This window comes from Marinomonas sp. KMM3893, from assembly GCF_004352855.1.
Lineage (GTDB): Bacteria > Pseudomonadota > Gammaproteobacteria > Pseudomonadales > Marinomonadaceae > Marinomonas > Marinomonas arenicola.
In genome coordinates, this window is sequence record NZ_SJSC01000002.1 from 115,343 (window position 1) to 173,013 (window position 57,671).

A 57,671-nucleotide genomic window follows, 5' to 3' on the forward strand; every position below is an offset into this window, starting at 1 on the left:
CAATGTTCATCGTGGTGCGCATTTTCTCAGCGACCGAGCCACCAATCATTTTGAGCAAGCCAGAGAGCGTTTAGCGCACTTTATTAATGCCCCAAAAAACAGCCATGTTATCTGGAGCAAAGGGGCCACAGAAGCGATTAATATGGTCGCTTATGGTCTAGAGCACCTACTACAAAAAGACGATGAGATTCTGATTACCAGCCTTGAGCATCACGCCAATCTTGTTCCCTGGCAGCAGCTGGCTTTTCGTACCGGAGCACGGTTGCGCGTACTGCCTCTCACCTCGAATGGCGAATGGGAAAATGAGTATCAGAAATACTTTACCGACAGAACCCGCATCTTTGCTGCGACTCAGGTTTCCAATGCCATCGGCGTAAGCACGCCATTAAAAACCATGATTGCAGAAGCCCAAAAATACCATGCCTTTACCCTAGTAGATGGCGCTCAAGCCGTGGCCCATTACCCTGTGGACGTACAAGACATCGATTGTGACTTCTACGTTTTCTCCGGCCATAAGATGTATGGCCCAACGGGCATTGGGGTTTTATATGGTAAGAGTCAGGCATTAGAGGTTTTAATCCCTTACCAAACGGGTGGCGAAATGGTGCGTCATGTGGCCTATCAAGCGACTGAATTTAACCTGTTACCTTATCGCCTTGAAGCTGGCACACCTCATATAGAAGGTGCCATCGGCCTTGCTGCTGCTTGTGAGTTTCTTACCCAACAAGACAGGCCCGCATTATTAGCATGGGAACAAAAACTCGCCAATCACGTCTACACTCGGCTCATCAAAGAAGGTGGTATCGAGCTCTATTCACCAGAGAAGAACACCACATTGGTGTCGTTAAGTGTACCCAATATTCATACCATTGATTTAAACGCTTACCTAGATAGCAAGGGCGTCGCGGTTCGAGCGGGCAGCCACTGTGCCCATCCATTAATGGCACAGTTAGGTGTCAGTGGTACGTTAAGAGCCTCGTTTGCTTGTTACAATACACTCGAAGAAGCGGATCAATTCTGCGATGTTTTACTAGAAGCTATTGAGATATTAGGCGATGACTGATTTTCCGACACCACATACAGTTAAACAACAGCTGCAAGCCTGCCGCAGCAAAGAAGAAACGTTTAAAGCATTGGTTACCTTGAGTAAGGCGTTGCCGCGCTTATCAGGTGAAGAGAAAACAGAAGACAATAAAATCAAAGGCTGTGAAAGCGCGGTCTGGCTAATCGTAGAAGAAGACGCTGGACGTCGCTATTTCAGAGCCGACAGCGACGCCAAGCTAATGCGTGGCGTGCTCGTCGCGGTCATCAGCCTGGTGACCGGAAAAACGCAGCAAGCCATACAAGAAAAAGACTTAAAAGCTGAGCTAGCCGAGCTGAACCTCTCCAGCTATCTCACTAGCTCACGCAGTAATGGTGTGTTGGCGATTTTACAGGCGCTGCAAGCCTAGCATCGCCTACTCGCTTTTTCTTTATGGCTGAAAAGGCATTACCACGCTAGATACATGGCGATCCAGCTCCGTGCGAATACGCTCAATGCCTTCGGGTGTTAGCCAAAACTTCACAATCACCACTTGTTTTTCCTTGCCGTTGTCTTTGTAGTCCACGGACCAAGCACGTTTGTGCTCTTGTATACTCACCACGTCTTTGTAGTGAATCGCTTTTACAACGGTAACTTTTGACGGTTTAACCTCAAACAGCTCATTTTTAAACACCACATAAGGTGTGTTTTTCCAGTACTTTGCTGTCATGTAGCGTGAGCCTATCAACAATAATACGGGGGCGATCAAGAAATAGTTGTTCACGTAAATACACACCGCCAGCAATGGCAAGCAAGACATCAGTGCATAACGAATAATTCGAAAAGACAGATTCGCGCCTTTTTCACCATAGATTACGGTGGGTTTTGTTGTTTCTGACAAGCTCATAGTCGGTCTCTTTCACAATGGATTGATCAATATAGATAAGAAATATTAAAGGTTTATTGGTCCGATTTTGCTAATTTTTCGAGCACTTTTGACACCGCAACAAAACCAAAAGTAGCGGTCACTGCGGTGCTTGCACCAAAACCCGTATCACACCCCATTTTGGTTTCTGTATCCCCTTTCAGTCTCGTTTTAGAAACCGTGCCGTCGCCTTGCGGGTAGTTCAACTGCTCAATGGAATACACACATTCAATGTGAAAACGGCGTTTGGTATTTCGACTGAAGTTATAATAACGACGTAAAAAATTACGCAAGTTCGCCGCTAATGGATCGCCAATCGTTTTTGCCAGATCCGCGGTCTGAATTTTGGTTGGATCGGTTTGTCCGCCAGCACCACCAATCGTGATAACAGAACGCTTGTTGCTCTTACACCAAGCCACTAGAGCGGCTTTTGGCTTAATGCTATCAACGCAGTCAATAATGTAATCAAATTGCTCTGCAAGCAGCTCAGAGAGGTTTTCAGGGGTAATAAAGTCTTCTACCGCCGTTACTTCACAGTTTGGATTAATCAGGCCAATACGTTGGCTCATCACATCCACTTTTGATTGGCCGATATTGCCGTCTAATGCATGAATTTGGCGATTGGTGTTGGTGATACAAATATCATCCATGTCGATAAGCGTAATTTTACCAATACCCGAGCGCGCTAAGGCTTCTGCAGCCCACGAACCAACGCCACCAATGCCCACCACACAGACGTGTGCTTGAGAAAAAGTCAGGTAGGCCGCATCACCATATAAACGGCGAATTCCGCCAAATCGTTGATCGTCAGTCACTTTCTACTCCTCGCAAAACACAGTGCTTTGCGTTTTATCACTTATTAAATGTCTTGTTCCATGCCTTTACACCAACATAAACGGGCGAGTATTCTGCACCCTACTATTGATATTTGGTTTTTGTGACTCTTATGATCCAACATGCTTTTGAACAACTCGGTCTCACCCCGAGAGAAACACAGCTCTACCAAACTTTGTTGAAGCTTGGACCTTCGTCTATTCGAGACATAGCCGAACACAGCGGTATTAACCGTGGTACCGCCTATGAAGCGCTTAAACAATTGCAGAGCAAAGGGGTGATCAGTTATTTTCCAAAAGGGAAACGCCGCTTTTTTATGGCGGAAAATCCAGATATTTTACTCAGTCTCGCGGAAGACAAACGCCTCCAATTAGACAAAACCATTGAGTCACTCAAAAGCACTATCATTCCCAATTTAAGCCAACAGCAGCCGGATTATCACCATACTGACGTTCGCTATTATGAGGGTGACGATGGCATAGAGTGGGTATTGCGCGACATTTTAAACGTCGTATCGCAACAAGACCATAAAGAATATTGCGTGTTTTCATCTAAACCGATTCGCCCTTACCTATATCGTCCGTTTCCGAACTACACCAAACAACGTGTAAAGCTAGGCATTAACGTAAAAGTCATCGCATTAGGAGAAGGTGGTGAAGAAGCGGAATTATCAGAACGTAAGTGGATCAAAACCGAAGGCCCGGTAGACGCCAGCTACATTGCAATCTATCCGCCTAAGTGTGCGATTATTTCTCTCGCCAGCAACAACTTCCCTTCCGCTGTCGTACTAGAGTCTCAAGACATCGCCAAGGCTCAACAAATCATCTTTGATACGCTTTGGAAGATGCTGTAACCCTTCTCTGTACTTTCATTCGTCTTTTACAAGACATAAAAAAAGCAGCCCTAGGGCTGCTTTTTAGACTGTTCAGATCTAGCGTTTCGCTTATTGATGGCGGAACTGCTGGATAGTACGCAAGCGAGCCATGGCTTCTGCCAATTCCGCTGTTGCACGAGAATAGTCAACATCAGGTTTTTGGTTGGCTAAAAGCTCTTGAGCATGTTGCTTCGCTTTTAGTGCCGCCTCTTCGTCAAGATCTCTTGCACGAATGGCCGTGTTGGCCAAGACGGTGACACGGTGCGGTTGAACTTCTAGGAAGCCACCGGACACGAAGATGATCTCTTCGTCACCATTTTCTTTAACCACACGAACAGGACCTGGTTGCAGAGTCGTCAATAATGGCGCATGACCAGGCATAATACCCAGATCACCAAAATCACCTGCAGCCACAAGAGATTTAACGGTACCGTTAAAGATCTCTTGTTCAGCGCTTACGATATCGCAGTGTACTGTGATAGCCATAAGTTGCCTCTCTTAGTCAGACTAAGCAAGAACGCCTAAACGCTCTTGCTTCGCGTGATGGTTAAAGTTTCTTAGCTTTCTCGACGGCTTCGTCGATGCTACCAATCATGTAGAACGCTTGTTCTGGAAGGTCATCAAACTCACCATCCAAAATGCCTTTAAAGCCGCGGATAGTATCTTTCAAAGAAACATACTTACCTGGTGCGCCAGTGAAGACTTCTGCTACGAAGAAAGGCTGAGACAAGAAACGCTGGATTTTACGAGAACGGTTAACCGTTTGCTTATCTTCTTCAGATAACTCGTCCATACCCAAGATTGCGATGATGTCTTTAAGCTCTTTGTAACGTTGCAATACCATTTGTACGCCACGTGCTACGTCGTAGTGCTCTTGACCGATAACCAGAGGGTCAAGCTGACGTGAAGTAGAGTCAAGAGGATCGATCGCTGGGTAGATACCCAAAGATGCGATGTCACGAGACAATACAACGGTTGCGTCCAAGTGAGAGAAGGTTGTTGCTGGAGACGGGTCAGTCAAGTCATCCGCAGGTACGTATACCGCTTGGACAGACGTGATAGAACCAGTCTTAGTAGAGGTGATACGTTCTTGAAGAACACCCATCTCTTCAGCAAGTGTAGGCTGGTAACCTACCGCAGATGGCATACGACCTAGCAATGCAGATACTTCCGTACCAGCAAGCGTGTAACGGTAGATGTTATCTACGAAGAAAAGTACGTCACGACCTTCGTCACGGAATTTCTCAGCCATAGTCAAACCAGTCAAAGCAACACGAAGACGGTTACCTGGTGGCTCGTTCATTTGACCGTATACAAGAGATACTTTATCGATTACGTTCGAATCCGTCATCTCATGGTAGAAATCGTTACCTTCACGAGTACGCTCACCAACACCAGCGAATACAGAGTAACCGCTGTGCTCGATTGCGATGTTACGGATAAGTTCCATCATGTTTACGGTTTTACCTACACCGGCACCACCAAACAGACCAACTTTACCACCTTTCGCGAAAGGACAAACAAGGTCGATAACCTTGATTCCTGTTTCTAGCAATTCGTTGCTAGAAGACTGATCAGCATAAGAAGGAGCAGCACGGTGAATTGACCAACGCTCTTCTTCGCCAATTGGGCCTTTTTCATCAATTGGATTACCTAGAACGTCCATAATACGTCCTAGTGTTTGAGTACCAACTGGTACAGAAACGGGTTTGTTTGTGTTTTCAACAATCAAGCCACGTTTCATGCCGTCAGTGGAACCCATGGCGATGGTACGAACAACACCGTCGCCTAGTTGTTGTTGAACTTCCAACACCAACTCTTTACCCTCGATGGTAAGGGCATCATATACTTTTGGCACATTATCACGTGGGAATTCCACGTCGATAACCGCACCGATAATCTGTACGATTTGTCCGCTACTCATGTTCGGATCCTCTTAATACCTAAATACCTTAAACCGCTGCCGCGCCGCTGACTATCTCAGAAATTTCCTGAGTAATCGCTGCTTGACGAGCCTTGTTGTACACCAACTGCAATTCATCAATGATATCGCCTGCGTTGTCGGTTGCGTTCTTCATAGCAAGCATACGAGCTGCTTGTTCACACGCAATGTTTTCAACGACAGATTGATATACTTGAGATTCAATGTAGCGAACCAATAACTCGTTTAGAATTTCAACGGCTTCTGGCTCATAGATGTAATCCCAGTGGTGCTTTAACTCTGTATTCTCTTCTGCTTTCAATGGCAAAAGCTGCTCGACTTTAGGGGTCTGAGTCATGGTGTTCACGAACTCATTTGAAACCACATAAAGACGATCAATGCGACCTTCATCAAATGCATCAAGCATCACCTTCACACTACCGACTAAGTCGTCTGCTTTAGGTGCATCACCCAAACCGGTGAAGGCTGCTGTTACGTTTCCGCCGTAGTTACGAAAGAATGTTACGGCTTTACCACCAATCGCACAGATGTCAATTTCGACACCAGCGTCAGCTTGCTGTTTCATTCCTTTTAATGCTGCTTTGAACACATTAAAGTTCAAACCACCACATAAACCACGATCAGAAGAGATTACGATATAACCAACACGCTTCGCCTCACGCTCGGTAAGGTAACGGTGTTTATACTCAGGATTCGCGTTGGCCAAATGACCAACTACTTGGCGAATTCGTTCCGCATACGGACGAGAAGCGGCCATACGATCCTGAGCTTTACGCGTCTTACTTGCTGCTACTTTTTCCATAGCACGAGTAATTTTACGCGTATTGTTAATGCTCGAAATCTGAGTACGTATCTCTTTTCCGACTGCCATAATAGAACTGCCCTTGTGAGAATGTTATTTCACAAACTGCAAAGAAAGACTGGTGACGGACTGCGTTAACAGCCTATCACCAAGCTCATTACCAAGTTTGTGTCGCTTTAAACTTCTCGATTGCCGCTTTAAATGTCGCTTCAATCTCGCCGTTAAAATTACCAGTTTTGTTAATATCAGCCATAAGGTCAGCGTGTTCGCTGTTCATGTAGCTGATTAGAGAGCTTTCAAAACTGCCAATCTTGCTTGTTTCAACATCTTCAAGGTAGCCATCATTAGCAGCGTAAAGGACTACGCCCATGTCAGCGACAGGCATTGGAGAGAACTGCTTCTGTTTCATCAGTTCTGTAACCTGTTTACCGTGCTCTAACTGCTTACGAGTTGCTTCATCTAAGTCAGATGCGAACTGAGCGAATGCCGCCAATTCACGGTACTGAGCTAAGGCCAGACGAATACCACCGCCTAGTTTCTTAACGATCTTAGTTTGCGCTGCACCACCTACACGAGAAACCGAGATACCTGCGTTCATTGCTGGGCGAATACCCGCGTTGAATGCACTCGCTTCAAGGAAGATCTGTCCATCAGTGATGGAAATAACGTTCGTTGGTACGAAAGCAGATACGTCACCACCTTGAGTCTCGATGATTGGCAATGCAGTCAAAGAACCTGTTTTGCCTTTCACTTCACCATTGGTGAACTTCTCAACGTATTCAACGCTTACGCGTGAAGCACGTTCTAGAAGACGAGAGTGAAGGTAGAACACATCACCTGGGTACGCTTCACGACCTGGTGGACGACGTAGTAGCAATGAAATTTGACGGTAAGCCCAAGCTTGTTTCGTCAAATCATCATATACGATCAATGCGTCTTCACCGCGGTCACGGAAGTATTCACCCATTGTACAGCCAGTGTATGGAGCAAGATAAAGCATTGCTGCTGGATCAGATGCGCCGGCTGCGACAACCGTGGTGTATTCCATTGCGCCAGCTTCTTCAAGCTTACGTACAACGTTAGCAATAGTAGATTGCTTCTGACCGATGGCTACGTATACACACTTAATACCGCTGTCTTTCTGAGCGATGATAGTGTCGATAGCCAACGCCGTTTTACCAATCTGACGGTCGCCGATGATCAACTCACGTTGACCACGACCCACTGGAACCATGGCATCGATCGCCTTGTAACCAGTTTGGATAGGTTGATCAACGGACTGACGAGCGATAACGCCCGGTGCCACTTTCTCAACTTTATCTGTCAATTTAGTGTCGATCGCGCCTTTGCCGTCGATTGGGTGACCCAATGCGTCAACAACACGACCTAGTAGTTCAGGACCCACTGGAACTTCCAGAATACGACCTGTACATTTAACTTTTTGACCTTCTACAAGGTCTTGGTATTGACCCAGTACAACCGCACCTACAGAGTCACGCTCTAGGTTCAAAGCCATACCAAAAATACCACCAGGGAATTCAATCATTTCCCCGTACATTACGTCTGCCAAACCGTGGATCAGAACGATACCGTCTGCCACGCTGACAATTGTGCCTTCATTCTGGGCATCAGAAGAAACATCAAGGTTCTCGATGCGCTTCTTGATAATCTCGCTGATCTCAGATGGATTCAGTTGCTGCATGCTAAATTCCTCAACCCTGTTTTCGATTTAACGAAATACTAGGAGTTTATCGCCTCGGCCAGTTTCGCTAATTTACCGCGTACTGAACCGTCGATGATTAAGTCACCGGTACGGATAACCACGCCACCAATTAGGCTCGCGTCTGTTTCATTGGTTAAGTTGACCGTACGATCTAACTTTTTCGCCAACGAAGCGGCTAATGATTGTGCTTGTTCAGTTGATAACTCGAACGCTGAAGTAAATTTAACATCTACTGCTTTTTCGAAGTTCAATTTGAACTCTTGAAATAACGTTGAAATAGCAGGTAACAGCAATAAACGCTTGTTCTCTGCAAGGTTAAGCAAAAATGCTTTACCTTGTTCTGTCGTTACTTCAGCACAAACTTCCGCTAGAGCGTTTGCCTTCTCTTCCGCACTAAAAGCAGGGTTCTGAAGTGCGATCTTAAGCTTAGCTTCAGAGGTAACAGACGCTAATATGTTCAACATACTAGCCCACTCTGTTACATGACCTTGCTCTCGAGCTACTTCAAAAGCCGCTTTAGCGTACGGTCGCGCGACTGTTTTTAATTCAGCCATTAGACCCTCGCTTAAAGCTCTTTGGCGAGTTGTTCAACGATCTCGCTATGTGCTTTTTCGTCAATAGTGGCACCCAAAATTTTCTCGGCACCGGCATAAGCAAGAACAGAAACTTGAGCTCGCAATGCTTCTTTAGCACGCACAACATCTTGTTCTATTTCTACTTGAGCCGCTTCGCGCAGACGCTTGCCATCGGCAATTACCTGCTCTTTCGCCTCGTCGATCATTTGGTTCGCACGTTTGTTGGCTTGTTCAATAATCTCGGCCGCGTGTTCCTTGCTTTCGCGTAATGTTTGAGCAGCTTGTTCTTGAGCTAACTCTAAATCACGTGAAGCACGGTTCGCTGCTTCCAAACCGTCTGCAATTTTTTTGCTACGCTCTTCGAGCGCAGCAATAACTGGTGGCCACACATATTTCATGCAGAACCAGACAAAAATCGCAAACGAGATAGCTTGGCCTACAAGTGTGAGATTTAAATTCACGCTAATATCCTCGCTCTAAGTCGTTTATAAATAGTTTCTGCAAAGTTTCGCAGAATCTTAACCAGCGACCTGAGCAACAAAAGGATTCGCGAAAGTAAAGAACAATGCGATACCTACACCGATCATAGTTACGGCGTCAAGAAGACCCGCTACGATGAACATTTTAACTTGCAGCATTGGAACCATCTCTGGTTGACGCGCAGCGCCTTCCAAGAATTTGCCACCTAGTAGACCAAAACCAATCGCAGTACCTAGGGCACCTAGACCGATAAGAAGGGCTACAGCAATCGCAGTAAGACCAACTACAGTTTCCATTTTAACTCCTACATTTTCACAGTTTTAGATTCAAGAAATAAGTATAACTAAAGAACTCTTTTTTAATGCTCTTCGTGTGCCATGCTTAGGTACACAATGGTCAACATCATAAAGATGAAGGCCTGAAGCACGATAATCAAAATATGGAAGATTGCCCAAGGCACAGAAAGCGCCCACTGCAAGCCCCAAGGCAGAACAGCGATCAAGATAAAGATCAATTCACCGGCATACAAGTTACCAAATAGTCGCAATGCCAATGACACAGGCTTCGCAAGCAGGCCAACACCTTCAAGTAACAAGTTGAAAGGAATCATCCATTTGCCAAACGGCTGTAATGTTAACTCACCAACAAAACCACTCACGCCTTTTACTTTGATGCTGTAGTAAATGATCAAAGCAAAAACCGAAAGAGACATACCCAAGGTCGCATTCACATCTGTCGTAGGGACAAATTTGAAGTACACATGACCGTCGGTTGCGCCAAACAGGTTAACCCCAACCCAATTTGCCAAAACAGGCAAAAAGTCGACTGGAACCAAGTCCATCGCGTTCATTAAGAACACCCAAACGAAAATGGTTAACGCCAGTGGAGCAATGACTTTATTTTTTCCATGGAAGGTTTCTTTGACGCTGCCGTCAACAAACTCCACCATCAATTCAACAAAGTTTTGCAATCCAGACGGTGTATCTGCAGACACTTTCTTTGCTGCCATGCGAAACAACCACAAAAATAGAACACCAAGTGCGATAGAAACCGCCATTGTGTCTAAATGAATTGCCCAGAACCCCATTTCCGACGCTGCCTTAGCACTATGGGCAATACCCCACGAACCATCAGGATGCTGACCAAAAGTCAAATTCTGAAGGTGGTGTTGTATGTATGCGGAAGTCGTTGGACTTTCAATTGCCATATTTATATCCACGCTCTTTCAATGATTAAAATCTTAACCTTCTGTACGGTTACTTATTCAGTACAAAAGGGCTGAGCCAATGACTCAAAATCGCAACACCAAAGCCAGCAAAAAAACTGCCTGCCGCTAAGGGTTTAATAAAAAGAAAAACCAGCGACAATAACACCGCTGTCAAAACCAACTTACCGGTTTCTCCTTTATAGAATGCTCTTACGACATCCTTAGCTGGGCGAGTTCCTCGATAACCAAAGACACGCCATGCCATGTAAATATTAGGAACCAAACTGCAAAGAGCCCCCAGTACAAAAGAGTACCCGTAGAGACCACTAAGAAAGCAAAAAATTCCCAAAGAAATGAAGAAAACGAAAAGAATCTGCAAAAATATGAAGCGAATGACCGATTGTTTCTTAGCAAGAAGCAACGCTGTCGCTGTTAAAGGCTTCTTGTTAGTCATTTTCTACTACCTTTTTGCGATGCACCAAAATAAAGCAAGGAAGGTGCATTTTCTTCCCTCAATTCTAAAATTCGACGCATTATATGAGTATTAGAAGCTGTGATCAACCGAAACTGACCACTCTCACCACTTCTTAGTAATTATGTCCAGATGGGAAAATCAACTTGTCATAAAATTACTTTATTTTTTCGTAAAGAGCTCACTGATCAGTAGCTCAAGATGCTCAGGATTGCGGTATTCAATAACCACTTTTCCTTTGCCTTTTGCGGACGGCTGAATTTTTACAGAAGCGTTTATAGACTGACTAATTTTCTCAGCTTCGGCGTTAAAATCAGGTAAGGCAGGCGTATTTTTCTCTGTGTTTTCAGGGGCTTGAAGTAGTTTCACTAAACGTTCAGTTTCACGAACTGACAAAGATTTAGTCACCACTTGAGAGGCAGCCTGTATTTGTTTTTCTTGCTCTAAGGGTAACAAAGCACGTGCGTGCCCCATTTCAATATCACCGTGTTCTAATAAACGACGCACCTCAGGAGAAAGTCCCAATAAACGCAATAAATTGGCCACGGTAGAACGAGATTTACCAACGGTATCAGCAACTTGCTGCTGAGTTAGGTGAAAATCCTCAACTAAACGTTGCAGTGCTAATGCTTCTTCAACAGGGTTTAAATCTTCACGTTGAATATTTTCAATCAACGCTAATACCACGGCATCCGAATCTTCAACATGACGAACAATGACCGGCACTTGAGTCAGGTCGGCTAATTTAGCCGCCCGCCAACGACGCTCACCAGCAATAATTTCATACTGATTTGTGCCATTTGGACGAACCACGATCGGCTGCATGATGCCTTGAGTTCGAATCGAAGACGCCAACTCATCCAACAAGGCAGGGTTCATATCACGACGAGGCTGAAACTTACCTTTAGAAAGCCACTCTACAGGCAAATAGGTTAAGCCCTTAATAGGCTCACTACCAGAAGGTGTCTGTGATTCGGTCGTCGTGGCCTGCGGTGCTAACAAGGCATCTAAACCGCGACCTAAGCCTCTTTTTTTCATCGTCATCTTCTAACACCTTAATTGAAATCAGTATAATCGCTATGCTCGCACTCTAAGAGTGCGTTTTTCTAATAAACTCGCCCGCGAGTGCGAGATAAGCAATGGCGCCACGAGATTGTTTTTCATAATGCAGCACTGGAAGCCCGTAACTCGGCGCTTCAGCAAGACGTATATTTCTTGGAATTACCGTATCGTAAACCTTACTGCCAAAGTGCTTTTGCAGTTGGCCTGACACATCGTGCGTTAAGCTGGGCCGAGGATCATACATAGTTCGCAGAATGCCCTCAATTTCCAATGAAGGGTTCAGCGCACGAGTAATATGCTCTATGGTTTGCAACAGCGCAGTAAGCCCTTCAAGAGCGTAATATTCGCATTGCACAGGAATCAATACGCCCTGCGAAGCCGCCAACGCATTGACGGTCAACATGTTTAATGCAGGCGGACAATCTAACAAAATATAATCAAAGTCATTATCGACTTCGTAAAGTCCCGCCCGTAAACGGGTTTCTTTACTCGGTAAATCCAACAAGGCAACTTCAGCCCCGGTTAAATCACCATTGGCCGGTAGCACCCAATATTTACCTGGATCAGGGGTGTCTTCCATCACGACTTTCATGACTTCTTTCACCCCATGACTACCAACCAATACATCAAAGACACTGGTTTCTAACTGATCTTTGATTAATCCACTTCCCGTTGTGGCGTTACCTTGAGGGTCGAGATCGATCAAAAGCACACGGCGTTTCATCGCCGCTAAAGAAGCGGCCAAATTGACGCAGGTTGTGGTTTTACCCACCCCACCTTTTTGATTCGTGACTGCGATTATTCTCGCCATGGTTATTTATCCTTTACGTGCCATCACGACCATATGACGCTCGGCATGTATGGTTGGCACATTGAGCGGTTCGATATGGATGACCTCTACTCCAGACGGCAACCCAGCAAGCTCTTCACTAGGGTATACCCCTTTCATAGCCAAAAAGTTACCTGTGTCCTTTGGTAGCGGCAAGGTCCAGTTTATCATGTCTTGAAGCGAAGCAAAGGCTCGAGAAATAACATGATCATAGTGACCTTGATAAGCGTGTTTCTCAACGCGCTCATTAGCAACCGTGACATTATTAATGCCCAGTTCCATTTTAACTTGGGTTAGAAAACGGGTTTTTTTGCCGTTGCTGTCGAGCAAAGTAAAACGTTTTTCAGGAAAACAAATAGCAAGCACCATACCAGGTAAGCCAGGACCGGTTCCCACATCGATGATGTCGTCTCCGGTAATAAAGGGCAAAGTGGCTAAGCTATCAAGTAGATGTAATGAAATCATCTGATCAACATCTCGAATCGCAGTAAGATTGTAGGCCTTATTCCATTTTTGGAACATAGCAAGGTAATCTACCAGCGTTTGAATCGTTGTATCAGATAAATCGGCGCCCATTTGTTGGGCGCCTTTTTGAATGGCATCAAAGTGAGTCACAGTCGAATCCAATTAAAAGGCGTTATCGGCTGCTGATTCTAGGCACTTTTGCGTGCAATCGCACGTTTTTTCAAGTGAATTAATAGTAAGGATACTGCCGCAGGCGTGACACCTTGGATACGAGATGCCGCTGCAAGCGTTGCTGGACGGGATTGAGTCAGCTTTTGCTTGATCTCATTAGACAAACCTTCCATCTTGCTATAATCCAGATCCGCAGGTAATTCGGTATTCTCTTGTCGGCGTAAGCGCTCAATGTCTTCCGCTTGACGAGTAATATAGCCGGCGTATTTCACCGCGATTTGAACTTGCTCAGACACTTGTTCATCAACCGGAGTTTCTGGCGCATTCTTCAAATTGGCTATATCGCTGTAAACCACATTCGGACGTTTCAATAAATCCAATAAGCTGTATTCATGGGTTATTGGCGTTTCAAGTTTAGGGTTTATAACGTCTGCTTCAGGTGAATTAGGCACAATCCAGCTGGATTTTAAACGCTGAGTTTCCAGTTCAATGGCTTCGCGTTTTTTACAGAATTGTTCCCAACGAGCGTCTGAAACCAACCCAAGTTCGCGGCCTTTTTCAGTCAAACGCATGTCTGCATTGTCTTCACGAAGAATCAAACGGTATTCCGCTCGACTGGTGAACATTCGATAAGGTTCTTTGGTTCCCATGGTGATCAAATCATCCACCAACACACCTAAATAGGCTTCATCACGGCGAGGCGTCCAAGCGTCTTTGTCTTGAGCAAGACGCGCAGCGTTAATCCCAGCCAACAAACCTTGTGCACCCGCTTCTTCATAACCGGTTGTACCATTGATTTGACCAGCGAAGAACAAACCAGGCATGTGCTTGGTTTCTAAAGAGTATTTTAGGTCTTGAGGATTGAAGTAATCGTACTCAATAGCGTAACCAGGACGAATGATATGAGCATTTTCCATGCCTTTCATTGAGCGAACTAGCTCAATTTGCACATCAAATGGCAAAGACGTTGAAATGCCATTCGGATAAAGTTCGTGAGTGGTTAAACCTTCTGGCTCAATAAAAATCTGATGAGAGTTTTTATCCGCAAAACGCACGATTTTATCTTCAATAGAAGGACAGTAACGTGGGCCAACACCTTCAATCACACCTGTATACATAGGAGAACGATCCATACCACTACGAATAATATCGTGTGTTTTTTCATTGGTATGGGTAATAAAGCATTCAATTTGACGTGGGTGCATTCCACGGTTGCCCATATAGGACATCACAGGAGTGGTGTCATCACCTGGTTGCGCCTGCATTTGAGAAAAATCAACAGAACGCGCATCAATACGTGGTGGGGTACCTGTTTTCAAACGGTCTACACGAAATGGCAAAGCGCGTAGCTTTTCAGCCAAACCTATTGATGGTGGATCACCGGCTCGCCCACCCGCGTGGTTTTGTAAACCAACGTGGATAATGCCGCCTAAAAATGTTCCAGCTGTTAATACAACCGTTTTACTGTTAAAGCGGATACCCGTTTGAGTGATAACCCCTCTTGCTTCGCCATCTTCAACAATAAGATCTTCAGCAGATTGTTGGAATAACCAAAGATTTTCTTGGTTTTCCAATTGGTAGCGAATAGCGGCTTTATAAAGAATACGATCCGCTTGAGCACGAGTCGCTCGCACCGCAGGACCTTTACGAGAATTCAAAGTACGAAATTGAATGCCAGCTTTATCTGTAGCCAGTGCCATAGCACCGTCTAAAGCATCAATTTCTTTTACTAAGTGGGACTTCCCGATACCACCGATAGCAGGGTTACAGGACATTTGTCCTAAAGTTTCAATGTTGTGGGACAACAATAACGTTTTCACACCCATACGTGCAGCGGCTAAAGCAGCTTCCGTACCAGCGTGTCCACCACCGACCACAATCACATCAAAGCGGGTTGGGAAATCCACGGGAACCTCGGAATAAAAAATGAATAAAAAACGAACAACTCGAATCAGGGCGCTTAGTATATCGGCTAATTTTGAAAAAGAAAGCGACGCTAGAGTCCATTACCCGGTCATCAATATTAATATAAGTATATTATATATATGTCTTTTTATGTTTGTTATGTTTATATAGCAGCCTAAAATCAGTGGATAACTTAAAAATATTCATATAAATTATGATTTTACAGCGATAACAACTTGTTAAGACAGGGCGGGTTATCTTGTGGTGTGGATAACCTGAACCTGTGCATAAAAGGGGTAGTTATACACGGCGATTTTTTTACCTCTGAGTTGTTAAAAACTGTGCAAAACTTCTTATGAACCTATCACCATACTTATCAACAAGCGTGTTTTTTGAGTGTTTTTAACGTATCTTTATGTTAAATAAGGTTTTTGTTGTTTTATTAACATGGCTTTATGGCTCTTTCCTATAAAAACTATCCACAAGTAAAAAATCAAAAAAAATTAGATTTCCTTAATTTCTGTAGAAAGTGATATGTGAATAATTCTGCTTTTTCCATGTTTTCAACATGCAGAAGAGATTGTGGAGAAAGGATGAAAGTCTCGATTTTGTTAAATTGTGAGTAACTTTTATACGGTTTTACTTTGCAGCCATGGACTGTTGACGGCCCGATAGGCGTTTAGACATTCCCAAGATGTTGGCAACAACCCCTGTCTCATCGCCAACAATCGGGCGACATTATGAGTAAAGGTCCATTAGGCATAGGGCAGAAATGCGGTAAGCAGTGTGCAGCGATAGGTTCGCTTCGATGGTCAGTGGCGGGATAATAAAAAGCACCATCATGACATGATCGACCTTGTCTTAAAAAGGTCGTCTTCAATCTGGTGCTTTTGATGCAAACGGTTACGCCTTTAGCGTGAGATTAAGCCGTTTTTTTAAGCGTCTTCTTTTAAACTTTTCATGTCTATAATGAAACGATATTTCACATCGCCTTTTTTCATTCGCTGGTAGGCTTCGTTGATGTCTTGAATCTTGATCATTTCAGCATCGCACTCGATATTGTGTTCCGCACAAAAATCCAACACTTCTTGCGTTTCTGCGATACCACCAATTAATGATCCAGTGAGTACTCGACGTTTCAAAATCAAATTAGCAGTGTGAAGCGCAGGTTCAATAGGCTCTATTAGACCAACCAAAATATGCGTTCCGTCGACTTTTAAAACATTAAGGTAAGGATTCAAGTCGTGTTGTACTGGAATGGTATCTAACAAGTAATCAAAGCTAGAAGCGGCCGCTTGCATTTGAGCGTCGTCGGTCGAAACAATAACGTGGTCGGCGCCTTGTTGTTTGGCTTCGCTGACTTTGCTTTCAGAACGGGTAAAAATGGTCACTTCAGCGCCAAGTGCTTTCGCGAATTTAACGCCCATATGGCCCAAACCGCCCATACCGATAACGCCAACTTTGTCTCCAGCTTTCACACCATTATGACGCAATGGAGAATAAGTGGTGATACCTGCACATAATAGTGGCGCGGCTTTGCTGATATCCAATGCTTCAGGAATCGATAAAACAAATTCTTCGCGTACGATAATATGATCAGAATAACCACCATGGTTTAGACTGCCATCAATCATGTCACGGGCGCCGTACGTTCCTTTTATGCCCGCATCGCAGTATTGTTCTAAATTTTGCTGACAAGATGGGCAAGTTTGGCAAGAGTCGACCATACAGCCAACACCAACAAGATCGCCTACTTTGTATTTGCTGACACGACTGCCAATTTCTGTCACGCGGCCAATAATTTCATGACCAGGTACGACTGGGTATTCACTTGGTCCCCAATCACTTTCTGCGACATGGATGTCTGAGTGGCAAACACCGCAATACAGAATATCGATATTAACGTCATTATCACGCAATGCGCGACGTTCAAAAGTAAAGGGGGCTAAAGGGCTTGTTGCAGAACGGGCTGCGTACGCTTTTGCTTGGCTCATAATGCTCTCTCAAATAATTATGATGGGATATGTGCCATGCAGTGTAAAAGATGAAAGCCTACTGTGTGTTGTGCATTCTTGTTATAATTTTGCCAATTCCTCCAAATAGCCCAAACTTAACTTTTCCTACACAATCTTGAATATTATATTTTTACTATTGATTACAGTAGATCAAAGGATAATGCATGCCGAAAACAAAATTAGTCGATTTGATCAAACCTCTTATTGAAGACGATGGCTTTTCAGACAGCTTGATTGAAAATGTACGGTTAATGAAGTGTGCGAAATCTATACCTAGAATGCCGCTTATTTACAGCCCAGGCTTAACCATCATTGTTCAGGGGCGAAAAATTGGCTATCTAGGCGATCGTGAAATTCATTATGATTCCGGCCATTACCTTGTACAAACCTTACCCTTGCCCTTTGAATGCGAAACTTTCGCCAGTGAAGACGCTCCCTTGTTTGGCGTTTCGATTACCATCGATCCTGCATTATTATCTGAGCTGGTTATTGATACCCATGAAGCTGAAATTCCGTCATCTGTTCCCTATTTTCCCATGTCTTCAGTCGCCATGAGCGACAACATGGAAGTGGCTGTAACGCGACTTGTCGAAGCGCTCCATGATCCGAAAACGGCGAAAATAATGGGGCAAAGTCGATTGCGTGAAGTGATTTTTGAAGCATTGCAAAGCTCACAAGGCAGCGCATTACGAGCTTTGGTGGTAAACCAAGGACGCTTTTCTCAAATTGTTCACTCTTTAAAGCAACTGCATCAACAATTAGACCAAGAAGTGCGAGTTGAGCAACTTGCGGAAGAAGCCAATATGAGTGTGTCTAGCTTTCATTATCACTTTAAAACGATAGCGGGCTCTTCGCCATTACAATACTTAAAACGTTTGCGTCTTTTAAAATCACAAATGCTTTTAAATCAAGGCTTTAAAAATGTAAGCCAGATTTCTTTAGACGTTGGATACAAAAGTGTTCATCAGTTTAGTCGAGATTATAAGCGTTATTTTGGTGTCCCTCCGACCAAAGACAAACAAAAAGAAAGCGCATTATTGTGATGATTTAAGCGCGTATTTGATTTTAATAGACAAGTGGTCTAAATTATAAGTTCACCATGTCATTAGGTAGGAAATTTTTTTGTTACGATCCGAAGCCATACCAACAACAAGCGTGCTTGAAGGGGCTGTCAAGCCGCGTCGTGGGCGTCCGAAAAAACACCCAAATGAAACGCAAGATACCCGTGAAGTTCTATTGCGCGCAGGCATGTTGGTATTGACGGAAACAGGCTTTACCCGCAGTGGCATAGAGTCGATTTTAAAGTCTGTTGGGGTGCCAAAAGGGTCTTTTTATCACTATTTTGCTAGCAAAGAAGCGTTTGGGTTAGCGGTTCTTGAACGTTACCGACGGTATTTTGAAGCCAAGCTCAGTAGTTTTTTATTGGACGACGCCTTCCCTCCTCTCGAGCGATTACAGCGCTTTGCGAAGGATGCTCAAGACGGTATTGTGCGCCATGATTTTAAGCGCGGCTGCTTAGTTGGTAATTTAGAGCAAGAGTCTGCATTACTGTCAGATGCGTTTCGAGAGCAGCTGCAAGCGACCTACGAAAGCTGGCAACGACATGTGGCTGTGTGCCTATTGGAAGCGCAAAAACAGGGACACATTCAATTAACCGGAAGCCTTGAAGAAACTGCTCAGGCATTTTGGATTGGCTGGGAAGGGGCGGTTCATCGTACTCGACTGATAAAAAGTACTCAGCCGTTGACTGTTTTTCTGTCATTTTTTATTCAGGCTATTACAGCCAAATCGCGTTAAAAAACCAATCAAAAGGCTACTTTTGGTTTTTTTATATATTTAAATAGACGATCGGTCTAAAAGGGAGATCTTATGTTTCGTGCATTGATTATTGATCAAAATGAAGAACGCCAGCAAACCTGTACTTTGAGCAATGTAGAAGAATCTCAGCTTCCTGAAGGGGATGTTTTAGTTGAAGTTGTTTACAGCACCTTAAATTATAAAGATGCGTTGGCCATTACCGGCAAAGGTCGTATTGCTCGTTCTTTTCCTATGGTGCCAGGCATCGATTTGGTTGGTAAAGTGCTGCAAAGCGACTCTGAACGCTTTCAAGAAGGCGACTGGGTGTTGCTTAACGGTTTTGGTGTGGGTGAAATGCATTGGGGTGGATTGGCGGAAAAAGCGCGTCTGAAAAGTGAATGGCTTATTCCATTGCCAAGCGGTATCGATGCGAAACAATCGATGGCCGTTGGCACCGCAGGATACACCGCAATGCTGTCTGTTTTAGCATTAGAAAAACAAGGTGTGACACCGGATTCTGGGGAAATCTTAGTGACTGGCGCAAACGGTGGCGTGGGCAGTTATGCGATTCGCTTGTTAAACCGTCTTGGCTATCAAGTGGTCGCGTCTACCGGAAGAATGGAAGAAACAGAGTATCTAAAAAGCCTGGGTGCAAACGATGTTATTGATCGTGCTACCTTGTCTGAGCCTGGTAAACCGTTGCAAAAAGAACGTTGGGCTGGGGTTATTGACTGTGTTGGTAGTCATACTTTGGCCAATGTGTGTGCTAGCACCAAGTACGGTGGTGTGGTGACTGCATGTGGTTTAGCACAAGGTCTCGACTTCCCTGCTTCTGTGGCGCCCTTTATACTGCGTGGTGTTAAATTGATTGGCATCGACAGTGTGATGCGACCTTTAGCGGATCGAATGGAAGCATGGCAGCGCTTAGGCGAACTGTTACAAGCGGAAGATTTCGATGCGATTAGTCAAGAAATTACGCTGGATGACGTCGCCAAAACCGCTTCTGCTTTACTTGATGGTAAAGTACGTGGACGAGTCATTGTGGCTTTTTAAGAGAGCAGCGTTTTATGTATGTGTTAGACCACGCTATTGCCATGAAAATTGTCAGCCGAACCATGGCCATTTTGGATTACAACGTGAATGTGATGAACAGTCAGGGAACCATTCTAGGTTCTGGTGACAGTCAGCGTATTGGCACCGTTCACGAAGGCGCATTGCTGGCGATAACACATAATCGGATCGTTGAAATTAACCAAGACGTGTCTGATAGCTTAATGGGCGTAAAGCCCGGCATTAATGTCCCCTTGCACCATCATGGAAATATCATAGGTGTGATTGGTATTACTGGGGACGTTAGTGAGCTTAATCAGTATGGTTTATTGTTAAAAATGACCGCGGAAATGATCGTTGAGCAAGCCAACCTTCAAGAAACCATACAGTGGGAAAACCGCCAAAAAGAAGAGTTTATTCTACAGCTGATTCGTGCGGATTTTGAATTAACACCACAGGTGGTTTCTTGGGCTGGACAGCTTGGCATTGCTCTCGATATGCCAAGAGTGGCTGCTGTGATCGAAGTCAGTGATAACACGGGGAGTTTAAAAGAGCTCGTGCATTTATTGCAGCACCCAGAGCGCGACAACTTGGTGGCGATGACGTCGTTGAATCAATTGGTGATTCTAAAACCTGCTTTTCTTGATGGCTTCGCGTGGGACCCTGAACTTGAGAGTCGTCGTATTGATCAATTATTGAAGCGTTTGCCCCAGCCGCTTGCTGGGCATACTAAAATAGCCTTGGGGCACTATTTTCCAGGCTTAGAAGGCTTGTCTCATTCCTATCAAACAGCGCAAGATGCCCTTACTACAGGGAAAAAACTCAAACCAGATGAGCAGAAGTATCTCTTTGAAGAGTATTCCTTACAGGTTTTGTTGTCTGGCATGAAGCAAACATGGCGTGGTGAGGTGCTTTCTTCGCCTTACCAAACTCTTTTGGAAGCTGATAAAAAAGGCTTATTAATTAAGACGTTATCTGCTTACATCAAACACTTCGGTGACCTTCAAGCGTGCGCTAATGCACTGCATATCCATAGAAATACACTGCGTTATCGATTGGATAAAATTCAACGTTTAACCCATCTTAATATTCATTCTTTGGATGGATTATTCAGCCTGTACTTAGGGCAATTGATTACGAAATAACGCTCTATTTACCATATACGCTTAATTTTTTGTGCACATGAACAAAAAATAGAAAAATCTCCCCGCCATTTCCAGACAATCGTCTAAAGCTTCCTATGCTATTTTGGTGAATAATAACCCGTTCTAATACTGAGCGTTTTCTCGCTCTACCTAATAAAAATTAAAAAGGTAAAATCATGGCTCTCGTACTCATCTTGATTGCGGTCATCATCTTTATTGTTTTGGCGACCTCTAAATATAAGCTTCACCCCTTTCTTACCTTAATCCTAGCGGCTTTTATTGCTGCATTTGCGTATGGTTTACCGAGCAGCACCATTGCTAAAACCATAACGTCTGGTTTTGGTGGGATTCTAGGTTATATCGGTTTAGTGATTGTTTTAGGTACGATTATCGGCACCATTTTAGAAAAAAGTGGCGCTGCCATTACCATGGCCGATGTGGTGATAAAGCTATTAGGAAAGCGTTTCCCGACGCTGACCATGTCCATTATCGGCTACATCGTTTCTATTCCTGTGTTCTGTGATTCTGGCTTTGTCATCTTAAACTCCCTTAAGCAATCCATGGCAAATCGTATGAAGGTGTCGAGCGTTTCTATGAGTGTGGCTTTGGCGACGGGCTTGTATGCAACTCATACGTTTGTACCGCCAACACCTGGTCCGATTGCTGCAGCTGGTAATCTTGGATTAGAGTCGAATTTAGGTTTGGTTATTGGCGTGGGCCTTTTGGTGTCTGCGGTTGCTGCGATTGCAGGAATGTTGTGGGCAAACCGATTTTCTAACGTTGAGCCTGATGGTGAAGGTGCCGCTGAGCTGAAAATAGAAAATAAAGATTACGATGCGCTTAAGCAAAGTTATGGAGTGCTACCAAGCCCAATAAAAGCTTTTGCCCCTATTTTTGTACCCATTTTACTTATTTGTTTTGGTTCTATTGCCAATTTCCCTTCTTTACCGCTAGGTCACAGTGGCCTTTATCAAACGCTTGTTTTTTTAGGGCAGCCTGTTAATGCCTTGTTGATTGGTTTGTTTTTATCTTTGCCTTTATTAAAAGGCGATAACAAGGTCACGGCGTTTAGTGAGCGCATTAGTGAAGGTTTAGTATCTGCGGCCCCTATTCTACTGATCACCGGCGCTGGTGGAGCATTTGGTGCTGTGCTTAAAGCGACGCCCATTGGTGACTATTTGGGATCGTCTTTGTCGGCCTTAGGCGTGGGAATTTTTATGCCTTTCTTAGTGTCTGCCGCTCTTAAATCTGCGCAAGGTTCATCAACAGTTGCCTTGGTCACCACCTCTGCGTTGGTTGCGCCACTGCTTGGTCAGATTGGTTTAGACAGTGAAATGGGACGCGTACTAACAGTGATGGCGATTGGTGCGGGTGCGATGACGGTTTCTCATGCGAATGACAGTTTTTTCTGGGTGGTTGCTCAGTTTAGCCGCATGAGCGTGAATCAGGCTTATAAAGCACAAACCATGGCGACGCTTATTCAGGGTGTGACCGCGATGTGCGCTGTGTATTTGTTGAGTCTAGTATTGCTTTAAAGGCTAACAGGCTAGTTTGCTATAGATCTATCAAGCACTCAGGCGCTTATGTTTGAGTGTGTTTTACTCTTTTAGAGCGCTCGATTTTCTGGATGTGAGTGCGTTTGTTAATGATTTGCTTTTTTTCTTAATGGGTATTTTTATGAAAATTGTCATTGCTCCCGATTCATTTAAAGAAAGTCTGAGCGCGTTAGGTGTTTCTAATGCCATTGAAGCGGGTTTTCGCCATGTTTTTCCGGATGCTGAGTACGTCAAAGTACCAATGGCCGATGGTGGTGAAGGCACAGTTCAATCCATGGTGGACGCCACAGAAGGTTACTTTATTGATTTGAGCGTCACAGGGCCGCTTGGACAGCCCGTTCAGGCTCAATATGGTGTGTTAGGTAGCCAACCGGGTAAACCCAGCACTGCGATTATTGAAATGGCGTCAGCGTCGGGTTTGCATCTGGTCCCCAGAGAACAACGTGATCCGCGTATCACCACCAGCTATGGTACTGGTGAATTGATTAAGGATGCCTTAGATCGTGGTATTGAGCACATTATTCTTGGCCTAGGTGGCAGTGCGACAAACGACGGTGGCGCAGGCATGGTGCAGGCATTGGGCTATCAGTTACAAGACGTAAATGGCAGGGAGATTCCATTCGGCGGTCTTGCGTTGAAGCAACTTAACAGGATCGACGCGAGCTTGGTTCACCCGAAATTGGCGGCTTGTGTTATTGAGGTGGCGTGTGATGTGGACAACCCTTTATGTGGTGAACGCGGTGCGTCGGCGATTTTCGGCCCTCAAAAAGGCGCGACGCCAGCGATGGTTCAAGCATTAGATCTGTCACTCGCACACTTTGCGGATGTGATTGTCAGCAGTGGCCGAGAAGACCAGCGTTTGGTCGCAGGGGCTGGTGCTGCAGGTGGGATGGGACTTGGGGTTAAGGCGTTTCTAGGTGGCGAATTAAAGCCCGGAATCGAGATCGTCATGGCGACGGTCGCGTTTGCTGAGAAGCTTGAAGGCGCCGACTTGGTGATTACCGGTGAAGGCCGTATTGATGGACAAACGGCATTTGGCAAAACCCCAATGGGGGTATTAAAGCAAGCCCAAGATAAAGGTTTACCGACGATTGGTATTGCTGGTTGCCTCGGTGAAGGAGCTGAAATTATGTTGGAAAAAGGCATGTTGGCTATTTTCCCCATCATCCCCTTTTTGCATTCTTTAGAGCAGGTGTTGGCTGAAGCTGAAACTAACGTTACTTATACTGCTCGTAATATCGCACAAAGCATCAAGCTTGGTGGCCAGTTAAACCGCTAGCTAAGCGGTAAAGTTTGGGTGCAGAACAGTTAACTCAGAGGCTGTTTTGCACTTTTTTCCATGATAACGTCGCTTATTCAGTGGTTTCTTCTTGAGCTTTAGCGCTGGGTAATTGATCGCTGTTCCAGCCTCCTCCTAACGCCGCAATAAGCTGTACGCTGTTTACCAATTGCGTGCTGATTAAGCTCAATTGGCTTTGTTGCTGGCTTAAGCTGGTGGCTTCGGTTGTGGCGACATCTAAGTAATCAATCATGCCCAATTTGAACTGATTGTAAGTAACGCGGGCGGACTCTTTAGCAAATTGAGTCGCCAGTTGCTGAGCCTGTATTTCTTTCTCAAGCACTTGCATCTCTACCAGATAATCTTCGACTTCTTGAAACGCGCTGAGTACCGTCTGACGGTAATTAGCGATATTGGCGGCATACTCAGCTTTGGCTTGTTTTACCTGGGCTTTGGTTGCCCCGAAATCAAAGATATTGCCACTAAGTGAAGGCCCAACAGACCACGCTCTGGATGGCAACTCGAAGAGATTGCCAAGCACGCTGTTTTCAAAACCGGCACTGGCTGATAACGATAAATCGGGATAATACCCAGCGATGGCAACACCCACGGACGCATTGGCAGACGCCATGTTTCGCTCCGCATAGGCAATATCCGGGCGACGCTCTAAGAGTGCGGAAGGCAGCGTTTTAGGGACCGCAGGCAATTGAAAGCTCAGTGGCTGAGCGGCTAATGAAAACGCCGCCGGCGGTTTACCGATGAGCACCGCAATGGCGTGTTCGTATTGTGCCCGTTGCCATTGTAAATCGAGCATAGAGACGCGCGTACTATGGAGCTGAGTCTGTGCCTGTGACACGGATGCACTGGAAATATTGCCCACTTTGTATTGGTTGGTGACGACTTTCAAGTAGTGCTGATACACGGTGATATTAGCCTGATAAAGGCGGATTTTTTCGTCTAATACGCGCAACTGAAAATAATATTGAGCCAGCGAAGATTGGGCACTGAGTATCGCTGAGGCTAATTGCGCAGCACTGGCTTGTGCGCTGGCGCGGTCGGCTTCACGCGTGCGTCGTAATTTGCCCCATAAATCGATTTCCCAGCTTACGGTGCCTTGCGCAGAGTACGCATTGCTGGTTTGGCTCTGGCTACCAGAACGTGTTGCGCTCGCTGTGGCACCGATAGATGGGTACAGATTCGCGCCTGCTTCTTCGGCCACCGCTTTTGCTTTTTCGTAGTCTGCTGCGTATTCAGCGACGTTCTGGTTGCTGATTCTTACCTGTGCGATCAAGGCAGATAAGGTGTCGTCTTGATACAGATCCCACCAAGCACCTTTCGGCTGTAAGTCAGATGGAGTGGCTTTTTTCCAGCCTTTTGCTTCTTTGAATTGCTCGCTGCTGGGCGCATCGGGACGCTGGTAATCTGGTCCTACGGCGCTACAGCCTGCGAGTACCAAGGAAATTAAGGTCAAGGCAAACACTTGTGTTATTCGATTATTCATCATGATCCATTTTTATCATTGGTTACAGTGCTGGTGGGGTTCAATGAGTGACTTTCTTGTGCTCGGTCACGTCCTACAAGGCGTAGCCACAGACCTTTACCTGTGTCGCTGATGCGCTCCATATAAAGGTAAACCACAGGCGTGGTGTAGAGTGTTAGGAGCTGGCTAACGAGCAAGCCACCACAAATGGCTATCCCTAATGGGCTGCGTAAATCCGCATCGCCACCGCTTGCAATGGCCATGGGTAGAGCGCCAAAAAACGCCGCTAAAGAGGTCATCATGATAGGACGAAAGCGCTTTAGACAGGCTTCCCGGATCGCCTCTTCAGAAGATAAGCCCTGTCGTCGCTGCGCATCTAATGCAAAATCAATCATCATAATGGCGTTCTTTTTAACAATGCCGATCAACAGCAAAATGCCAATAAACGCGACGACCGTCAGCTGGGTGCTGGTTATTTTCATTAGCAACAAGGCCCCCAGTCCAGCAGATGGCAAGGTCGATAAAATGGTCAGCGGATGGGCAAAGCTCTCGTATAACATGCCTAAGATCAGGTAAACCGACAGCAAGGCCGCAAGGATTAACCATGGCAAGCTGCTGGCAAAGGCTTGCGACAGTTTGGCGCTACCGGCGTAATTGGCCACGATACTGCTGGGTACCGCTAAGCTTGCAAGTTCTGCTTTGATTGCTTGTTGGGCTTGTTGTAACGTGCTGCCATCGGCGGTGTTGAACGCAATAGTGACAGTGGCAGAAAGGTCCTGATGGGCGACCGACAAAGAGGCATTACCGCTTTTTAGGCGAGTAAATTCACTGATTGGTATGACATCGCCACTGTTATTAACAATATTGAGAGAGCGCAGTACTTCGCTGTCGCTGGTGTAGTCGCTGGTTAAGCCCATGACCACATGGTATTGGGTGGATTCCTTATATAAAGTCGTGATTTGTCGCTGGCTGAAGGCGTTGCTCAACAGGGTGTCAAAATCGTCTACCGAAATGTCCAAACGGGTGGCAGCGGCTCTGTCTATGATGATCTGTACCTCTTGACCGCCCTCTTGAAGATCTGAATCTACTCCGCTGAGTTGAGGCAATTTGGCCAGCGCGGTTTTAATTTTTGGTGCCCATGCCCGTAATGTGTCTAGGCTGTCGGATTGCAGACTTAATTGATAATTGGCGTTGGCGCTGCGTCCGCCTCCTCGAATATCACTGTCGGCGCGTAAAAATAAACTGCCATCGGCCAGCTGTTGGCCTTGTTTGTATAAGCGGTTGGCGACTTCGCTTGCGGTTGCTTGGCGCTCACCAATGGGTTTGAGACGAATAAAGAACTGGCCAACATTACGGGAACCGTGGCGGGAACTGCTGATTGAACTCATTACCCCCGCAACGGCAGGGTCATTTTTTATCATTTGAGAGTATTTGCGTAGCCGAGGCTCCATGGCGGCAAAGGAGGTATTTTGATCGGCTCGTACTGCACCAAACACAATGCCTGTGTCTTGTTCTGGAAAAAAGCCCTTTTGCACGCTGCTGTACAGATTGACGTTGAGAAGAATTGTTCCAAGCAGAGCCAACATCGTCAGTCGCTTGTGTGCCAGCACTCGATCTAAGCTAGTACGGTAGCCGTTTTGCAGCCTTGTAAAAGCCGATTCAATAACGCGATAAAGCCATGGCTGCTTGCTACTGACCGTATGGCGTCGCAGCATCCGCGAGCACAGCATTGGCGTTAACGTCAGTGACACCAACATAGAAATCACCAAAGAGACGGATAACGTGACCGCAAACTCTCGTAATAGCTGGCCCACCATGCTGTTCATAAAGAGCAAAGGAATAAACACGGCAATCAGGGAAATTGTCATCGCCAATACCGTAAAGCCGACCTCCTTGGCCCCTTTCAAAGACGCTCTGACAGGCCCTAAGCCATTTTCTATGTGTCTTGAGGTGTTTTCCAAGACAACGATGGCATCGTCGACCACAAAGCCGGTAGAGACGATGAGCGCCATTAAAGACAAGTTGTCTAGGCTATAACCCAGTAAATACATCACGGCAAAGGTGCCCAATAGCGACACTGGCAAGGCCATTGCCGGAATCAATAAGGCACGACCATTGCGTAAGAACACAAACACAACGGCGATGACCAAGGCGATGGCAATCAATAATGTGCGCTCCGTTTCATGCAAAGCAGAGCGTACGGTTGGCGAGCGATCCAGCACAATGTTCAATTCGGCATCTTTTGGTAACAGTTTTTTAAAGAGCGGTAACTGAGCTTTGATGTCATCAATGGTCGACAGCATATTGCTGCCTGAGGATTGCGTAACGCCAAGGTTGATGGCGGGCTGATTGTTGTAATAGCCGACATTGAAACGGTTCTCGACGCCGTCCGACACCTGAGCCACATCGGATAAATGAATCGCAGCCCCATCCACATGATAAATAACCAAATCAGCGAATTCTTGAGCGTGCAGTAGTTGATCATTGGTGTTGACCATCCAGCTGCTTTTTTCCCCTTGGATAATGCCTTTCGGCTGATGATCCGTCGCGTTCACTATGGCTTTACGAACCGTGTCTAACGAAATGCCGTAATGGGTTAAGGCTTGTGGGTGTAAATCGATACGCACGGCTGGCAAGGCGCTGCCAAATAAAGAGACGTCACTGACCCCTTCAATTTGTGAAATACGAGGTTCTAACTGGTTGGCGGCAAAATCATACAGTGTGCTTGGGCTCAATGATGGCGAAGTCAAAGAAAGCATGAAAATCGGCGCCGAGGAAGGGTTTCTCTTCTGGTAGGTTGGCGACGACGTCATGGCGCTGGGTAAGAGGCTCTTAGCGGCGTTAATCGCGGCTTGCACTTCTCGAGCTGCGCCGTTGATATCGCGGTTTATATCAAACACCAAGACGATAGACGTAGAGCCTTGTGAGCTCGACGAGGTCATTTCACTGATGCCTGAAATTTGTCCTAACGCGCGCTCTAGCGGTGTTGAAACGGTGGCGGCCATGACCTCTGGGCTGGCGCCAGATAGGCTGGCATTCACCACTATCATAGGGCTTGAGATGGCCGGTAAGCTTGCCACAGGCAGCCACTGAAAGGCGATTACTCCCAATAACATGATGGCCATGGTGATCAGCCAAGTGGCCACCGGCCGAAAGATAAACACACGCGACAGGTTCATTAGATTGACCCTTTCGCGTTTTGTTTTTTGGTGCGTCGACGATGATAAATCAACTTATCAAACAACAGATAAATAACCGGAGTAGAAAACAACGTCAGTAATTGACTGAGGATCAAACCGCCGACAATAACCAACCCCATTGGCTGGCGTAATTCCGCGCCCGAGCCTTGCGCCAGCATTAAGGGCAAAGCGCCAAACAGTGCGGCCATGGTGGTCATTAAAATCGGTCGTAAACGCAATAAACACGCCTGATGAATGGCTTCTCTAGGGGACAAATGTTGCTCTTTCTCGGCTTCTAAGGCGAAATCGATCATCATGATGGCGTTCTTTTTGACAATCCCGATCAGCAAGATAACACCGATGAGCGCGATCAAATTGAAATCCGTGTCGCGCATTAATAGCGCGAGAAATGCGCCAATGGCAGCGGTCGGCAAGGTGGATAGAATCGTTAAAGGGTGAATAAAGCTTTCGTACAAGATGCCCAGTACCACATACATGGTCAGCAATGCCGCCAAGATGAGCCATAAGGTGTTGCCGGTAGCGTCACTAAACGCCGACGCCGAACCTTGGTATTTGAGCGTTAGACTGTCTGGGACCTTAAGCTGATTGATGGTGTCGCTAATGGCCTGTTGAGCTTGTTCTAATGAGTAACCCTGTGAGACATCAAAAGAGACAGTCACCGCGGGTATTTGCCCTAAGCGCGCCTTCATTAAGGCGCCGGTAGTTTGTGTCACCGTCGCCACATCCGTGAGACGCACCATAGGGGTGTCATCATCGTCACTGCTGGCGGTTCCAGCCAGATAAATATGATTGAGAGTATCGGTTGCGCTCAGAGGATTAGGGGGGACTTCAAGCACGACGCGATACTGATTCGATTGGGTAAAGATCGTTGAGATCAAACGTTGTCCGAAAGCGTTGTATAAGGCGGTGTCCACGTCGGCGGCGGTAATCCCATAGCGTGCGGCAATGTCTCGATGAATGGTGACATAGCTGACCAGTCCTTGATCCTCTAAATTACTCACAACATGACGAAGTTCGGGTTGCTGCTGCAAGGCGGACACCAGCTTAGGTGTCCACTTGGTCAGCTGGGTGCTGTCGGTGTCGTCGAGGGTGAACTGATATTGGCTTGGGGTGATTTGATCATCGACGGTGAGATCTTGTTGGGCTTGTAAATAAAGCTGAATGCCGGGCACATCCGCGACGCTGTGTCGTAAGCGCTCAATAATGTCAGGAGCGCGGTCTTCCCGCTGTTCAAAACTGGTGAGGTTGATTTGCAACATACCGCGATTAAGGCTGGTATTTTGCCCATCCACGCCTAGGGTCGAGCTAATACTGGCAACATCTGAATCGGTCAATAAATGGCGAATAATGGCCTGCTGTCGAATGCTCATTTCTTTAAAAGAGACGCTGTCTGAGGCCACAGTAATGCCGCGAATAACCCCTGTGTCTTGCGTTGGGAAAAAGCCTTTCGGCAACAAGACATACAAGCCGACAGTCAATAATAAGGTGCCAAAAATCACGGCCAAAGCGATGCGCTGGTGGTTCAATACCTTGCTTAACGCACGGTCGTAGGCGGCAACGATTTGGTCGAATACTTGACCGCCTTTTTTATAAAAACGACTTTGTTCGGCATCGGGAATACGGCGCAACAAATACGCGCAAAGCATCGGGGTTAAGGTCAGAGATATCACCATGGAAACTAAAATAGCCACCGATAAGGTAATGGCAAACTCACGGAATAAGCGCCCAACGACGTCGCCCATAAAAAGCAAAGGAATCAACACGGCAATCAGCGAAAAAGTCAGAGAAATGACGGTAAAGGCGATTTGTTTGGAGCCTTTCAAGGCGGCCTGAAGAGGAGACTCTCCGCGCTCTAAGTGGCGGGAAATATTCTCAACCACCACAATGGCATCGTCTATGACAAAGCCGGTGGCGATAGTCAGAGCCATTAAACTTAAGTTATTGATACTGAACCCTGCTAGGTACATGACCACAAAGGTGCCAATCAAAGACAAAGGCACCGCAATGCTAGGAATCAGGGTCGCCGCCAAGTTTCGTAAAAACAAAAAGGTCACCATCACCACTAAGGCAATGGACAACATCAGCTCAAATTTTACATCACTGATGGATGAGCGAATGGTTTGTGTGCGATCCGATAAAATCGTTAATTTGACGCTGTCTGGAAGCAGGGTTTGTAATTGCGGTAATTTGGCTTTGATGTTGTCGACGACATCAATCACATTGGCGCCAGGTTGGCGTTTCACCTGCATGATAATGGCGGGTTTTCCATTGGCCGTGGCGGATAAGTAGTCATTTTCATTGCCTGAAACGACCTTGGCCACGTCTTGTAGGCGTAATGCCGCGCCATTTTCGTATTTCAAAATGAGGCTGCTGTATTGCGCCGCGCTTTCTAATTGGTCGTTTGCATCGATCGTAATAGAGTGATATTTGCTGTCGAAGCCGCCTTTTGAGCCGTTTAAATTGCTGTTATTGACTAGGGTATAGATGTCTTCAAGGGTCAGATTGTGCGCGGCTAACGCCTTCGGGTCTGCCTTAATTCGAATGGCTGGCTGATGACCGCCAGCTAAGGTGACCAAACCGACGCCAGATACCTGCGACAGTTTTAAAGCGACACGAGAATTGATCAGATCCTGAACTTTTGTCAGTGGCAAGGTATCAGAGCTGGCGGCAATCGTGAGCACAGCACCATCTGCAGGGTTCACTTTCTTATAGGTTGGTGAATACGGCAAATCGGACGGTAATAAGCTGTCAGCGGCGTTGATCGCAGCTTGGACTTCTTGTTCGGCGACATCCAAAGCAAGGGCTAAATTAAATTTCAAGGTGATGATCGAGGCCCCACCAGAGCTGGTGGAATATATCTGGTTTAGCCCCGACATTTTGCCCAATTCTTGCTCAAGCGGCGCAGTCACAGACGTTGCCATCACATCAGGGCTTGCGCCAGGGTACAAAGTAGTGACTTGTATCGTCGGATAGTCGACTTCTGGCAAGGCCGATACGGGCAACAAGCTGTAAGTGAACGCACCGGACAACAGCAGCGAAACCATCAATAAAATGGTCGCTACAGGGCGCTCAATAAAGACTCTAGACGGGTTCATTCGCGGTCCTTTGTCTGCTCGTTATCCTTGTGCTGCTCAATAATTTTAACCTTGCTGCCTTCTATTAGATTATCAATGCCTGTCGTTACCAGCTTGTCCCCTACTTTGACCCCAGACAGAGCAACGATGGTGTCTTCGTCTGCAACAGGACCAACGTTGACCATTTGTTTATGAACGCTATTGTCCGCGTTAATAACAAACACGAAATCGCCGCTGTCATTGAGCTGTAGCGCCGCTTTAGGGATGACCACCGCTTGGTTGAGTTGGGCGATTTTCATGCGTACATTCACAAATTGATTGGGGTAAAGCGTTTCATTGTCATTATTGAATAGTGCCTTTAATTTGACCGTGCCGGTGTCGCTATCAACGCTGTTGCTAATGTTGGCCAGCTTACCTTGCGCTAGTGTTTGTTTGCCGATTTGGTCGAATACGAAGACTTGAAAGGACTGATTTTTGCGCCATCGCTGTAGCACACTTTGCAGGCGCGCTTGAGGGATGCTGAAGGTAACGGCAATAGGATTAACTTGTGTAATGGTGACTATTGACGTGGAATCCGCTGTCACCAAGTTGCCTTGGTCCACATCAAGTAGGCCTGTATAGCCACTGATAGGCGCGTGAATTTTAGCGTATTCGATGTCTAATCTAGCCGCGACGATTTGTGCTTTGTCGGTTGCAACCAAGCCTTGGTATTGGCCCACTGTCGCCGCTTGCTCTTGCACATCTTGCGCTGAAATAGAGTCTTCTTTCGCTAGTTGTTGATAGCGCTCTAATGTGGCTTGCGCGCTTTTTAATAACGCTGCATTTTGCGCTAGCTCGCCTTGGTATTGGGCCAAGGTTGCTTGATAGCTCCGATCGTCTATTTGGGCCAGCACATCCCCTGCTTGCACATACTGACCTTCATTGAACAAGACTTTCTGCATTTCACCGGTAACACGACTGGTTACCGTGACAGAGGTATTGGCTTTTACTGTGCCTAACGCATCCAAATAAACCGCAACATCAGCTTGGCTCGCTTTATCGGCATACACGGCAGTGACCTGATTCGGGTTAAAGCGTCTTCTTCCACCGGGACCTCCAGGGCCTCCGCCTGGTGGTCTTTGGCGTTCGCCTTGTTGCGCACCGTGCGCGGGTTGTTCAGCATGAATGTAGTGCCAAGCATACCAACCTCCCCCAATGACCAGAGCGGCAAGAATGAGTAAACCTAGTCGGGATGTTTTGCTTGAACGAGTCGTCATTTTTTTGTCACTGTTATGCAGATGATGAGAAAGTCTGAATCGAAATAAGAAGGATAGTTACCGCAACGCGTTGCTAAATAGGAATCGCTCTTACTCAGAAATTAAGAGCATCAGTCTATGAATAATCCGCTCACCAACAATGCTTTTTACCTTTATTTACATAAGGCGTCTGAGACAGTCGATAAACCAATAGGCGAGCTAAAAAACAGCGAAATATTGAGCGTTAACAAGGTGGAGGGGTGAGAGTTAGCGGAGATATGGAGGCGGTAATAACGTGGTGAAGGGCTATCCTACACCACGTTTTTATACTGCTAAGGGAGGATTATTTACCGATACAGAATGAACCAAAGATGCGCCCGAGCAAGTCATCACTGGTGAATTCACCGGTGATTTCGCTGAGTGCTTGTTGGGCTTCTTTTAGGTCTTCTGCGAGCAATTCTCCGGCACCATAACCGTGAAGTTGCTCATTACCAGCGTCCAAGAAGCGATTGGCTTTGTTTAGCGCTTCTATGTGTCGACGACGGGCGATAAACCCACCTTCAGTCGTGCTGTCGAAGCCCATGATGGCTTTTAGGTGATCAGTCAGGTCTGACACGCCCTCCCCTGTTTTTGCCGACAGGGAGATCACAGGGACATCATTGATGATTTCTGTGCCAGTGGATTCTTTGGTGAGATCGACCTTGTTTCGAACCAAGGTGAGGTGCTTGGTATCGCCGAGCTTTTCGATGAATTCTGGCCAGATTTCGTTCGGGTCTTTACTGTCGATGGATTGGCTGTCCACCATCATCAAGATCCGGTCGGCTTTGCTGATTTCATCCCATGCGCGTTGAATTCCGATGCGCTCTACTTCGTCTGGACTATCGCGTAAGCCGGCGGTATCAATGATGTGCAGCGGCATGCCATCGAGATGAATGTGCTCGCGCAGAACATCTCGGGTAGTGCCTTCTATGCTGGTTACTATGGCGGAGTCTTTGCCTGATAAGGCGTTCAACAAGCTGGATTTGCCCGCGTTCGGACGGCCAGCGATGACCACATTCATGCCTTCACGAATCAAGGCACCTTGGTTGGCTTCTTTGAGTACTTCGCTCAGTTTTGCTTGGATGCCAGCCAGTTCATTGGCCACTTTGCCATCGCCAATAAAGTCGATTTCTTCTTCAGGAAAATCGATCGCGGCTTCCACATAAATACGCAAGTGGATGAGCGCTTCAACCAGCTCATTAACGCGTTTAGAAAACGCACCCTGTAGTGAGCGTAACGCGCATTTGGCTGCTTGTTCAGACGAACTGTCGATCAAATCCGCAATGGCTTCGGCTTGGGTTAAGTCCATTTTATCGTTTAAAAAAGCCCGCTCAGAAAACTCTCCAGGGCGTGCTAAACGTGCGCCTAAGGCCACACAATGGGTCAGCAGCATGTCCATGATGACAGGGCCACCATGGCCTTGCAGTTCAAAAACATCTTCTCCGGTAAAGGAGTTAGGGCCTGGAAAATACAAGGCAATGCCTTCATCAAGCTGCTCGTTGTTGGCGTCTTTAAAAGGCACATAATGGGCGTAGCGTGGCGTCGGCTCAAAGCCAACAATGGTTTTCGCGATCGCGCTGCTTTTCGGCCCAGATAAACGAATAATACCTACGCCGCCACGGCCAGGTGCGGTCGCTTGAGCAACGATGGTGTCTTGGTCAATGGCGTATTGAAAGTCGGTCATAATCAAACTCTGTACGGTGACTTTATAAGGTGAAAGTAATAGCAATATCACCATTGTCCGTTAGCACGGAGAGCATGGCAATCTAAACGTAAAAAAGGCCTCCCGAAGGAAGCCTTTTTTCAAAGAAGGTCGCGGCTAAAAACAGCGGCTAGGCTTCTCTTTCAATACGCTTGGTAATGATGTACTGCTGTACGATCGACAAGCTGTTGTTGGTGACCCAGTATAGAACAAGACCTGCAGGGAACCACAAGAAGAAGAAGGTAAATGCGATTGGCATTAGCTTCATCAAGCGGGCTTGCATTGGATCTGGTGGAGATGGGTTCAACATTTGCTGACCAAACATACTTAGACCCATCAAGATAGGTAGTACAAAGTATGGGTCCATCACCGACAAGTCATGAATCCATAACATGAATGGTGCGTGACGCAATTGTACGGATTCCATGAGTACCCAGTACAAAGAAAGGAACACTGGCATTTGTACCAAAATTGGCAAACAACCGCCTAGAGGATTGATCTTTTCTTTCTTGTACAGCGCCATCATAGCCGCAGACATTTTCTGACGATCGTCTCCGTGCTGTTCTTTTAGCTTGGCAATTTCAGGGCCGAATTTGCGCATTTTCGCCATAGAACGGTAGCTGGTAGCAGACAACTTGAAGAAGATGGCTTTCACACACACTACGATTAGGATGATAGAAAGACCCCAGTTAATAACCACGGATTGAATCAAGGTTAGTAACCAGAAAATTGGCTTAGCCAACCACCACAACCAACCATAATCGACGGTTAGATCAAGGTTTTCTGCCGTTGCTTCAAGGTGATCTTCCAGTTTTGGACCAACAAAGAATGTGGAACTCAAAGTACCTTGTGAGCCTGGTGCGATTTCCACCGCTGAGCCCGTGAAGCCAACTAGGTTAAAGTCACCATTGGTGCGTGCTTGTAAGGTAAATTTCTTACCTTGCTCAGGCACCCAAGCGGTCACGAAGTAGTGTTGAAGAACCGCTACCCAGCCTTTTTCTGAAGACACTTTAACTGGCTCTTCTTTCATTTTATCGAAAGAAACCTTGTCGTATTTTGTCTCTTCGTCAGAGATAGCGCCACCTAGATAAGGCTGTAGCCCCATGCTAGTTGCTTTACTCGGATCTGGTGAGTTATCGCGTTTGATTTGACCGAATAAGTTACCACGCCATGTTTGGTTTGTGGTGTTATCAACGGTAATCAATTGACGGATACGGTAGTTGCCTTTAGTGAAGCGGAAAGTTTTGGTGTATTTCACCCCTTTCGCATCTGTGTAGTACAGGTTCACATCTAAACTGTCTTTGCCTTTTTCTAAGGTGTAAGACGATTTATCAGATTTGTACACTGGACGACCATTTGGCGACGCGTCAGGACCATCAGGACCGATCAAGCCACTTTGTGTCACATACGTATGGGCCGCGTCATTTTCCAAAATAACAAAAGGATCAGGCTGGCCTAATTCTTTGGTGTATTTAAGAAGTGCAGCGCCAACAAGGTCACCACCAACAGGGTCTATCGTGACTTTAAGTGTATCGGTTGTTACCTCGATAAGCTTTCCTGGGGCAATGCTTTTTGCATTACTAGGAATCGCATTAACACTGGTGTCACTGCTGTGAACGGCATTAGGTAAATCTGTGTCTGACGAAGAGTTCGTCGCAGATTCTGTTTGAGTCGATTGAACTACGCTTTGCTGGGACTGAGGACCATAGTCTTGGGTCCACTGTAAAAACAGCAGGTACCCACTGACAAAAAGCGCACCCCATAAAAAGTAACGTCTGAAATCCATGGTATTCAACTAATTTGTTTGGTTGGACAATGGGTTCGCAGAACCCTATTTAAAAATCACGCGCTATTAAACCAGCCTTTGGCGGTTTTTTCAGCTTATTTCTGATTCGAATGATCGCGTTTTTGATTAGGTGCTGCTTTTTTCGATTTTTTCGCCAATTGATCCCACGCTTTATCGAGGCGTTTGTGCAACGTTGGGTTGTCTAATTCTTTGATGCCCTGACGAGCTAAGAAGACAATATCGAGACCTGCGAGAGGGATTTTGTGATGGCGAAATGAATCGCGTACCAAGCGTTTGATACGATTCCGGCCTACTGCACGTTTATCCGTTTTTTTAGCAACGATAAGACCCAAGCGAGTTTGGTCATCATCTCGTTTTGTTGCCAATAGAAGGAATTCACCTGCGAAGACTTTGGAGGAGGTGTTATTAAATACGGATTGATAATCCCCGGCATTCAGAAGTCTGACGTGCCGAGGAAAACAATATTCGGTCATCAGCGTGTTTATGCGCTTAATACCTTACGGCCGCGAGCACGACGACGAGCGACGATTTGACGTCCGCTTTTAGTAGCCATACGAGCACGGAAACCGTGGTTACGTTTGCGTTTTAGAACGCTAGGTTGGAAAGTTCTTTTCATCTTTATTCACTCACTGAAGCAGTGTTTCAGTTTTGAGGGTTAGCCTTAGCCAAGCCTCTACATTTGATTCAAAATCAGGGCGCGGATTTTAGAACCTTTCCTTAAGGAATTCAATCACTAGCTGCGCTTAATTGTTAAAAAATTAACCACACATTTCATTAAATAGTTATGCACAGACTTTTTCCCTGTCAGTGGACAAGCATTTTTAACCATCCAGAAAGTTATTAACAGGTGCGTTTTTTTAAAATTTATGTGTATAAAAATCAAAAGGATAAGTTAAGTTATCCCTGTGAATAATAAATCAGAAAACACGCTGTTAATATGTGTATAAGTGCAGTGTTTATGCACACAAATAAAATCTTATCTACTGCTGTGCATAACCTTACCTGTTATTAACAAATTTTTTATTTCATACAGAGAATTCGTCTTTTTCTATTTATGTGTGGATAACTAAGGTTTCGCGAGGTAAAATCCGCCTCTTATATCTGTCACTCAACCAGGGAGTACGTCTACAGTGTCTTTGGAGCATTGGAATCTTTGCCTGCAACGCTTGCAGGATGAGTTTTCCACATCGCAGTTCAACACTTGGATTCGTCCGTTACAGGCTGAAATGACGCCCAATGGCGAATTGTGCCTACGCGCGCCCAACCGTTTTGTATTGGATTGGGTGAGCAACAAGTACCAAGCGCGTATTAAGGAGTTGTTGTCAGAATTTGCAGGCAGCGACCCTTCGCCCGCTTTGCGCTTTACTGTGAAAGAGCAAAACTTTGCGCAAGCCAATCAATCTGCCCCGCCACCACCGGCGCCGCCAGTCGAACCTATCTCTAGCCCACTGAACAATGAAGTGGCCAACGAGTCAGGCTATCGCCCAGGTGTTGGCTTTGGTTTAATGGATGGTGAAGGCAGCCAGCACGCTGATTTAGAGTTTGAAGCCCCATTAACCTTATCGGGCGCAGGTTTACGCGGCCATGATTTGGAACCTTACGAGCAAGGTCAGCTACCGCTTACCGCGCCAAAACGTAAAGTAGAAGTGGAAGGTGGTATTAACCACGGCGCTAACCTAAACAATTCATTTACCTTTGAGAACTTTATCGAGGGTAAATCGAACCAGCTTGCTCATGCCGCGGCGTTGCAAGTGGCTGAAAATCCAGGCGGTGCTTATAACCCACTCTTTATCTACGGTGGCGTTGGTCTGGGTAAAACTCACTTAATGCAAGCCGTTGGTACAGAAATGATGCGTCATAACCCGAATGCCAAGGTGGTTTACCTGCATTCTGAGCGTTTTGTCGCCGACATGGTAAAAGCCTTGCAGTTGAATGCGATTAACGATTTCAAACGTTATTATCGTTCTGTGGATGCATTACTGATTGATGACATTCAGTTTTTTGCCGGCAAAGACCGAACGCAAGAAGAGTTTTTTCATACCTTCAATGCCTTATTAGAAGGCGGTCAGCAGATGATTTTGACCTGTGATCGTTATCCAAAGGAAATTCAAGGTTTAGAAGACCGCTTGAAGTCTCGTTTTGGCTGGGGTCTGACCGTTGCCATCGAACCACCCGAGTTAGAAACCCGAGTGGCTATCTTGATGCGTAAAGCAGATGAAAGTGGCGTGAAGCTGTCTTATGATTCTGCCTTCTTTATCGCTCAAAAAATTCGATCTAATGTGCGAGAATTAGAAGGCGCGTTAAAACGCGTTATTGCTAACTCACACTTTACGGGTCGTGCGATTACCCCTGATTTTGTTCGCGAATCACTAAAAGACCTTTTGGCCTTGCAAGATAAGTTGGTGAACATTGATAATATTCAGCGCATCGTCGCGGAGTATTATAAGATTAAGATCAGTGATTTATTGTCTAAGCGTCGCAGTCGGTCTGTTGCTCGCCCTCGCCAAGTTGCCATGTCGCTTGCGAAGGAATTGACCAACCATAGCTTGCCAGAAATTGGTGATGCGTTTGGCGGCCGTGATCATACCACCGCTTTGCATGCGATTCGTAAGATCAAAGAACTACAAGATACGGATTCTGATATCCGTGAAGATTACAAACAATTGATGCGAATTCTGACCACCTGATGGTCTAAGACGTTGAGTTAACGGGGAAAATAATGAAATTTTCAGTTGTCCGCGAGACACTTCTTAAGCCACTTCAATTGGTGGCGGGCGTTGTAGAGCGCAAACAGACCATGCCAGTTTTGGCCAATGTCTTGGTGGAAGTAAAAGACCAAACATTAACCCTTACCGGTTCGGATTTAGAAGTGGAATTGGTGGGTCATGTCCCATTAGACGAGTGTGAAGAAGGCCGTATTACTGTGCCGGCTCGTAAGCTAATGGACATCTGTAAAAGCTTACCAGACAGTGCCGTTATTGAATTTACGCTAGATGAACAAAAAGCCGTGATTCGTTCTGGTCGCTCGCGCTTTAGCTTATCGACATTGCCGGCTGATGAGTTTCCAAATATTCAAGACATGCAAGGCGACCTAACGGTGGCGATTCCGCAAGTGAGCGTGCGTCGTTTGATCGATCGTACGGGCTTTGCGATGGCCAACCAAGATGTTCGTTATTACTTAAACGGCATGTTGTTTGAAGTCGCAGACGGCCAATTACGTGTGGTAGCAACCGATGGCCACCGTTTGGCGACGGCGGTAGAAGACGCTCACGTGAGCGGCGATTTAACGCAAGTGATCGTGCCGCGTAAAGGTGTATTGGAATTAAATCGCCTATTAAACGACACCGAAGAAGTGGTTGAGTTAACCGTAGGTTCTAACCATATTCGTGCCAAAGTTGGCGAATATATCTTCACTTCTAAGCTTGTTGACGGCAAGTTCCCAGATTATCACCGGGTGATTCCTCGCAATAACGAGAAAATCATCATCGCTGATCGTCTTGAGCTACGCCAAGTTTTCTTACGTGCTTCGATCCTATCGAACGAAAAATACCGTGGTGTGCGTTTGATCTTATCAAATGGCATGTTGCAAGTGTTTGCCAATAACCCAGAGCAAGAAGAAGCCGAAGAATCCGTATTGGTTCAATACCAAGGCGATAATTTGGAAGTGGGCTTCAACGTGGGTTACTTGTTGGATGTGCTGGGCGTTGTGGACACACAAGAAGTACGTTTGTCACTGAACGACTCTAACAGCAGTGCACTGATCGAAGAAGCGCAAAGCCATGCAGCACAATACGTTGTGATGCCAATGCGTCTGTAATCTTCCTGTGAAACCGCTTGGCTTGCTTAACAGGTAGGCTTAAGCGGTTTTCTCTACTTCCTCCGAATAAGGTTTTCGCTTTATGCCGCTGGTGCGTTTGGACATCTCTCATGTTCGCAACCTCTCAAGTGTGCGCTTTGAACCTTCACCCCAAGTTAATGTCATTATTGGTGAAAACGGCAGTGGTAAAACCTCTGTTCTGGAAGCGATTCACCTACTTTCCTTCGGTCGTTCTTTTCGTAGCCACAAACACAAAACCTATATCCAACACGAAAACGAGCATTGTTTGGTGTTCGCTCAATTGCATCAAGAGCACGGCAACCCTGTGCCAGTTGGCCTTCAGCGTCATCGTGATGGGCAAATTGACGTGCGCATTCAAGGACAGCGAGCTCAGTCGGTTGTTGAGCTCGCAGAGCGTTTGCCGGTGCAGCTTATTAACCCAGACGCGTTTCGATTATTAGAAGGCTCGCCAAGTGTCAGAAGGCAATTTATCGACTGGGGTGTGTTTCATTTTGACAGTGAATTTATTCGCGCATGGCGAGGCTGGCAAAAAGCATTAAAACAGCGGAATACCTTGCTCAGACGTGGTAAAATATCCCCTAGTTTATTGGCGGCTTTCGATCAGGAATTAATCCGCCTCGGTGAACAGGTGAATACCTCGCGTAAAGCCTATGTTGAGCGCCTAACACCTTATTTTTTAACGGTGTTGTCATTGCTGAACGAAGACTTAAATGTCTCTTTGCAATTCTTCCAAGGGTGGGATTCGCAAAAGTCGTTACAGATGGCGGTAGAAGCCGGCCGAGAACGCGATATTGAGTTAGGTTACACGCACACAGGCCCGCAACGAGCGGATTTGCGTGTTAAAGCCGAGACCGGCGATGCCTTAGATACCTTGTCGCGCGGACAGCAAAAGTTAGTTGTGTCCGCATTGAAAATCGCCCAAGGGCAGCTGCTGATCGACATGGGCCGCCCATTGGTCTTTTTAGTGGACGATTTACCCGCAGAGTTAGATGCCAATCATAGGCAAAAACTGTGTCGTTTATTGGAGTCACTAAACAGCCAAATTTTTATTACGAGTGTTGGACCAGATACCACGGATTTTGCGTGGGCCGACACCACAGACGTTCGTCACTTTTCTATGAATAACGGCGAATTGTCCTTATCGAGCAAAGGTTTGCAGGAGAGTTAAATGAGTGAAAATAATTACGATTCGTCCAGTATCAAGGTGCTCAAAGGGCTAGATGCCGTACGTAAACGTCCTGGTATGTATATTGGTGACACAGACGATGGAACAGGCTTGCACCACATGGTATTCGAAGTGGTCGATAACTCGATCGATGAAGCCTTAGCAGGTCACTGTGATACCATCACCGTTCTAATCCACCCTGATGAATCCATTTCTGTCTCTGATAATGGTCGTGGTATCCCTGTTGATATGCACGAAGAAGAAGGCGTATCCGCTGCCGAAGTTATCATGACCGTCCTACACGCTGGCGGTAAGTTTGACGATAACTCTTACAAGGTGTCTGGTGGTCTTCACGGTGTTGGGGTGTCTGTTGTAAACGCGCTTTCTGAAGCACTGACATTGACGATCCGTAAAAACGGCAAAGTCTACGAACAGCATTATGTTCATGGCGTACCACAAGCGCCGTTGGCGATCGTTGGCGACTCTGATGGTGCCGGTACTACCGTGCATTTCAAACCGTCTCCTGAAACTTTCAACAACATCTTATTTGTCTACGACATTTTGGCTAAGCGCCTACGTGAGTTGTCTTTCTTGAACTCTGGCGTGGCGATTAAGCTGAAAGATGAGCGTTCTGGTAAAGAAGAATTCTTCAACTACGAAGGCGGTTTGCGTTCTTTTGTTGAGCATTTAAATACCAACAAAACGCCAATCAACGATATTTTTCACTTCATCTGCCAGCGTGATGACCTAGAAGACGGCATCGCAGTAGAAGTGGCGCTGCAGTGGAACGAAGGTTTCCAAGAAAACATTTACTGTTACACCAACAACATCCCACAGCGCGATGGCGGTACTCACTTAGCGGGTTTCCGTGGTGCACTAACTCGTACCTTGAACAACTTCATTGAAAAAGAAGGCTTAGCGAAGAAACAAAAAGTGGCCACTACGGGAGATGACTCTCGTGAAGGGTTGACCGCGATTGTTTCTGTGAAAGTACCGGATCCAAAATTCTCTTCTCAGACCAAAGACAAACTTGTGTCTTCAGAAGTAAAAACGGCGGTAGAACAAGAAATGAGTAAGCGTTTCTCTGAGTTCCTATTAGAGAAACCAAATGAAGCGAAAATCATCGTAAACAAAATGATCGATGCCGCTCGTGCTCGTGAAGCTGCTCGCCGTGCCCGTGACATGACGCGTCGTAAAGGCGCGTTAGACATCGCAGGCTTACCAGGTAAATTGGCCGATTGTCAGGAGAAAGATCCAGCGCTTTCTGAAATCTACCTAGTGGAGGGTGACTCTGCGGGTGGTTCTGCAAAACAAGGTCGTGACCGTCGTACTCAAGCTATCTTGCCGCTCAAAGGTAAAATCTTGAACGTTGAGAAGGCACGCTTTGACAAGATGTTATCGTCTGTTGAAGTGGGCACGCTGATTACCGCACTGGGTTGTGGTATTGGCCGTGATGAGTTCAACGCTGATAAATTACGTTACCACAGCATCGTCATCATGACCGATGCCGACGTCGATGGCTCGCACATCCGTACCTTGTTGCTGACCTTCTTCTTCCGTCAAATGCCGGAAATTATCGAACGTGGCCATATCTTTATTGCGCAACCACCTTTGTTCAAAATCAAACGTGGTAAGCAAGAGCAATACATTAAAGACGAAGCCGCGATGGAACAGTACTTAATTGAAGTGGCTCTAGACGGCGCTCACATGCACGTCAATGAAGACGCTCCAGGCATTCAAGGCGCGCCTTTGGCAACATTAGTACGTGATTACATCCGCATTGAGTCCGATATTGATCGTTTGTCTCGTGTGTATCCAAAAGATGTAATGGGCAAACTTCTGTACTGCAAAGCGTTAACCCAAGACGATCTAATGAACGAAGCGGCTGTTATCGAATGGGTTGAAGCGATTCGTAACCAAATGCCATTAGATGCACGTACCGGTTTCCGTTTTGACTTCTCAGTAGAGAAAGACGAAGAGCGCAACCTGTACTTGCCAGTGGTCAACATCATGTCTCATGGAGTGTCGAACCGTTACCGTTTTGAAGCGACTTTCTTCAACTCACCTGAATACAAACGCATTGTTGCTATGTCTGAAACGGTTGCTGAATTGTTTGGTGAAGAATCTTTCATCCAGCGCGGCGAACGTCGTCAGCCAGTAGAAACCATCAGCGACATGAAAGCTTGGTTGATGAAAGAAGCGTCTCGTGGCTTAACGACACAGCGTTATAAAGGACTGGGTGAGATGAACCCTGAGCAACTTTGGGAAACCACAATGGACCCTGATGCTCGTCGCATGTTGCGCGTAACCATCGATGACGCCGTTGCTGCTGACCAAATGTTCACAACCTTAATGGGTGACGAAGTAGAACCGCGTCGTAACTTCATTCAAGACAACGCCTTGAATGTAGCGAACTTGGACATCTGATTCTTCGTACCAGCATCCTTCAAAAAACGGTTAGAGTGAACGCTCTAGCCGTTTTTTTATGCCTAGATAAACCTTTCACTGATAATAGAGGTGGGCTTTCTTGTTGCGGGATGGTTGTAGAATCGTTATTACACGGCTTTGATGCAGTCTTCGATCGGTGTCGTTGGTCGTCCGATCAGTGTCGATGTTTTACTAAAGCACTGATAGAGAGCCACTTCTTAATAAATCAATTAAAAATCGATAGTGAGTACTTACCTTATATTGCTTCATATCGAGCGCTGATTAGGCGGCCGATAATTGGCGTTTTTTTATGCTCTCTGGCGTGTTTTGCCTGCAACCTTGGGCAATTCGAACAAAGCGCACCATCACAACGGCGAAAGTGCAAACAGCAGGTTTGACGGACAAATCTGACTTTTTTATCTGGGCCGTATTGCAGCCCTTTGAGTGGCGTTAGTGGCAGCGCAAGGGCGTTGGCCCAGTGTTTAAAGTCGGTGTTAATTGCCGCTTCGTCAAACGCTGGAAATAATTGCCCTGCGACAACAAGAGAGGCTAACAACTGATCTGCCAGCAAGGTTTGGTACAGAATGGGGTTGCCGCCAAATAAGGCCATATGAGCATGCTGAAGCGTCTTAAAGAGCCTAGCTAGTGACTGGCAAATGGTGTTAATAAGCTCCTCTTTATGGCCTTCTTGCCATTCTCCGTCAGGCAATTGGTAGCCCGCTACCATGGTCGCTTGCTGATTTTGCACTAATGCTTGTAGATTCAGAGGGACGCTTTTTAATTGGTAAACGCAGATCAGCGCAAGATAAATAGGCTGCCAACAAACTAATCCCCAACAGCGTACACGCCAATAAGGCGCACCCGCTTCCGGGTGCGCCTCTTGCAAAGCATGATGCAATGTATGCAGGGCTTGGTCTGGTTCATCGGCGGACAAAGAGCCGATGTCTCTGTCCGCTGGTGTGCTTAGCATCCGCCCCTCTAGAATGGGAATAAAAGAAGCCGCAGTTTTAAAAAGACGAGGCAAAGGTTTTTCCATATTAGCTTCTACCCTCCTTCGCGGCTAAACGTCCCTGTTGGCTGGCCGGATTAAAATTCATAACGACCTGTGATTTCGAAAGAGCGATCTGCTCCATACCAGCAATAATTAGTGCTGTAACAGCTGAAATAGGTTTCGTCAAAGACGTTCGACATAGAGAACTGAACGCTTGCTCCTTTCCATTTAGGGGACAGATTGACTAAATCATAACCCACTGAAAGATCAACCAGTTTATAAGGGTCTAACGTGTCAGTGTTATTCGCATCAATTTGCATTTCACCGACATAACGCATTCCTATACCGAATGAGCTGCCTATCAATTTACCATCTTGAGGTTTGTACGAGACCCAGGTGTTAAATTGTTTTTCAGGGATTCTAATAGGGGTAGTGCCCACTAATGAATTAGTAGAATCTTTTGTAATTTCTACATCCTGTAAAGTTGCAGATAAAGAGACGCTCACTTCTTGAGTGATGGCTTTTTGGATATCGAGCTCAATACCTCGTGCTCGCAGCTCACCCACTTGAACATATTTACTCTCATCATCTGGGTCTACGGTGAGGATGTCTTTCTTAATAATTTCATAGGCTGTAACACCCATATTGAAACCATGAGCATTATATTTAACCCCTGCTTCCCATTGTGATGATGTAGTTGGAGTAAAGTTGTTACCATCTGCATCTGAACCAGTTTGTGGCTCAAAACTTTCAGAATAGCTAATAAAAGGCGATATACCATTTTCAAACTCATAAAGTGCAGCAAGACGTCCGCTGAAGTTGCCCTCATCAATTGTGTCATCACCTTCGCCACCATAATCGAGACCGCTTTCATCATAATTGTATTGGTCGTAGCGACCACCGGCTATGAGAATCCACTGGCCTACACGGACTTGGTCCTGTAGATAAAAACCCAATTGCTGGCTGTCATAATCCAAATCACTGTACTTCGTTAGACCCAAATCACTAACAACAATCTGATTATTATCTGGGTTATATAGGTCTATACTTGGCGTGTTTGTAGCGTAGTAATAGGTGAAATTAGATTTCATGTCCGTGTAATCAACACCGAGAAGAATATTATGTTCTGTTTCGCCTACGTCAAAGATAGCAGAAAACTGGTTATCAATGGCAAAAGCCTCAGATTCTTCATCTGTTGAATAAGCAGTACGTGTGCCTGTCGTTTGATCGGATTCCAACCCTGTCACATAGGCTGTTTCTTGGTAAGCATTCGCTGTTGTATAGCGTGTTTTCTGTAGAAAACTCCAAGTATCATTGATCTTATGGCTTAATTTATAGCCAAAAAATAAGACTTCGCGTTCAAACGTTTCAAAGTTCTCGTCCCCAAAATAAGCGTCTGAGTCTAATTGTCCGTAAGGACTATTATCATAGACTGTGCCTACGCCGGGTAATGTGCCATATGTCCCCATACTTGGGTCTTTTTGGTAATACAGGTTCAGGTTTAGCAGAGTGTCATCACTTATTTGCCAATCAATCGACGGCGCTATCATCATGCGCTCTTCTGATGTTGTATCTGCTTGCCCGTCTTTTTCTCTGACGAGACCAATGACTCTATAATTAATATTTTCAGAGATTGCACCAGTAGAATCAAAAGAAGCTTCTTTTTTATTATCGCTCCCGACAGTAACTTCAATTGAGTTTTTACTTTCTTTTTGTGGGGATTTACCAATTAAGTTGACCATGCCTCCAGGGGGCATACTTCCATATAACGTTGAAGCTGGGCCTTTAAATACTTCAATTTTTTCTACTGCCGAGGCATCTACTTGAGCTTGTAAATTGTTTCCATTATAGAGTAGCGGTAAACCATCGTAATAAACCTGATCATTATCGAAGCCTCGGATATTGAAGAGATCCAATCTTGTTATGGTGCCGCCGCGGAGTTCCGTATTAACACCAGATGTATAACGTAAAGCTTCAGATAAACTCTCTACCCCACGCTCTTCTAGTTGATCGCTATCAATTATTGAAATAGCTTGAGGTGTTTCTTCTAGGTCTAATTGGGTTTTGGTCGCGGTGTTGCGGTAGGTTTGTCCTTTAACCACTAACGGGCTTAGTTGATCAGTGGATAGAGTGATCTCTTCTTCAGTATTGGCTGCATTCCCTGCCGAGGTATTAGTATTTGAGGACTCAGCCGCAAATGAATGTGATGAAGCACTGGCAATCGCGAGTGCGAGTAAAGTGGGTTGAATCGGCAAAGAGGATTTCATTTTGACTCCGAGAGTGTGTTTTATTTTATAATGAGAATGAATCTCATTATATTTCTCAGGAGTGTATAAAACTTAACGATTTGGTGCATCTTGAATGAAATAAGCAAAACTCTTTACTCTATCTTGGCTGAATCGGCAGCCAGTACTCCATGTAACTCTGAGTGCTGTTTGGGTCATAATTGACATCATATTTCTCCAATTCATAACCTGAAACACTGTAGTAATTTGACTCAGGTAGCCAGCAATGCAGAAACCAGCCTACTGCTTTTTCGACTTCAGAGGCTTTACCGTGTACTGGGATCACTGCATATTCTTGAGCTGGGACCACAATGCTCTCTTGGCCTTCTAGTCGCTCCCCTAAATACCCTGCCCAATAACACATTTGCTCTGGGTGCTGAGCATCATAATGTGTGTCTATTATGCCGATGGGGCTTTTGTCTTTGATGGCCGCGGCTTGTTTTTCAACGCTGTTCCATAGTTTGGGCACACGTTCAAGAAAGTCTGGGGCTGAAGAAAAAGGCCCTCGAATCCAGTCGTGCGTGCCATAAAGGCAAAGTGAATCGTGGTTTTCAATTCGGATTTGCGTAAAGGCTTTGGATTTGTCTGCCGATAGCGCATTGTTCGTTCGATAGTGTAAGGGGGTTCTTAACCCTTGGCGCTTGCCTCTCTGGCGATACGATCGAGGGGTGCAATGAAACATCTGTTTGAAAGCGCGGGAGAAACTGATTTCTGAATCAAAGCCACATTGCATCGCTACGTCCACTTGGCGGCTTGTGCTAGAAAGCAGCAACTCAGCGGCTTTGCTTAAACGAAGCTCTCTAATGTATTGAGCGACCGTAAGCCCAGTGGCTTCGCCAAAAACGCGTTGGAATTGCCAACGTGACCAACAGCTTCTTTCTGCTAGGTTCGTCACATTAATAGGTTCATCCAGATTGTCATGGATGTAATCTAAAACCTTTTCGATGCGAGTGAGTCTGTTTTGCTGAGCCATAATAAGATACGAATAAATTAATAATAACCATTATCATCTATGGGTCTATAAAATACCAACTTTTGTGTGATTTTAAAACAGAAGTCCCGTCGATAGAGAATACGTAATTCGTGCTAAAGAGGCTCAAAATGCATGCGCTTTTTCTGAATGCCTATTAGAGGATGAGTTAAGACTTTGCGAAGCGGCGTTGAACCTACTGAATAAGTCGTGAGTGTATTAACCTGCCTTATCGTCGGCAGATTAAGCGCCGTTCCAATGAGAAGTGTATTTTGATGTTTGTTGATACATCGAGAACAAAAAGGCGTCCTTGGTGCAATATGGAAAGCGGTGGGTTTCTATCAGGAAAAAACAATAGGAATGACCAATAGAGCAAGAAGAAAGTAAGCACTTACCTACTTCTTACTCTATTAATCTCAGCTTTGTTAGCTGTATTTCTGTAGTGTTGCTATGGTAAATGCCGCTAGGTCTGTGTAGATATCAAAGTAGAAATCGATCTCTTTATACTGTGTCTCACGTCCATTTCCTGTTAGCACAAGCACAGGAGTGCAGCCTCTTGCCTTACCGGCCTGCAAATCTCGTAATGAATCCCCTACCATGATGGCAGGTGTGGTTTCAAAAGAGACACCAAGTTGAGTTTCAATGGCCTCAATCATGCCGCTATTTGGTTTACGACACTGGCAATTATCATCAGGTCCGTGTGGGCAATATTCGACTCCAGCAATGGCGCCACCCTCTGCTTCTACCAGTGTTTTCATTTTGTCATGCATGGCCTTGAGTGTTGCTTCGTCGTAATAACCACGAGCGATGCCAGATTGGTTAGTTACGACAAAAACTTGAAAGCCTGCTTTTGATAATGCGGCAATGGATTTGATGCTGCCTGGTAATGGAATCCATTCGTCCACCGATTTTACATAGGCGTCAGAGTCTTGGTTAATGACGCCGTCTCGGTCTAATAGAATAATGGGTTTAACTTGCGCCATGGTGAGCTACCTTTTGGGAACATGATTCGCCTTAAATAAGGCTTAGTGAATAGTCGATTATTTCGTGTCGCGGATATCCGCAAATTGAGCCTGATGACAAGCGCGGCTTAAATCTTCCGGAGCAAGGCCGATGTCTAAGCCACGTTTGCCGCCACTGACATAGATTTTAGAAAACGCTTTTGCACTGCTATCGATGCAAGTGACTAGCCGCTTCTTTTGACCTATAGGACTGATACCACCGACCAAATAGCCAGTGAGCCTTTCTGCTTCTTTAGGATCAGCCATGCGCAATTTTTTAACGTTAAAAGCGCTTGCTGCTCGTTTCAAATTCAACGTGCTTGTTACAGGGACTATGGCCACAAAGAAGTGTTTGTCGTCGCTTACTAACAACGTTTTAAACACAGACTCAGGGTCTAAGTTGAGCTTTGTTGCCGCCTCTTCGCCAAAGTTATGGCAGTTAGTATCGTGCTCGTATTCGTGAATAGAGACGGCCATTTTTTGTTTCTTTAATAGGTTAATCGCGGGCGTCATGACAACCTCGTCGTTATTTCTGCCAAAACATAGGGGTAAATAATACCAGCAAGGTGAAGACTTCTAAACGACCTAGCAACATAGAAAAACACAGCATCCATTTGGCAGGGTCATTGACCCCAGCAAAGGTACTTGAAACACTGCCAAGCCCAGGGCCTAGGTTGTTCAAAGTCGCTGCAACCGCAGACCAAGCGGTGACTTGGTCGAGCCCCGTTGCCATTAACCCGATCATCAAGATGACATAGACCAACAGGTACGCGGAGAAAAAGCCCCATACCGCTGACACCACTCGTTCTTGAATGGCTTTGCCACCCACCTTAACGGGAATAACCGCATTTGGGTGTACGAGGCGTTGAATTTCACGCAGTCCCTGCTTGAGGATCAGCAGAATCCGAATGACCTTCATACCGCCACCAGTAGAGCTCGCACAGCCGCCAGCAAATGAGGTGACAATCAATAAGAAGGGTAAGAAATGCGGCCAGGTTGAGAAGTCCGAAGTACCAAACCCTGAGGTTGTGGCGATCGAGACACTTTCAAATACAGCGTAACGCAATGACGAGCCCCAGTCATAGGTGGAGGTCATGGCGAGAACAAACGTAGACAACGAAATGGTACAAAGCAGGATAAAGAGGAAGAAGCGTGCCTCAGGGTCCATTAGGTAATGCAATACGCTTTTGTGTCGCCAGGCGTGAAAATGCAGCGCGAAGTTAAACGCTGAAACCACCATGAAGAAGGTGGCAATCATCTCTATCGGCACACTATTAAAATAACCAATACTGTCATCATGAGTGGAAAAACCACCGATCGCAACGGTCGAGAAACTGTGACAAATAGCATCAAATAGGCTCATTCCTGCAACCCAATAGCCTATCGCACAAACGCACGTGAGCGTGGCATAAATGTACCAAAGTGCTTTGGCGGTTTCGGCAATACGAGGCGTCAGCTTGGTGTCTTTTACTGGGCCTGGTGTTTCTGCTCGGTAAAGCTGCATACCACCTATGCCTAACATAGGCATGATAGCCACGGCCAAAACGATAATCCCCATCCCGCCTAACCAGGTTAACAATTGACGGTAAAAGAGAATGGATTTAGGCAGATCATCAATGCCTGTCAGTATGGTTGCACCGGTTGTGGTTAAGCCTGAGATGGATTCAAACAGAGCATCGGTAAAAGACAGATCTGGTGTGTCCGCCAAGAAGAAAGGGACTGAGCCGAAGAAGCCAAGTACTGTCCAGAATAGAACGGTAATTAAGAAGCCATCGCGGATTTTGAGCTCGCCTCTATGATTCCGCACAGGAAACCAAAGAAGGAAACCGCCGACTAGGTTGATGCACATAGCATAAACAAAGGAGTCTAATACTCCATCGGAATAAATTAAGGAGACAATCATTGGCGGAATTAAGGAGAGGCTAAATACCATCACCAACAAACCAATAACCCGCAAAATTACTTTAATGTGCATAGTTGCTTCCTAGCTCAGACTCTGCCGAGTCTGGCTTAATTTAATCACCTAGCTGAAGGTCTTCTTATTTTCAGCGCTTTTTTATGTGTGGCTTTACTCAGTGTTCACACGATAAAAAAGCAAGGTTGGTTATTTAAAAGAAGGTTAATCCCACTTGGAATAGTTGCTCTACAGCAGGGATCTGTTTCTTATTCGAGACGAAAATAATCACGTGATCTTCAGCTTGAATGACCACATCACCAGTGGCTAGGATGATGTCATCATCACGGACTACTGCGCCTATCGTCGCGCCTTCTGGTAGGTTGATTTTGGCTATGCTTCGGCCAACCACTTTTGACGAACGAATGTCCCCATGGGCCACCGCCTCTAATGCCTCTGCTGCGCCTTTGCGCATAGAGTGAACGTTGACGACGTCGCCACGACGAATATAACTCAACAAGGAGCTGATCGTTGTTTGCTGTGGCGAGATGGCGATATCGATCATACCTTCTTGCACTATATCGACATAGGCAGGGTTATTGATGATGGTCATTACCGTGCGTACGCCTAATACTTTCGCCAGCATAGACGACATGATGTTGGCTTCGTCGTTATTGGTCAGTGCACAGAACACATCGGTAGATTCTATGTTTTCTTCTAACAGCAATTCTTTTTTCGACGCGTCTCCGTTAAGGACGATCGTGCTGTCTAGGTTCTCTGATAAATAACGGCAGCGCTCTAAATCCCGCTCAATGATTTTGACACGGTATTCTTTTTCTAAGCTCTGCGCCAAACGCTCACCAATGTTGCCACCGCCAGCAATAATGATGCGACGATAAGGTGTGTCTAGCGGGCGCAACTCACTCATTACATCCAGCACATCGCGTTGTGGCGTGAGGAAGAAGACTTCATCATTGGCTCGAATGCAGGTATTGCCATCGGGTTTTATAGATTGACCATCGCGATAAATAGCGGCTATTCGGGTTTGAATCGACGGCATGTGTTCGCGTAAATAGCTGATTGGCTGATCAATCAGTGGACCGCCCTTTTCTGCTTTTACGACGACGAGCTGAACCTTGCCATCGGCAAATTCCATCACTTGCAATGCACCAGGGTAACGAATTAAGCGACTTAAGTGTTTGGTCACTTCTTTTTCTGGACTGATACGTACATCGATAGGCAAAGCCTGATCGTTAAACAGTTCAGGGTAACCGGCATAGGCGCTGGAACGAACTCGGCCAATTTTGGTTGGTGTTTTAAATAGTGTGTGGGCAACTTGGCAAGCCACCATGTTGGTTTCGTCTTGGTTGCTCACCGCGATAAGCATATCGGCATCATTGCAGCCGGCTTGTGCCAGTACCGCCGGATGCGAACCGCTGCCTTCAACCGTTTGAATATCTAAACGGTCTTGCAGCTCTCTTAAGCGCGTTAGATCAGGGTCAATGACGGTAATATCATTGTCTTCATTTGCGAGATTCTCAGCCAGAGTAGCGCCAACTTGGCCTGCCCCAATAATGATGATTTTCATAGTTTGCCTTAGAGCACAATGTTAAATACGGGCTCTTTTTCTGGTTATTCTTGTTGGCTCATATGAGTGCCAAAACCGATTTTGAGTTGCCCTCTATGTTAGGCCGAAATTTAGCCACTTCAACCAATTATTTAACGACATCTCTGAAATAGTGAAAAAAATACACTTTTGTCTTTGCCTAGGAAGTAAAACCTCACCTTGCCTGTACTTCCTCGTACACACAATGATTCTTTAATGTGTGTACGAGCGACGTATCAAGGTGATGGGTTTATGAGTTCACTGACTTTTTTATGCGTAAAAAAATGCCCAGATAATAGAATTGTTTCATGTGAAACAACTATCTGGGCAGGTTTATCTGAGCACATTTTTAATGGTAGTGGATCTAGCACTAAAGTGCGTTTTCGTAAATTAGCCTAGACGATATTTTTCTGAATTAAACAGTAATAAAAACCATCGTTGCCTTTGATCGTCGGGAAGAGTTGTTGGCCGTGTGACACAGAGACTCCCGAGGCTACATTCAATACCGAGTTTAATGCATTCAATGGCACTTCTTTGGCATCGTCATGAGAAGTCAGAAAAGCAGCAACCTGCTGTTCGTTTTCTTCGGGCATCAGAGAGCAGGTTGCGTAAAGAAGGTGGCCGCCAGGTTTTAAGGTGGTCCAAACTTGCGCCAAAATTGTTTTTTGAATGGTGACGAGTTCATCTATGTCTGCAGGCTTGCGGTTTATTTTGATGTCTGGATTCCGACGAATGACACCAGTAGCGGAACAAGGCACATCAAGAAGAATTTTGTCGAATTGCGCCCCATCCCACCAAGTATCAAGATCCCCAGCATCGGCACATTGTAGGTTCGCCATGAGTCCAATGCGTTCCAAATTGGCTTCGATTTTTTCTAAGCGCCATGGTTCTAATTCAACGGCGGTTAGATCGAGCGTTTCTTCTTGGTCTTGCTTCGCGGCTGCAAATTCCAATAGATGACCTGTTTTACCTCCAGGCGCAGCACAGGCGTCCAATACATGTTCCCCTACCTCAGGAGCCAGAATATGGGCAGCAAGTTGAGCAGACTCGTCTTGTACGCTAGAAAAGCCTTCATCGAATTCAGGTAACTCATTTACTCTAACAGCAGATCTTAGGTACAAAGCGGTAGGAGAAAGCTGACCATTTTCTGAGTCTATACCCTCTTCAGCCATTTGTGCCTTGTATGTTTCACGTGAAACTTGGCTCTCGTTAACGCGAATGCACATTGGAGGGTGCGCGTTGCTGGCTTCTATTATCTGTTCAAATTGCTCTGGCCAATGTTTTTTGAAACGCTTAACCAGCCATTTAGGTTGGTTGTACTCAACGGATGGCATGGCCTCCAGTTCTTCAATGATATCATCGGCTTCGCGTTGGTAGCGGCGTAGTACTGCATTGATGAGTTTGGTTGCCCAATCTTTATTAAGTATGCGACAGGCTTCGACGGTTTCGTTTACCGCCGCATGATCTGGCGTATTCATGTATCCCAGTTGATACAGGCCAATCAATAACGCGGCATAAAGGTCCATGTCCTTTTCTTCGAAAGGATGGTTTAAAAGGTGCAGCGCAATACTGTTTAATAAAGGGTACTGACGGCAAACGCCAAAGCACAATTCCTTTAGCAGCGGAATATGCTCACTGGCCACATCGTGTTGGTGGCGTGCTAGTTGAGTACTCAAAGAACCTTGTTGTAACAAGATATTCGTCACTACTTGAATCGCGACCTGACGAGCACTGTGCTGGATAGAAGGTACATCTGTTGGTTTCATGATAATGACTCTACTAGGCCGAAGTGTTGACCAATTTGTAAGGCGGCTTTGTGTTTGCCGTTTAATGCGTCTTGGATTTTCATGCGTTTGCCACCGGCAAATTGCACTTCAGTAATTCGAACGCTGCCTTGTCCTGTTGCCACAATAACACCCTCTTTACTGACCACTAGAATTTCGCCAGGCGCTGCGTTTTCGGATTCCACGTTAGCCAATTCTGCCCCATGGATCTTCATCACCCCTTCGCTGCTTTGTGTGAAAGCCGATGGCCAAGGAGATAAGCCTCTGACTTGGCGCTCTATTAATTCAGCGGCTTGTTGCCATTGAAGCTCACCTTCTTGCTTCGTGAGTTTCGCCGCATAGTTACTCAAGCTATCATCTTGTTTTTCTGCAACCAGCTCGCCTTTTTTGAGTTTCTCAAGAGCATCAACCAGCGCTTCTCCTCCCAGTGTTGCCAACTTGTCGTGCAGGCTTGCAGAAGTGTCTGTTGGCTTAATATCACAATAAGCTTTTAGCAGCATGTCGCCGGTGTCCAGCCCCACATCCATTTGCATAATAGTAATGCCCGTTGTTTCATCGCCAGCGATGAGCGCACGGTGAATAGGCGCAGCACCACGCCAGCGTGGCAAGATAGAGCCATGCACATTAAGGCAACCTAGTTTTGGTGTATCGAGTACGGCCTTTGGCAAAATGATGCCATAAGCCGCCACTATCATGATGTCAGCATTTAGAGCGGCTAACGCGGCCTTGTCTTCTTCTGACTTAAAGTTCACGGGTTGGAAAACGGGAATGTCGTGCTCAAGCGCCAGTTGTTTAACCGGACTTGCTACAAGTTTGTGGCCACGCCCAGCAGGACGATCTGGCTGGGTATAGACACCAACCAACTCATAGTGATTTTGTTCTTGATTATCTAATAACGCTTGAAGACTGGTGGCAGCAAATTCGGGTGTGCCTGCAAAAACAATACGCAGCGGTGAGGTAGTCATTTGGTTTCCTTTAACGAAAAAATCAGGCCGAGGCCTGATTTACAAAACGGGTATTAATGGGCTGAACGGCGGCCTTTGATAGCGCTCTAGTACGACTGACTGTCGCCGTTGAAGCGAGCGCTATGTACATCAAAGTTTAATCGCGTTTTTTCTGAGCTTTAACCAGTTTGGTTTTGATTCGATTGCGCTTTAATGGTGACAGGTAATCAACCATTAATTTGCCATCTAGATGGTCAACTTCATGCTGTACACAAACCGCCATTAGCTCATCAACCTTCATTTCGAACGGTTTGCCGTTACGATCAAGCGCTTTCACAATGACTTCTGCGGCACGGTAAATATGTTCATAAAAACCAGGCACAGATAAGCAGCCTTCTTGGAATTCATTAGGCTCGTCATTGATGATTTCAAACTCAGGGTTAATGAACACAAGCGGCTCATTACGCTCTTCTGAGAAATCCATGACAACAAGACGGTAATGGTAATCCACTTGTGTCGCTGCCAGTCCCAAACCATTCTCATCGTACATGGTATCTAGCATGTCATCGATTTGGGTTTGTAATTCAGGTGTGAAGTCTGTAATGGGTTCTGCGACTTTACGAAGACGCGGATCCGGGTATTCAAGTACGGGTAAAACTGCCATGATCTTTTCCAATATGTCTTATATTCGTCGGTCTCGCCATTTTTGGTTCGACTCTTTGCTTTCCTATATTGTACCGCAAGTCACTGAGATGGGCATTGCTGTGATGCCGGTTTTTTAAGCAATTCGATACAATCGACTTAATAGAATCTGTCTATTTCATCGTTTTTAATGGCAAAAAAGCAATTTTCAATCTAGACCAAGATAGGGGCATTGTAAAAATATCGGCCGCTATTTGTTTCACTGTCGCAAGGATGCACAGCAATATGACCACTTCTTCTCGTTTACTTGGAGGGCTGAATCACGAAGATTGGCTCAGCCTGAGTTTTTTGTCTGGCATTGGGCCGGCTCGCTTATCTCGCCTGTTCACCTATTTTGATCAACTCGATCGTATGCAAGAGACCGATTTATTGTCTGAGACGGATGCTCAACCATTTCCGGATCAGGTTAACTACGAACTGCTTCGCCACCTTAAATGGCCGGACGTGACAGCTCGCGAAGCGATGACGTACCTTGATCATCAGACCTTATCGTCAGAGCAAGCTGAAAAGAAGCGACTGTCATTAGATTGGTTGGCAGACGATTATCATCATTTGTTACTACAAAGCGATCCTCTGTACCCTAATGAATTAAAAGAGATCAGTGTGGCGCCCGCTTTTCTTTATGTGGATGGCGCGTTAGCCAGCTTCGCATTGCCTAAATTGGGCATAGTCGGAGCGCGTCATTGCACGGGATACGGTCGTGAAATTACCCGACAACTTGCGAGCCAATTAGCACGCCAAGGCATTTCGGTGGTCAGTGGTGGTGCCAGAGGCATTGATACCGCCGCCCACCAAGGTGCTCTAGAAGCGGCCATTACTCCGACCATCGCAGTAATGGGAACCGGATTGTTTATGCATTATCCGAAACAAAACAAAGGCTTGTTTCAAGAGATTGTAGCCCAGGGTGGTTGCTTAGTCAGCGAGTACCCATTGATGACCGAAGTTCGCCCTCACCTATTTCCGCCTCGAAATCGAATCATCAGTGGTTTGAGTATGGGCGTGTTAGTCACAGAAGCCTCGCCAAAAAGTGGCTCTCTTATCAGTGCTAATTATGCCGTGCAACAAAATCGCGAGGTCTTTGCATTGCCTGGGCGAGTGAAAGACGCTCAGGCAGAAGGGTGTCATCAATTGATACGCCAAGGTGCCATATTGGTTCGTCATGCTGAGGATATTTTAGATGAGATTCTACCCGCTAGCCGCCTCCAAAATGGAGAAACGGCCGGCACGAAAGTAACGAAATCCACAGAGAAAAAATCCATCAAGGGAGGTAATAACAGGCGCATTGTTTCACGGGAAACATTGTTAAAACAAGCAGCTGGACAGACCAAAAGACAGTTAACAGAAGATGCGGCCAACACAAAAGACACGGCGTTTTCTTTGATTGAAATAAATCCTAAA

The 57,671-nt window shown here is 45.9% G+C and carries 48 protein-coding genes (2 of these 48 running past the window's edge); 14 read left to right on the forward strand and 34 right to left on the reverse strand.

The window, feature by feature from the left end:
• On the forward strand, positions 1-1,063 hold the 3' portion of the coding sequence (locus E0D71_RS05015) for a cysteine desulfurase (RefSeq protein ID WP_133002228.1). It extends 155 nt beyond the left edge of the window; 1,063 of the gene's 1,218 nt are visible here — the last part of the coding sequence; the start codon falls outside the window, past its left edge; its stop codon occupies positions 1,061-1,063.
• Positions 1,056-1,451: a SufE family protein gene (locus E0D71_RS05020; protein WP_133002229.1), complete on the forward strand. Its 396-nt coding sequence runs from the start codon at positions 1,056-1,058 to the stop codon at positions 1,449-1,451. The genes E0D71_RS05015 and E0D71_RS05020 overlap by 8 nt, the downstream gene beginning before the upstream one ends.
• Before the next feature lie 21 nt (positions 1,452-1,472).
• Here E0D71_RS05020 and E0D71_RS05025 read toward each other — a convergent pair whose 3' ends face one another.
• Together E0D71_RS05025 and tcdA are read right to left on the reverse strand one after the other, a co-directional pair.
• A complete protein-coding gene (locus E0D71_RS05025) occupies positions 1,473-1,928 on the reverse strand; it encodes a hypothetical protein (RefSeq protein ID WP_133002230.1) in 456 nt (151 codons plus the stop codon).
• Between the two features lie 53 nt (positions 1,929-1,981).
• A complete protein-coding gene (gene tcdA, locus E0D71_RS05030; RefSeq protein WP_133002231.1) occupies positions 1,982-2,761 on the reverse strand; it encodes a tRNA cyclic N6-threonylcarbamoyladenosine(37) synthase TcdA in 780 nt (259 codons plus the stop codon).
• 131 nt (positions 2,762-2,892) lie between these two features.
• On the opposite strand from tcdA, the gene E0D71_RS05035 reads away from it, so the two are divergent.
• Complete coding sequence (locus tag E0D71_RS05035) at positions 2,893-3,633, forward strand: helix-turn-helix domain-containing protein (protein ID WP_133002232.1); 741 nt, start codon at positions 2,893-2,895, stop codon at positions 3,631-3,633.
• A 90-nt stretch (positions 3,634-3,723) separates the two neighbouring features.
• On the opposite strand, the gene E0D71_RS05040 is transcribed toward E0D71_RS05035, so the two are convergent.
• From E0D71_RS05040 to E0D71_RS05105, 14 genes are all read right to left on the reverse strand, one after another.
• Positions 3,724-4,140: a F0F1 ATP synthase subunit epsilon gene (locus E0D71_RS05040; RefSeq protein WP_133002233.1), complete on the reverse strand. Its 417-nt coding sequence runs from the start codon at positions 4,138-4,140 to the stop codon at positions 3,724-3,726.
• Positions 4,141-4,201: 61 nt separating this feature from the next.
• The gene (gene atpD, locus E0D71_RS05045; protein WP_133002234.1) at positions 4,202-5,578 is read right to left on the reverse strand and encodes a F0F1 ATP synthase subunit beta; all 1,377 of its coding nucleotides are present in this window, start codon (positions 5,576-5,578) and stop codon (positions 4,202-4,204) included.
• Between the two features lie 28 nt (positions 5,579-5,606).
• Positions 5,607-6,467 (reverse strand): F0F1 ATP synthase subunit gamma, encoded by an 861-nt coding sequence (atpG, locus tag E0D71_RS05050; RefSeq protein ID WP_133002235.1) that lies wholly within the window; start codon positions 6,465-6,467, stop codon positions 5,607-5,609.
• An 88-nt stretch (positions 6,468-6,555) separates the two neighbouring features.
• On the reverse strand, positions 6,556-8,100 hold the full coding sequence (gene atpA / locus E0D71_RS05055) for a F0F1 ATP synthase subunit alpha (RefSeq protein ID WP_133002236.1): 1,545 nt from the start codon (positions 8,098-8,100) through the stop codon (positions 6,556-6,558).
• 38 nt (positions 8,101-8,138) lie between these two features.
• The gene (locus E0D71_RS05060; protein WP_133002237.1) at positions 8,139-8,675 is read right to left on the reverse strand and encodes a F0F1 ATP synthase subunit delta; all 537 of its coding nucleotides are present in this window, start codon (positions 8,673-8,675) and stop codon (positions 8,139-8,141) included.
• An 11-nt stretch (positions 8,676-8,686) separates the two neighbouring features.
• A complete protein-coding gene (locus E0D71_RS05065) occupies positions 8,687-9,157 on the reverse strand; it encodes a F0F1 ATP synthase subunit B (protein ID WP_133002238.1) in 471 nt (156 codons plus the stop codon).
• 57 nt (positions 9,158-9,214) lie between these two features.
• Positions 9,215-9,472, reverse strand: coding sequence for a F0F1 ATP synthase subunit C (gene atpE / locus E0D71_RS05070; protein ID WP_009834415.1), 258 nt, complete (start codon positions 9,470-9,472; stop codon positions 9,215-9,217).
• Positions 9,473-9,534: 62 nt separating this feature from the next.
• Entirely contained in the window at positions 9,535-10,383 is an 849-nt protein-coding gene (gene atpB / locus E0D71_RS05075) for a F0F1 ATP synthase subunit A (RefSeq protein ID WP_133002239.1), read from the reverse strand.
• Positions 10,384-10,432: 49 nt separating this feature from the next.
• A complete protein-coding gene (locus tag E0D71_RS05080) occupies positions 10,433-10,837 on the reverse strand; it encodes an ATP synthase subunit I (RefSeq protein ID WP_133002240.1) in 405 nt (134 codons plus the stop codon).
• Between the two features lie 180 nt (positions 10,838-11,017).
• Positions 11,018-11,899, reverse strand: coding sequence for a ParB/RepB/Spo0J family partition protein (locus E0D71_RS05085; protein ID WP_133002241.1), 882 nt, complete (start codon positions 11,897-11,899; stop codon positions 11,018-11,020).
• A gap of 46 nt (positions 11,900-11,945) precedes the next feature.
• On the reverse strand, positions 11,946-12,728 hold the full coding sequence (locus tag E0D71_RS05090) for a ParA family protein (protein ID WP_133002242.1): 783 nt from the start codon (positions 12,726-12,728) through the stop codon (positions 11,946-11,948).
• 6 nt (positions 12,729-12,734) lie between these two features.
• A complete protein-coding gene (rsmG, locus tag E0D71_RS05095; RefSeq protein WP_133002243.1) occupies positions 12,735-13,361 on the reverse strand; it encodes a 16S rRNA (guanine(527)-N(7))-methyltransferase RsmG in 627 nt (208 codons plus the stop codon).
• 38 nt (positions 13,362-13,399) lie between these two features.
• Complete coding sequence (mnmG, locus tag E0D71_RS05100) at positions 13,400-15,289, reverse strand: tRNA uridine-5-carboxymethylaminomethyl(34) synthesis enzyme MnmG (RefSeq protein ID WP_133002244.1); 1,890 nt, start codon at positions 15,287-15,289, stop codon at positions 13,400-13,402.
• A 933-nt stretch (positions 15,290-16,222) separates the two neighbouring features.
• Positions 16,223-17,281 (reverse strand): NAD(P)-dependent alcohol dehydrogenase, encoded by a 1,059-nt coding sequence (locus E0D71_RS05105; RefSeq protein WP_133002245.1) that lies wholly within the window; start codon positions 17,279-17,281, stop codon positions 16,223-16,225.
• Positions 17,282-17,466: 185 nt separating this feature from the next.
• Between E0D71_RS05105 and E0D71_RS05110 the strand changes: the two genes are divergently transcribed.
• From E0D71_RS05110 to E0D71_RS05135, 6 genes are all read left to right on the forward strand, one after another.
• A complete protein-coding gene (locus tag E0D71_RS05110) occupies positions 17,467-18,345 on the forward strand; it encodes an AraC family transcriptional regulator (protein WP_133002246.1) in 879 nt (292 codons plus the stop codon).
• 79 nt (positions 18,346-18,424) lie between these two features.
• Positions 18,425-19,099, forward strand: coding sequence for a TetR/AcrR family transcriptional regulator (locus tag E0D71_RS05115; RefSeq protein ID WP_207923331.1), 675 nt, complete (start codon positions 18,425-18,427; stop codon positions 19,097-19,099).
• Positions 19,100-19,171: 72 nt separating this feature from the next.
• The gene (locus tag E0D71_RS05120; protein WP_133002247.1) at positions 19,172-20,152 is read left to right on the forward strand and encodes an MDR family oxidoreductase; all 981 of its coding nucleotides are present in this window, start codon (positions 19,172-19,174) and stop codon (positions 20,150-20,152) included.
• Between the two features lie 14 nt (positions 20,153-20,166).
• Positions 20,167-21,294, forward strand: a complete 1,128-nt coding sequence (locus tag E0D71_RS05125; protein ID WP_133002248.1) for a sugar diacid recognition domain-containing protein — start codon at positions 20,167-20,169, stop codon at positions 21,292-21,294.
• A 176-nt stretch (positions 21,295-21,470) separates the two neighbouring features.
• Positions 21,471-22,829: a GntP family permease gene (locus E0D71_RS05130; protein ID WP_133002249.1), complete on the forward strand. Its 1,359-nt coding sequence runs from the start codon at positions 21,471-21,473 to the stop codon at positions 22,827-22,829.
• Between the two features lie 142 nt (positions 22,830-22,971).
• Complete coding sequence (locus E0D71_RS05135; RefSeq protein WP_133002250.1) at positions 22,972-24,129, forward strand: glycerate kinase; 1,158 nt, start codon at positions 22,972-22,974, stop codon at positions 24,127-24,129.
• A 73-nt stretch (positions 24,130-24,202) separates the two neighbouring features.
• Here E0D71_RS05135 and E0D71_RS05140 read toward each other — a convergent pair whose 3' ends face one another.
• The 8 genes from E0D71_RS05140 to rpmH form a co-directional block, all read right to left on the reverse strand.
• The gene (locus E0D71_RS05140; RefSeq protein WP_133002251.1) at positions 24,203-25,633 is read right to left on the reverse strand and encodes an efflux transporter outer membrane subunit; all 1,431 of its coding nucleotides are present in this window, start codon (positions 25,631-25,633) and stop codon (positions 24,203-24,205) included.
• Complete coding sequence (locus tag E0D71_RS05145; protein ID WP_133002252.1) at positions 25,630-28,788, reverse strand: efflux RND transporter permease subunit; 3,159 nt, start codon at positions 28,786-28,788, stop codon at positions 25,630-25,632. Before E0D71_RS05145 ends, E0D71_RS05140 begins: the two co-directional genes overlap by 4 nt.
• Positions 28,788-31,904 carry an efflux RND transporter permease subunit gene (locus E0D71_RS05150; protein WP_133002253.1) on the reverse strand — a complete coding sequence of 1,039 codons (3,117 nt, stop codon included), beginning with the start codon at positions 31,902-31,904 and terminating at the stop codon, positions 28,788-28,790. The genes E0D71_RS05145 and E0D71_RS05150 overlap by 1 nt, the downstream gene beginning before the upstream one ends.
• On the reverse strand, positions 31,901-33,139 hold the full coding sequence (locus E0D71_RS05155) for an efflux RND transporter periplasmic adaptor subunit (protein ID WP_133002254.1): 1,239 nt from the start codon (positions 33,137-33,139) through the stop codon (positions 31,901-31,903). The genes E0D71_RS05150 and E0D71_RS05155 overlap by 4 nt, the downstream gene beginning before the upstream one ends.
• 322 nt (positions 33,140-33,461) lie before the next feature.
• On the reverse strand, positions 33,462-34,841 hold the full coding sequence (gene mnmE, locus E0D71_RS05160; protein WP_133002255.1) for a tRNA uridine-5-carboxymethylaminomethyl(34) synthesis GTPase MnmE: 1,380 nt from the start codon (positions 34,839-34,841) through the stop codon (positions 33,462-33,464).
• Between the two features lie 148 nt (positions 34,842-34,989).
• Positions 34,990-36,645 (reverse strand): membrane protein insertase YidC, encoded by a 1,656-nt coding sequence (yidC, locus tag E0D71_RS05165; protein WP_133002256.1) that lies wholly within the window; start codon positions 36,643-36,645, stop codon positions 34,990-34,992.
• Positions 36,646-36,740: 95 nt separating this feature from the next.
• Positions 36,741-37,139 (reverse strand): ribonuclease P protein component, encoded by a 399-nt coding sequence (rnpA, locus tag E0D71_RS05170; RefSeq protein ID WP_133002257.1) that lies wholly within the window; start codon positions 37,137-37,139, stop codon positions 36,741-36,743.
• 8 nt (positions 37,140-37,147) lie between these two features.
• Positions 37,148-37,282: a 50S ribosomal protein L34 gene (gene rpmH, locus E0D71_RS05175; protein ID WP_084035504.1), complete on the reverse strand. Its 135-nt coding sequence runs from the start codon at positions 37,280-37,282 to the stop codon at positions 37,148-37,150.
• Between the two features lie 514 nt (positions 37,283-37,796).
• Here rpmH and dnaA point away from each other — a divergent pair.
• The 4 genes from dnaA (at position 37,797) to gyrB (ending at position 44,096) form a co-directional block, all read left to right on the forward strand.
• On the forward strand, positions 37,797-39,353 hold the full coding sequence (gene dnaA, locus E0D71_RS05180) for a chromosomal replication initiator protein DnaA (protein ID WP_133002258.1): 1,557 nt from the start codon (positions 37,797-37,799) through the stop codon (positions 39,351-39,353).
• Between the two features lie 32 nt (positions 39,354-39,385).
• The gene (gene dnaN / locus E0D71_RS05185) at positions 39,386-40,483 is read left to right on the forward strand and encodes a DNA polymerase III subunit beta (RefSeq protein WP_133002259.1); all 1,098 of its coding nucleotides are present in this window, start codon (positions 39,386-39,388) and stop codon (positions 40,481-40,483) included.
• An 82-nt stretch (positions 40,484-40,565) separates the two neighbouring features.
• Positions 40,566-41,672 (forward strand): DNA replication/repair protein RecF, encoded by a 1,107-nt coding sequence (gene recF, locus E0D71_RS05190; protein WP_133002260.1) that lies wholly within the window; start codon positions 40,566-40,568, stop codon positions 41,670-41,672.
• The gene (gyrB, locus tag E0D71_RS05195) at positions 41,673-44,096 is read left to right on the forward strand and encodes a DNA topoisomerase (ATP-hydrolyzing) subunit B (RefSeq protein WP_133002261.1); all 2,424 of its coding nucleotides are present in this window, start codon (positions 41,673-41,675) and stop codon (positions 44,094-44,096) included.
• A gap of 256 nt (positions 44,097-44,352) precedes the next feature.
• Here gyrB and E0D71_RS05200 read toward each other — a convergent pair whose 3' ends face one another.
• From E0D71_RS05200 to def, 10 genes are all read right to left on the reverse strand, one after another.
• Complete coding sequence (locus tag E0D71_RS05200; protein WP_133002262.1) at positions 44,353-45,132, reverse strand: siderophore ferric iron reductase; 780 nt, start codon at positions 45,130-45,132, stop codon at positions 44,353-44,355.
• Between the two features lie 50 nt (positions 45,133-45,182).
• Complete coding sequence (locus tag E0D71_RS05205; protein ID WP_133002263.1) at positions 45,183-47,354, reverse strand: TonB-dependent siderophore receptor; 2,172 nt, start codon at positions 47,352-47,354, stop codon at positions 45,183-45,185.
• Positions 47,355-47,472: 118 nt separating this feature from the next.
• Positions 47,473-48,345 (reverse strand): AraC family transcriptional regulator, encoded by an 873-nt coding sequence (locus E0D71_RS05210; RefSeq protein ID WP_133002264.1) that lies wholly within the window; start codon positions 48,343-48,345, stop codon positions 47,473-47,475.
• Between the two features lie 422 nt (positions 48,346-48,767).
• Positions 48,768-49,325, reverse strand: coding sequence for a D-glycero-beta-D-manno-heptose 1,7-bisphosphate 7-phosphatase (gmhB, locus tag E0D71_RS05220; RefSeq protein ID WP_133002266.1), 558 nt, complete (start codon positions 49,323-49,325; stop codon positions 48,768-48,770).
• Positions 49,326-49,382: 57 nt separating this feature from the next.
• A complete protein-coding gene (gene ybaK / locus E0D71_RS05225; RefSeq protein ID WP_133002267.1) occupies positions 49,383-49,856 on the reverse strand; it encodes a Cys-tRNA(Pro) deacylase in 474 nt (157 codons plus the stop codon).
• A gap of 13 nt (positions 49,857-49,869) precedes the next feature.
• A complete protein-coding gene (locus E0D71_RS05230) occupies positions 49,870-51,318 on the reverse strand; it encodes a TrkH family potassium uptake protein (RefSeq protein WP_133002268.1) in 1,449 nt (482 codons plus the stop codon).
• 133 nt (positions 51,319-51,451) lie between these two features.
• On the reverse strand, positions 51,452-52,825 hold the full coding sequence (gene trkA, locus E0D71_RS05235) for a Trk system potassium transporter TrkA (RefSeq protein WP_133002269.1): 1,374 nt from the start codon (positions 52,823-52,825) through the stop codon (positions 51,452-51,454).
• 413 nt (positions 52,826-53,238) lie between these two features.
• Positions 53,239-54,609 carry a 16S rRNA (cytosine(967)-C(5))-methyltransferase RsmB gene (gene rsmB / locus E0D71_RS05240; protein WP_133002270.1) on the reverse strand — a complete coding sequence of 457 codons (1,371 nt, stop codon included), beginning with the start codon at positions 54,607-54,609 and terminating at the stop codon, positions 53,239-53,241.
• Positions 54,606-55,592: a methionyl-tRNA formyltransferase gene (gene fmt, locus E0D71_RS05245; protein ID WP_133002271.1), complete on the reverse strand. Its 987-nt coding sequence runs from the start codon at positions 55,590-55,592 to the stop codon at positions 54,606-54,608. The genes rsmB and fmt overlap by 4 nt, the downstream gene beginning before the upstream one ends.
• A 136-nt stretch (positions 55,593-55,728) precedes the next feature.
• On the reverse strand, positions 55,729-56,235 hold the full coding sequence (gene def, locus E0D71_RS05250) for a peptide deformylase (protein WP_133002272.1): 507 nt from the start codon (positions 56,233-56,235) through the stop codon (positions 55,729-55,731).
• 263 nt (positions 56,236-56,498) lie between these two features.
• Between def and dprA the strand changes: the two genes are divergently transcribed.
• On the forward strand, positions 56,499-57,671 hold the 5' portion of the coding sequence (gene dprA / locus E0D71_RS05255; RefSeq protein WP_133002273.1) for a DNA-processing protein DprA. It continues 195 nt past the right edge of the window; only the first 1,173 of its 1,368 coding nucleotides appear in the window; its start codon is at positions 56,499-56,501; the stop codon falls past the right edge of the window.

Excerpts from the sequence above, each read along its gene's own strand:
- E0D71_RS05020 (WP_133002229.1), top strand. The coding sequence starts at position 1,056 with ATGACTGATTTTCCGACACCACATACAGTTAAACAACAGCTGCAAGCC.
- E0D71_RS05025 (WP_133002230.1), bottom strand. The coding sequence starts at position 1,928 with ATGAGCTTGTCAGAAACAACAAAACCCACCGTAATCTATGGTGAAAAA.
- E0D71_RS05035 (WP_133002232.1), top strand. The coding sequence starts at position 2,893 with ATGATCCAACATGCTTTTGAACAACTCGGTCTCACCCCGAGAGAAACA.
- E0D71_RS05040 (WP_133002233.1), bottom strand. The coding sequence starts at position 4,140 with ATGGCTATCACAGTACACTGCGATATCGTAAGCGCTGAACAAGAGATC.
- atpD (WP_133002234.1), bottom strand. The coding sequence starts at position 5,578 with ATGAGTAGCGGACAAATCGTACAGATTATCGGTGCGGTTATCGACGTG.
- atpG (WP_133002235.1), bottom strand. The coding sequence starts at position 6,467 with ATGGCAGTCGGAAAAGAGATACGTACTCAGATTTCGAGCATTAACAAT.
- atpA (WP_133002236.1), bottom strand. The coding sequence starts at position 8,100 with ATGCAGCAACTGAATCCATCTGAGATCAGCGAGATTATCAAGAAGCGC.
- E0D71_RS05060 (WP_133002237.1), bottom strand. The coding sequence starts at position 8,675 with ATGGCTGAATTAAAAACAGTCGCGCGACCGTACGCTAAAGCGGCTTTT.
- atpE (WP_009834415.1), bottom strand. The coding sequence starts at position 9,472 with ATGGAAACTGTAGTTGGTCTTACTGCGATTGCTGTAGCCCTTCTTATC.
- atpB (WP_133002239.1), bottom strand. The coding sequence starts at position 10,383 with ATGGCAATTGAAAGTCCAACGACTTCCGCATACATACAACACCACCTT.
- E0D71_RS05080 (WP_133002240.1), bottom strand. The coding sequence starts at position 10,837 with ATGACTAACAAGAAGCCTTTAACAGCGACAGCGTTGCTTCTTGCTAAG.
- E0D71_RS05085 (WP_133002241.1), bottom strand. The coding sequence starts at position 11,899 with ATGACGATGAAAAAAAGAGGCTTAGGTCGCGGTTTAGATGCCTTGTTA.
- E0D71_RS05090 (WP_133002242.1), bottom strand. The coding sequence starts at position 12,728 with ATGGCGAGAATAATCGCAGTCACGAATCAAAAAGGTGGGGTGGGTAAA.
- E0D71_RS05105 (WP_133002245.1), bottom strand. The coding sequence starts at position 17,281 with ATGAGCCAAGCAAAAGCGTACGCAGCCCGTTCTGCAACAAGCCCTTTA.
- E0D71_RS05110 (WP_133002246.1), top strand. The coding sequence starts at position 17,467 with ATGCCGAAAACAAAATTAGTCGATTTGATCAAACCTCTTATTGAAGAC.
- E0D71_RS05120 (WP_133002247.1), top strand. The coding sequence starts at position 19,172 with ATGTTTCGTGCATTGATTATTGATCAAAATGAAGAACGCCAGCAAACC.
- E0D71_RS05125 (WP_133002248.1), top strand. The coding sequence starts at position 20,167 with ATGTATGTGTTAGACCACGCTATTGCCATGAAAATTGTCAGCCGAACC.
- E0D71_RS05130 (WP_133002249.1), top strand. The coding sequence starts at position 21,471 with ATGGCTCTCGTACTCATCTTGATTGCGGTCATCATCTTTATTGTTTTG.
- E0D71_RS05135 (WP_133002250.1), top strand. The coding sequence starts at position 22,972 with ATGAAAATTGTCATTGCTCCCGATTCATTTAAAGAAAGTCTGAGCGCG.
- E0D71_RS05140 (WP_133002251.1), bottom strand. The coding sequence starts at position 25,633 with ATGATGAATAATCGAATAACACAAGTGTTTGCCTTGACCTTAATTTCC.
- E0D71_RS05145 (WP_133002252.1), bottom strand. The coding sequence starts at position 28,788 with ATGAACCTGTCGCGTGTGTTTATCTTTCGGCCGGTGGCCACTTGGCTG.
- E0D71_RS05150 (WP_133002253.1), bottom strand. The coding sequence starts at position 31,904 with ATGAACCCGTCTAGAGTCTTTATTGAGCGCCCTGTAGCGACCATTTTA.
- E0D71_RS05155 (WP_133002254.1), bottom strand. The coding sequence starts at position 33,139 with ATGACGACTCGTTCAAGCAAAACATCCCGACTAGGTTTACTCATTCTT.
- mnmE (WP_133002255.1), bottom strand. The coding sequence starts at position 34,841 with ATGACCGACTTTCAATACGCCATTGACCAAGACACCATCGTTGCTCAA.
- yidC (WP_133002256.1), bottom strand. The coding sequence starts at position 36,645 with ATGGATTTCAGACGTTACTTTTTATGGGGTGCGCTTTTTGTCAGTGGG.
- rnpA (WP_133002257.1), bottom strand. The coding sequence starts at position 37,139 with ATGACCGAATATTGTTTTCCTCGGCACGTCAGACTTCTGAATGCCGGG.
- rpmH (WP_084035504.1), bottom strand. The coding sequence starts at position 37,282 with ATGAAAAGAACTTTCCAACCTAGCGTTCTAAAACGCAAACGTAACCAC.
- dnaN (WP_133002259.1), top strand. The coding sequence starts at position 39,386 with ATGAAATTTTCAGTTGTCCGCGAGACACTTCTTAAGCCACTTCAATTG.
- recF (WP_133002260.1), top strand. The coding sequence starts at position 40,566 with ATGCCGCTGGTGCGTTTGGACATCTCTCATGTTCGCAACCTCTCAAGT.
- gyrB (WP_133002261.1), top strand. The coding sequence starts at position 41,673 with ATGAGTGAAAATAATTACGATTCGTCCAGTATCAAGGTGCTCAAAGGG.
- E0D71_RS05200 (WP_133002262.1), bottom strand. The coding sequence starts at position 45,132 with ATGGAAAAACCTTTGCCTCGTCTTTTTAAAACTGCGGCTTCTTTTATT.
- E0D71_RS05205 (WP_133002263.1), bottom strand. The coding sequence starts at position 47,354 with ATGAAATCCTCTTTGCCGATTCAACCCACTTTACTCGCACTCGCGATT.
- E0D71_RS05210 (WP_133002264.1), bottom strand. The coding sequence starts at position 48,345 with ATGGCTCAGCAAAACAGACTCACTCGCATCGAAAAGGTTTTAGATTAC.
- gmhB (WP_133002266.1), bottom strand. The coding sequence starts at position 49,325 with ATGGCGCAAGTTAAACCCATTATTCTATTAGACCGAGACGGCGTCATT.
- ybaK (WP_133002267.1), bottom strand. The coding sequence starts at position 49,856 with ATGACGCCCGCGATTAACCTATTAAAGAAACAAAAAATGGCCGTCTCT.
- E0D71_RS05230 (WP_133002268.1), bottom strand. The coding sequence starts at position 51,318 with ATGCACATTAAAGTAATTTTGCGGGTTATTGGTTTGTTGGTGATGGTA.
- trkA (WP_133002269.1), bottom strand. The coding sequence starts at position 52,825 with ATGAAAATCATCATTATTGGGGCAGGCCAAGTTGGCGCTACTCTGGCT.
- rsmB (WP_133002270.1), bottom strand. The coding sequence starts at position 54,609 with ATGAAACCAACAGATGTACCTTCTATCCAGCACAGTGCTCGTCAGGTC.
- fmt (WP_133002271.1), bottom strand. The coding sequence starts at position 55,592 with ATGACTACCTCACCGCTGCGTATTGTTTTTGCAGGCACACCCGAATTT.
- def (WP_133002272.1), bottom strand. The coding sequence starts at position 56,235 with ATGGCAGTTTTACCCGTACTTGAATACCCGGATCCGCGTCTTCGTAAA.